At 55.4% G+C, this 57671-nt stretch carries 41 protein-coding genes, 1 rRNA gene and 1 riboswitch (1 of these 43 running past the window's edge); of the genes, 19 read left to right on the top strand and 23 right to left on the bottom strand.

Annotated elements, in window-relative coordinates; all coding sequences use genetic code 11:
• From dinF to JOE25_RS16570, 3 genes are all read right to left on the bottom strand, one after another.
• A protein-coding gene (dinF, locus tag JOE25_RS16580) for an MATE family efflux transporter DinF (protein WP_209637006.1) crosses the window boundary here: on the bottom strand, window positions 1–474 show its start. It extends 867 nt beyond the left edge of the window; 474 of the gene's 1341 nt are visible here — the first part of the coding sequence; the start codon lies at window positions 472–474; its stop codon lies beyond the left edge, outside the window.
• Window positions 475–690: 216 nt separating this feature from the next.
• Window positions 691–1299, bottom strand: a complete 609-nt coding sequence (lexA, locus tag JOE25_RS16575; RefSeq protein WP_037416119.1) for a transcriptional repressor LexA — start codon at window positions 1297–1299, stop codon at window positions 691–693.
• A 121-nt stretch (window positions 1300–1420) separates the two neighbouring features.
• Window positions 1421–1789: a diacylglycerol kinase gene (locus JOE25_RS16570; RefSeq protein ID WP_061807784.1), complete on the bottom strand. Its 369-nt coding sequence runs from the start codon at window positions 1787–1789 to the stop codon at window positions 1421–1423.
• A 149-nt stretch (window positions 1790–1938) separates the two neighbouring features.
• Between JOE25_RS16570 and plsB the strand changes: the two genes are divergently transcribed.
• Entirely contained in the window at window positions 1939–4407 is a 2469-nt protein-coding gene (plsB, locus tag JOE25_RS16565; RefSeq protein WP_209637004.1) for a glycerol-3-phosphate 1-O-acyltransferase PlsB, read from the top strand.
• Between the two features lie 60 nt (window positions 4408–4467).
• On the opposite strand, the gene ubiA is transcribed toward plsB, so the two are convergent.
• The gene (gene ubiA, locus JOE25_RS16560; RefSeq protein WP_209637002.1) at window positions 4468–5361 is read right to left on the bottom strand and encodes a 4-hydroxybenzoate octaprenyltransferase; all 894 of its coding nucleotides are present in this window, start codon (window positions 5359–5361) and stop codon (window positions 4468–4470) included.
• Window positions 5358–5882: a chorismate lyase gene (gene ubiC / locus JOE25_RS16555; protein WP_209637000.1), complete on the bottom strand. Its 525-nt coding sequence runs from the start codon at window positions 5880–5882 to the stop codon at window positions 5358–5360. Before ubiC ends, ubiA begins: the two co-directional genes overlap by 4 nt.
• 399 nt (window positions 5883–6281) lie before the next feature.
• Between ubiC and JOE25_RS16550 the strand changes: the two genes are divergently transcribed.
• Genes JOE25_RS16550 through JOE25_RS16540 form a run of 3 tightly spaced genes read left to right on the top strand, consistent with a single transcriptional unit; the run spans window position 6282 to window position 9694 of the window.
• On the top strand, window positions 6282–7664 hold the full coding sequence (locus tag JOE25_RS16550) for an MFS transporter (protein WP_209636997.1): 1383 nt from the start codon (window positions 6282–6284) through the stop codon (window positions 7662–7664).
• A gap of 22 nt (window positions 7665–7686) precedes the next feature.
• Window positions 7687–8688 (top strand): LacI family DNA-binding transcriptional regulator, encoded by a 1002-nt coding sequence (locus JOE25_RS16545; RefSeq protein ID WP_209636995.1) that lies wholly within the window; start codon window positions 7687–7689, stop codon window positions 8686–8688.
• Window positions 8689–8710: 22 nt separating this feature from the next.
• Window positions 8711–9694, top strand: coding sequence for a nucleoside hydrolase (locus tag JOE25_RS16540; protein ID WP_209636993.1), 984 nt, complete (start codon window positions 8711–8713; stop codon window positions 9692–9694).
• A 55-nt stretch (window positions 9695–9749) separates the two neighbouring features.
• On the opposite strand, the gene malM is transcribed toward JOE25_RS16540, so the two are convergent.
• The 4 genes from malM to JOE25_RS26595 form a co-directional block, all read right to left on the bottom strand.
• Window positions 9750–10652 (bottom strand): maltose operon protein MalM, encoded by a 903-nt coding sequence (gene malM, locus JOE25_RS16535; RefSeq protein ID WP_209636991.1) that lies wholly within the window; start codon window positions 10650–10652, stop codon window positions 9750–9752.
• Between the two features lie 95 nt (window positions 10653–10747).
• Complete coding sequence (locus tag JOE25_RS16530; protein WP_280921284.1) at window positions 10748–12040, bottom strand: maltoporin; 1293 nt, start codon at window positions 12038–12040, stop codon at window positions 10748–10750.
• A 32-nt stretch (window positions 12041–12072) separates the two neighbouring features.
• On the bottom strand, window positions 12073–13182 hold the full coding sequence (malK, locus tag JOE25_RS16525; protein WP_209636987.1) for a maltose/maltodextrin ABC transporter ATP-binding protein MalK: 1110 nt from the start codon (window positions 13180–13182) through the stop codon (window positions 12073–12075).
• The gene (locus tag JOE25_RS26595; RefSeq protein ID WP_245209954.1) at window positions 13175–14149 is read right to left on the bottom strand and encodes an alpha-amylase family glycosyl hydrolase; all 975 of its coding nucleotides are present in this window, start codon (window positions 14147–14149) and stop codon (window positions 13175–13177) included. Before JOE25_RS26595 ends, malK begins: the two co-directional genes overlap by 8 nt.
• A 359-nt stretch (window positions 14150–14508) precedes the next feature.
• On the opposite strand from JOE25_RS26595, the gene malE reads away from it, so the two are divergent.
• The 3 genes from malE (at window position 14509) to malG (ending at window position 18366) form a co-directional block, all read left to right on the top strand.
• A complete protein-coding gene (gene malE / locus JOE25_RS16515) occupies window positions 14509–15702 on the top strand; it encodes a maltose/maltodextrin ABC transporter substrate-binding protein MalE (protein WP_037416088.1) in 1194 nt (397 codons plus the stop codon).
• Between the two features lie 184 nt (window positions 15703–15886).
• Window positions 15887–17464, top strand: a complete 1578-nt coding sequence (malF, locus tag JOE25_RS16510) for a maltose ABC transporter permease MalF (RefSeq protein WP_209636985.1) — start codon at window positions 15887–15889, stop codon at window positions 17462–17464.
• A gap of 11 nt (window positions 17465–17475) precedes the next feature.
• Entirely contained in the window at window positions 17476–18366 is an 891-nt protein-coding gene (gene malG / locus JOE25_RS16505; protein WP_004948829.1) for a maltose ABC transporter permease MalG, read from the top strand.
• 215 nt (window positions 18367–18581) lie between these two features.
• Here the strand turns inward: malG and psiE are convergent, their stop codons facing one another.
• Window positions 18582–18989, bottom strand: coding sequence for a phosphate-starvation-inducible protein PsiE (psiE, locus tag JOE25_RS16500; protein ID WP_020837183.1), 408 nt, complete (start codon window positions 18987–18989; stop codon window positions 18582–18584).
• 221 nt (window positions 18990–19210) lie between these two features.
• Here psiE and JOE25_RS16495 point away from each other — a divergent pair, with 221 nt between their 5' ends.
• Complete coding sequence (locus JOE25_RS16495) at window positions 19211–20647, top strand: capsule assembly Wzi family protein (protein WP_209636982.1); 1437 nt, start codon at window positions 19211–19213, stop codon at window positions 20645–20647.
• A 62-nt stretch (window positions 20648–20709) separates the two neighbouring features.
• Here the strand turns inward: JOE25_RS16495 and pgi are convergent, their stop codons facing one another.
• Window positions 20710–22356 (bottom strand): glucose-6-phosphate isomerase, encoded by a 1647-nt coding sequence (gene pgi / locus JOE25_RS16490; protein WP_209636980.1) that lies wholly within the window; start codon window positions 22354–22356, stop codon window positions 20710–20712.
• Between the two features lie 273 nt (window positions 22357–22629).
• On the opposite strand from pgi, the gene JOE25_RS16485 reads away from it, so the two are divergent.
• From JOE25_RS16485 to JOE25_RS16465, 5 genes are all read left to right on the top strand, one after another.
• Window positions 22630–24438 carry a sodium:proton antiporter gene (locus tag JOE25_RS16485; RefSeq protein WP_209636978.1) on the top strand — a complete coding sequence of 603 codons (1809 nt, stop codon included), beginning with the start codon at window positions 22630–22632 and terminating at the stop codon, window positions 24436–24438.
• A gap of 52 nt (window positions 24439–24490) precedes the next feature.
• A riboswitch (Lysine riboswitch) is annotated at window positions 24491–24684 on the top strand.
• 109 nt (window positions 24685–24793) lie between these two features.
• The gene (gene lysC / locus JOE25_RS16480) at window positions 24794–26161 is read left to right on the top strand and encodes a lysine-sensitive aspartokinase 3 (RefSeq protein WP_209636976.1); all 1368 of its coding nucleotides are present in this window, start codon (window positions 24794–24796) and stop codon (window positions 26159–26161) included.
• 144 nt (window positions 26162–26305) lie between these two features.
• The gene (gene panS / locus JOE25_RS16475; protein WP_037416073.1) at window positions 26306–27223 is read left to right on the top strand and encodes a ketopantoate/pantoate/pantothenate transporter PanS; all 918 of its coding nucleotides are present in this window, start codon (window positions 26306–26308) and stop codon (window positions 27221–27223) included.
• Between the two features lie 412 nt (window positions 27224–27635).
• The gene (locus JOE25_RS16470; protein ID WP_209636974.1) at window positions 27636–29312 is read left to right on the top strand and encodes a ShlB/FhaC/HecB family hemolysin secretion/activation protein; all 1677 of its coding nucleotides are present in this window, start codon (window positions 27636–27638) and stop codon (window positions 29310–29312) included.
• A 43-nt stretch (window positions 29313–29355) separates the two neighbouring features.
• A complete protein-coding gene (locus JOE25_RS16465) occupies window positions 29356–34182 on the top strand; it encodes a hemagglutinin repeat-containing protein (protein ID WP_209636972.1) in 4827 nt (1608 codons plus the stop codon).
• Between the two features lie 50 nt (window positions 34183–34232).
• On the opposite strand, the gene JOE25_RS16460 is transcribed toward JOE25_RS16465, so the two are convergent.
• The 6 genes from JOE25_RS16460 to JOE25_RS16435 all read right to left on the bottom strand — a co-directional run bounded on the left by JOE25_RS16460 (window position 34233) and on the right by JOE25_RS16435 (window position 40698).
• A complete protein-coding gene (locus JOE25_RS16460; RefSeq protein WP_209636970.1) occupies window positions 34233–35882 on the bottom strand; it encodes a Na/Pi cotransporter family protein in 1650 nt (549 codons plus the stop codon).
• A 294-nt stretch (window positions 35883–36176) separates the two neighbouring features.
• Window positions 36177–37169: an ABC transporter ATP-binding protein gene (locus tag JOE25_RS16455; protein ID WP_209636968.1), complete on the bottom strand. Its 993-nt coding sequence runs from the start codon at window positions 37167–37169 to the stop codon at window positions 36177–36179.
• Window positions 37170–37173: 4 nt separating this feature from the next.
• The gene (locus tag JOE25_RS16450; protein WP_209636966.1) at window positions 37174–37959 is read right to left on the bottom strand and encodes an ABC transporter permease; all 786 of its coding nucleotides are present in this window, start codon (window positions 37957–37959) and stop codon (window positions 37174–37176) included.
• Between the two features lie 17 nt (window positions 37960–37976).
• Window positions 37977–38816, bottom strand: a complete 840-nt coding sequence (locus JOE25_RS16445) for an ABC transporter permease subunit (protein ID WP_209636964.1) — start codon at window positions 38814–38816, stop codon at window positions 37977–37979.
• An 11-nt stretch (window positions 38817–38827) separates the two neighbouring features.
• Window positions 38828–39625, bottom strand: coding sequence for an alkaline phosphatase family protein (locus tag JOE25_RS16440; protein WP_209636962.1), 798 nt, complete (start codon window positions 39623–39625; stop codon window positions 38828–38830).
• 11 nt (window positions 39626–39636) lie between these two features.
• A complete protein-coding gene (locus JOE25_RS16435) occupies window positions 39637–40698 on the bottom strand; it encodes an ABC transporter substrate-binding protein (RefSeq protein ID WP_209636960.1) in 1062 nt (353 codons plus the stop codon).
• Between the two features lie 305 nt (window positions 40699–41003).
• Between JOE25_RS16435 and JOE25_RS16430 the strand changes: the two genes are divergently transcribed.
• Window positions 41004–41714, top strand: a complete 711-nt coding sequence (locus JOE25_RS16430) for a UTRA domain-containing protein (protein WP_209636958.1) — start codon at window positions 41004–41006, stop codon at window positions 41712–41714.
• Window positions 41715–41750: 36 nt separating this feature from the next.
• On the opposite strand, the gene metH is transcribed toward JOE25_RS16430, so the two are convergent.
• Window positions 41751–45431 carry a methionine synthase gene (gene metH / locus JOE25_RS16425; protein WP_209636956.1) on the bottom strand — a complete coding sequence of 1227 codons (3681 nt, stop codon included), beginning with the start codon at window positions 45429–45431 and terminating at the stop codon, window positions 41751–41753.
• A gap of 257 nt (window positions 45432–45688) precedes the next feature.
• On the opposite strand from metH, the gene iclR reads away from it, so the two are divergent.
• The 5 genes from iclR to JOE25_RS16400 all read left to right on the top strand — a co-directional run bounded on the left by iclR (window position 45689) and on the right by JOE25_RS16400 (window position 51252).
• The gene (gene iclR, locus JOE25_RS16420; RefSeq protein ID WP_209636954.1) at window positions 45689–46519 is read left to right on the top strand and encodes a glyoxylate bypass operon transcriptional repressor IclR; all 831 of its coding nucleotides are present in this window, start codon (window positions 45689–45691) and stop codon (window positions 46517–46519) included.
• Window positions 46520–46763: 244 nt separating this feature from the next.
• Complete coding sequence (gene gntK, locus JOE25_RS16415; protein WP_209636952.1) at window positions 46764–47303, top strand: gluconokinase; 540 nt, start codon at window positions 46764–46766, stop codon at window positions 47301–47303.
• Window positions 47300–48637, top strand: a complete 1338-nt coding sequence (gene gntU, locus JOE25_RS16410; protein ID WP_209636950.1) for a gluconate transporter — start codon at window positions 47300–47302, stop codon at window positions 48635–48637. The genes gntK and gntU overlap by 4 nt, the downstream gene beginning before the upstream one ends.
• 103 nt (window positions 48638–48740) lie before the next feature.
• Window positions 48741–50555, top strand: coding sequence for a phosphogluconate dehydratase (gene edd, locus JOE25_RS16405; RefSeq protein WP_209636949.1), 1815 nt, complete (start codon window positions 48741–48743; stop codon window positions 50553–50555).
• Between the two features lie 55 nt (window positions 50556–50610).
• Window positions 50611–51252 carry a bifunctional 4-hydroxy-2-oxoglutarate aldolase/2-dehydro-3-deoxy-phosphogluconate aldolase gene (locus JOE25_RS16400; RefSeq protein WP_209636947.1) on the top strand — a complete coding sequence of 214 codons (642 nt, stop codon included), beginning with the start codon at window positions 50611–50613 and terminating at the stop codon, window positions 51250–51252.
• Window positions 51253–51283: 31 nt separating this feature from the next.
• Here JOE25_RS16400 and aceK read toward each other — a convergent pair whose 3' ends face one another.
• The 5 genes from aceK to rrf all read right to left on the bottom strand — a co-directional run.
• Window positions 51284–53038 (bottom strand): bifunctional isocitrate dehydrogenase kinase/phosphatase, encoded by a 1755-nt coding sequence (gene aceK / locus JOE25_RS16395; RefSeq protein ID WP_209636945.1) that lies wholly within the window; start codon window positions 53036–53038, stop codon window positions 51284–51286.
• A 70-nt stretch (window positions 53039–53108) separates the two neighbouring features.
• On the bottom strand, window positions 53109–54416 hold the full coding sequence (aceA, locus tag JOE25_RS16390) for an isocitrate lyase (RefSeq protein WP_209636943.1): 1308 nt from the start codon (window positions 54414–54416) through the stop codon (window positions 53109–53111).
• A 46-nt stretch (window positions 54417–54462) separates the two neighbouring features.
• Complete coding sequence (gene aceB, locus JOE25_RS16385; protein WP_209636941.1) at window positions 54463–56061, bottom strand: malate synthase A; 1599 nt, start codon at window positions 56059–56061, stop codon at window positions 54463–54465.
• A gap of 386 nt (window positions 56062–56447) precedes the next feature.
• Window positions 56448–57377: a homoserine O-succinyltransferase gene (gene metA, locus JOE25_RS16380; protein ID WP_209636939.1), complete on the bottom strand. Its 930-nt coding sequence runs from the start codon at window positions 57375–57377 to the stop codon at window positions 56448–56450.
• 196 nt (window positions 57378–57573) lie between these two features.
• A 5S ribosomal RNA gene (rrf, locus tag JOE25_RS16375) occupies window positions 57574–57671 on the bottom strand; the annotation flags it as partial.

Raw genomic sequence — 57671 nt, 5'->3', positions numbered from 1 at the left:
GCCAAGCAACCAACCCAAGATCACCATATTTGCCAGCGCTGCCGGTGCGCTCAGCCAACGGATCTCAAGGAACAATCGTGCTTGCTTCAGCACCGCATCGTCACCGCCAACAATCTGCAGCGCCAGATCGATCAACGGATGGCGCAGCAACACGATAACGACGCCGGCCAATACTGCCAGCAACAGCGGCTGCATAAAGGCACGTGCCAATCCCTGTGGGTTTTGTGCGCCCAGCGCCTGTGCCGTCAAACCGGTGGTACTCATGCGCAAAAACAGCAACAACATAAACAGGAAGCTGGTTGCCATCGCCCCGACCGCCACGCCCCCCAAATAAACAGGGCTGTCGAGGTGACCTATCACTGCGGTATCGACCAACCCAAGCAGTGGCACGGTGATATTGGAAAAGATCATCGGTAGCGCGAGGCGCCACAAGGCTTTATCGGTATCGCTGGTGAAGGCGGAAAGCAGGCGCATAGTGGAATGTTCCCGTGTATACCCGTCATCTTTCAAGTTGCAGCGTTGTTATCTGCACTCGCTCACCCCAGTTACTTACCTGAGTAAGCGCCTGGGGATGAGCGAGTTGGCCGCCTAGCTGCAACTTGAAAGCTATAGGGTATATAGTGAATCAGATATGACATCGCCCCAGAACTGGGGCGACTTAAATCAGAGGACGATGTGTAGGCGTGAGGATTAAACCCAGTCGCCATTGCGGATCACACCGACCGCCAGGCCTTCAATGGTGAAATTCTGCTGGCGCAGATCAACCACAATCGGTTGGAACTCGCTGTTTTCCGGCAATAACTCAACAACATTTCCGTGTTTTTTCAGACGCTTAACTGTAACTTCGTCTTCAATACGCGCCACAACGACCTGGCCGTTACGCACGTCCTGAGTTTTATGTACCGCCAGCAGATCGCCGTCGAGAATACCGATATCACGCATCGACATACCGTTGACCCGCAGCAAGAAATCCGCACTTGGCTTGAACAAGGAAGGATCCACTTTGTAGTGCCCTTCGATATGCTGCTGCGCCAACAGTGGCTCACCGGCGGCAACACGGCCGATCAACGGTAAACCTTCTTCATCTTCCATCAGCAAACGAATGCCGCGCGATGCACCAGAGACGATCTCGATGACGCCTTTACGCGCCAATGCTTTCAGGTGTTCTTCTGCAGCATTTGGCGAGCGGAACCCCAGACGCATGGCGATTTCGGCGCGCGTTGGCGGCATGCCAGTGGACGAAATATGATCGCGAATCAGATCATAGACCTCTTGCTGTCTGGTAGTTAGTGCTTTCATTCCGCCCCCTGTTTGTTTATACAGTCTTGCTGTGAGTATATACAGGTAAGTGCGGCTTGGGAACCGAAGAATGAATAAAAATCAGGGATTAGCGACCCACGTCGCAACAGGGCCACCCCATTCAGGCAAAGTGTTGCCAGAGCACCGAGCCCCAGACAAACAACGCCAAAATAATCGCCAGTGAAACTGCTGCCGACCCCATATCCTTGGACCGGCCCGAAAGCTCATGATGTTCAGTGCCAACCCGATCGACAATCGCTTCTATCGCGCTGTTGAGCATCTCGACGATCATCACCAGCAGCACCGATCCGATCAATAAAATGCGCGCTATCGCACCCACGTCCAGCCAAATCGCCAGTATGATAGCCAGTACGGTCGCGACCAGTTCTTGGCGGAACGCCGCTTCATGCTGCCAGGCAGCGGAAAAGCCTTTATAAGAGTAGCCGGCGGCTTTAATAATACGGGTCAGGCCGGTTGCTTGGTTTGCCATGTTTTTTAGTGCCTTTCACAGAGGTAAGTCATAATTAAAGAGTCTAGGCCAGGAAATGCTTCCGGCTCTCGGTTTTCCAACACCACAGATCTGCTACCCGGTTTCTGGTATGCTTGCGACGCATTGCTAACAAGAGGCTTCACGTTGTTATGTCAGGTTGGCGTAAAATTTATTATAAACTATTGAATTTACCACTTAAATTGTTGGTAAGAAGTAAGGTTATCCCTTCAGATCCGGTCACGGAGTTAGGGTTGGATCCCTCACGGCCGATTTTGTATGTTTTACCTTATAATTCCAAGGCGGATTTACTGACGCTGCGCACCCAGTGCCTGGCGCAGGATCTGCCCGATCCTCTCAATCCGCTGGAGATAGATGGCACCGTGCTGCCTAGCCACGTGTTTATTCACGACGGCCCGCGCGTGTTCCGCTACTACACACCGAAAGAAGAGTCAGTAAAACTGTTTCACGACTATCTGGATCTGCATCGCAGTAATCCGGATCTCGATATTCAGATGCTGCCTGTTTCGGTGATGTTTGGTCGCTCCCCAGGCCGCGAAGGCCACGGCACGCCACATCTACGCCTGCTCAACGGCGTACAGAAGTTCTTCGCCGTGTTGTGGCTCGGCCGCGACAGCTTTGTGCGTTTCTCCAACACCGTTTCACTGCGTCGCATGGCGACTGAACACGGCACGGACAAAACCATCGCACAAAAACTGGCGCGCGTGGCGCGAATGCACTTCTCGCGTCAGCGTCTGGCTGCCGTTGGCCCAAGTCTGCCGGCCCGTCAGGACCTGTTCAACAAACTGCTGGCGTCCAAAGCGATCGAAAAAGCGGTCGAAGACGAAGCGCGCAGCAAGAAAATTTCCCATGAGAAAGCCCAGCAGAACGCCATTGCACTGATGGAAGAGATCGCCGCCGACTTCTCATATGAAACGGTGCGCCTTTCTGACCGCGTGTTGAGCTGGACCTGGAACCGGCTGTATCAAGGCATCAACGTCACCAACGCTGAACGCGTGCGCCAGTTAGCGCAAGATGGTCATGAGATCGTCTATGTGCCCTGCCACCGCAGCCATATGGACTACCTGTTGCTTTCTTATGTGCTGTACCACCAAGGCTTGGTGCCGCCGCACATTGCCGCCGGTATTAACCTTAACTTCTGGCCGGCTGGCCCCATCTTCCGCCGCTTGGGCGCCTTCTTTATCCGCCGGACGTTCAAAGGCAACAAGCTGTATTCGACGGTGTTCCGCGAATACCTCGGCGAACTCTTTAGCCGCGGTTACTCCGTGGAGTATTTTGTCGAAGGTGGCCGTTCTCGTACCGGACGCCTGCTGGAACCGAAGACCGGCACCCTGTCGATGACCATTCAGGCGATGCTGCGTGGCGGTTCTCGCCCGATCACACTGGTACCGATCTACATCGGTTACGAGCACGTGATGGAGGTGGGCACCTACGCTAAAGAGTTGCGTGGCGCGACCAAAGAAAAAGAGAGCCTGCTGCAGATGCTGCGTGGTCTGCGCAAGCTGCGTAATCTCGGCCAGGGTTATGTCAACTTCGGTGATCCACTGCCGTTGACCACTTACCTGAACCAGAATGTGCCCCAGTGGCGCGACGCGATTGATCCGATCGAATCCCAGCGCCCAAGCTGGTTAACGCCGACGGTCAACGATCTGGCTGCCAAGATCATGGTGCGTATCAACAATGCCGCCGCGGCTAACGCCATGAACCTGTGTTCTACGGCGCTACTGGCTTCACGCCAGCGCTCGCTGACCCGCGAACAGCTGTTAGAACAACTGGAATGCTATCTGCAACTGATGCGCAATGTGCCTTATGCCAGCGATGTCACCGTACCGACCCAGACGCCGGATGAGCTGCTGGATCACGCGCTGAACATGAATAAGTTTGAGGTCGAGAAGGATAATATCGGCGATATCATCATTCTGCCGCGCGAGCAGGCAGTGCTGATGACCTATTACCGCAATAATATCCATCATCTGCTGGTATTGCCTTCACTGATCGCCACCATCGTGATGCATCACCGCCGGGTTTCTCGCACCGAACTGCTGCGCCAGATCGGGTTGATTTACCCCATGCTGAAGGCGGAGTTGTTCTTGCACAACGACAAAGAACAACTGGCGGAAGTGCTGCGCCCGCTCATCGACGAAATGATCCGTCAGCAACTGATCTGCGATAAGGGTGACGCTCTGGTACTGAATCCAGCACGCATCCGGCCATTGCAATTGCTGGCAGCCGGTATCCGTGAAACGCTGCAACGCTATGCCATCACCATGTCTATCCTCAGTGCGAATCCAAGCATTAATCGCGGAGCACTGGAGAAAGAGAGTCGGATTATGGCCCAGCGTTTGTCAGTGCTGCACGGCATCAACGCACCGGAGTTCTTCGACAAAGCGGTATTCTCAACCCTGGTCGCAACGCTGCGCGAAGAAGGCTATATCAACGATATTGGCGATGCCGTACGTGAGCACACCATGGAGGTGTATAGCATGCTGAGCGATTTGATCACCCCAGAAATCAAATTGACCATTGAGAGTGTCAGCATGCCAGCGGAAACCAACGCACCGTCGGTTGCGCTCGAAGAAGCAGAAGAAAAAGACGAGTAATCCGTTGATACGGAAACGAAAAAGGCACCCCAGGGTGCCTTTTTTATTGCCAGTAGCCCGTTAAGCCTGCCAATAACTCAGCGCGATACCGATAAACAGTACCAGCCCGACGTAGTTATTATCCAGGAACGCCTTGAAGCAGGCCTCGCGTTCGCGACCGGCAATCTGCTTTTGCTGATGGATAAATAAGGCACCCGCCAGCAACAGCGACCAATAAAACGCGCCGCTCAACTGCGCCAGATACCCCACCCACACCAGCAGTAGCAAGGTGGCAAACTGCAGCAATCCGATGATCAGCTTGTCGTAGCGACCAAACAAAATGGCGGTGGATTTCACGCCAATCTTCAGGTCATCGTCACGATCGACCATGGCATACATTGTATCGTAAGCCACCGTCCAGCAAATATTGGCCAACAGCAATAGCCAACAGCTCAGCGGCAATGATTCGCTCACCGCAGCATAGGCCATTGGGATGCCCCAGCCAAAGGCGACACCCAACACAAACTGCGGCAGATGTGTGACCCGTTTCATAAACGGATAGGCCCATGCCAGCGCGAGCGCCGCCAGCGACAGCCAGATGCTCATCGCATTCAACGTCAGCACCAGCCCAAAGGAGATCAGCACCAGCACCACAAACAGCACTTTGGCCTCTTTCTCGCTTACCCTGCCACTCGGCATCGGTCGTCCGGCAGTACGCTTCACGTGGCCATCGACTGCCCGATCGGCGTAGTCGTTCACCACGCAACCGGCGGCACGCATCAGGAATACCCCAACCACAAACACCAACAGGATAGACAGCGATGGCACACCCTGCCCCGCCAGCCATAGTGCCCACAGCGTCGGCCACAGCAACAACAAAGTGCCAATCGGTTTATCGATGCGCATCAGATGGCTATAAGCCCGCCACTTGCTTTGAATCACGCTTCCCTCCAAGGTATTGTCTCTCCTCATCATTCTGGGTCCGTACTCTCTGCCGTATACAGTGGCGAAGCAGGCAAAAACAATTCGGTCAGCAACAGCGGTTTGCCCGCCAGCCGCAGGCGGGAACGACGCGCCCACAGGTTCTCTTGCCGGCCAATGTGAATATAATCGCGAGTCAGCTCATTGCTGCTGAACAGATAACGCCCCAGTGGCAGCGTGCCCAAATCCACCAGCGCCAAATCCGGGCCAGTAAGCGTTTCCTGCGGGATCACCGTTCGCCCCAGCAACCAAGGTTGGTTGTCGCCCAGTAACACGATTTCACGTAGCCAGTAGCGCGGGCTGTCCGGCAAGTGTTCAGCCTCGTCACCCAACTGATCTCGGGTGACAAAACATTCGCGCTGCGGTTCAACGTGCACACGCCCACAGTGACGCTCAAAACGGCGAGTCATGGACCCTAACTCCATCAACCAGTCGCTAACGGCAGCGGGCACGGGAGGATGTTGCGCAGATAACCACGTTAGCGACGGCAGGATGGAATCCCTATTGCCAGACATTGTTCTACTCCATGCCTGACGCCACGCGTGACGGCGGCGACAGGCCATACAAACTGTTAACAGATGCCCATTGTAACGCAGAAATTCAAAAGCGGCAGGCTGATTCGTGATGTAACACACCGCAAAATCACCACCGAAAAAGCACCGCAATGTCATCTTTCTGCCATCTGTTTTCTTTACCTTCGTTCACCGGAGCGATGGGTATTCTGTGATCGTCAGCAAACTTTCACCTCTGCAGCATTGTTTTATCTACGCGCGTAGATACCCTTGCATCGCAGCGTTGAATCGCCATCAGTCCAACACTTTGTCAGCAAACCTTCTTGCCGACACCAGGGAAACCATCTTTACCGCGATCACGCGATCAAGGCGTGGCGCAGACTAAAAGAGGATATCAATGCCATGAGCGAAACAACGCTTGCAACCCCACAGGCCGCCAGTGAGACGCTGGCGGCCGACGAACGTTTGGCTACCAAAGAGGGGCGCGGTCAATTCTGGCGCGCCACGTTCTCCTGTTGGCTCGGCACCGCCATGGAGTATGTCGATTTTGCCCTGTATGGTCTGGCGGCCGGCATGGTGTTCGGCGACGTGTTCTTCCCCGAAGCCACCCCAATGGTCGCATTATTGGCAAGCTTCGCTACCTATTCCGTCGGGTTTATCGCCCGGCCTATCGGCGCGTTAGTGTTCGGCTGGATTGGCGATCGCAAAGGCCGTCGAGTGGTGTTGCTCACCACGGTCGCGCTGATGGGTGTTTCCACCACGCTGATCGGGCTGATCCCCTCCTACGCACAAATCGGCGTCTGGGCACCCACTTGTCTGGTGATCCTGCGTTTTGCTCAGGGCTTCGGTGCGGGGGCCGAGCTTTCCGGTGGCGCGGTGATGCTGGCAGAATACGCACCGGCCAAGCGCCGTGGTCTGGTCGCATCAATCATTGCCGTCGGCTCCAATAGCGGCACGTTACTGGCCTCGCTGGTGTGGCTGTTGGTGTTGCAACTGGACAAAGCGGATTTGATCGCCTGGGGCTGGCGCATTCCGTTCCTCGCCAGCATCTTGATTGCCGGGGGAGCGTTGTACCTGCGCCGTCACGTGCGTGAAACCCCCGTATTTGAACGCGAGTTGCAGCAAAATCGTCAGCGGATGCTGGATAACACCCCTGTCGCACCGGATAACCGCAGCTACCTGCAACGCACCAAAGCCTTCTGGATCATGCTCGGCCTGCGCATTGGCGAAAACGGCCCGTCCTATATGTGCCAGGGGTTTATCGTGGGTTACGTCGCCAAGGTGCTGATGGTGGATAAGTCAGTGCCGGCACTGGCGGTAATGATTGCTTCACTGTGCGGTTTCCTGGTTATCCCGCTTGCCGGTTGGCTGTCTGACCGTTTCGGTCGCCGCGTCACCTACCGTTGGTTCTGCCTGTTGCTGGTGCTCTATGCTTTCCCGGCATTTTGGTTGCTCGACAGCCGCGAACCGGCGATAGTGATTTCAGTGATTGTGGTCGGTATGTGTATTGCGTCACTCGGTATTTTTGGCGTGCAGGCCGCCTACGGCGTGGAACTGTTCGGTGTCAAAAACCGCTATTCAAAAATGGCGTTCGCCAAGGAACTGGGTTCGATCCTGTCCGGCGGCACCGCACCGCTGATTGCTACCGCGCTGCTGGCGGGTTTCGGTCACTGGTGGCCTGTTGCCTGCTATTTTGTTGTAATGGCGGGCATTGGCTTAATCACCACCTTCTTTGCACCGGAAACCCGCGGCCGCGATCTTAACCTGCCGCAGGACGCAGTGTAATCAGGGCGCACAGGAACCCAACTTGGATAATCAATCCGCGCGGCGTATCACCCGCGCCGACGTCGCCCGCGTTGCGGGCACCTCGGTCGCGGTCGTCAGTTACGTGATCAACAACGGTCCGCGTCCGGTAGCGGAAGCCACCCGTTTGCGGGTACTGGCGGCCATCGAACAAACCGGTTACCGGCCGAACGACATTGCCCGCGCGCTGGCTTCCGGTAATACCCTGACCTACGGTTTAGTGGTGCCTGACATCTCCAACCCGTTTTTCGCCACGCTGGCACGGGCGCTGCAACGCGAGGCATTCAGCCACGGACGCGTGCTGCTGTTGGGTGACGCAGGCGACGACCGGCAGCGCGAACAGGATCTGATTAATCATCTGCTGCGCCGGCAGGTTGATGGGTTGCTCTACACCAGTGTCGATCGCCACCCATGGTTTGATCTGATCCGTGCCTCCGGCACGCCTTGTGTGATGATTGACACTATCGACAGCCATGCAGGCATTTGCGCCATACGCGTCGATGAGCGCGATGCCGCCTGCCAGGCGACACGACATCTGTTACAACACGGCTACCGGGAAATTGGCATTTTCATTGGCCCATTGAGCATGCTTAACGCCCAGGATCGCCTAAACGGCTGGCGTGATGCCTTGGCCGAGGCGGGCATTACCCCGCGTGAGGAATGGATTTTTGAAACCCCCTACACGCGTCAGGGCGGCTATCAGGCCTGCCAGAAAATGCTGCAAGCCCCCCGACCACGGGCCATCTTCACCTCCAACGAACAGCAAGCGCTCGGCTGCCTGTCGGCGTTGGCGGAACATCAGCTGCGCGTGCCGGACGATCTGGCTATCATCTGCTTTAACGGCACCCAGCAATCCGAATTCAGCATTCCGCCCCTCAGCGCGGTCGAACAGCCAATCGATGCCATGGCGAAACGGGCAATCGCCATGCTGGCTGCCGGAGCCGCACAACCGGAGCTGCATGAATTCGCCTTCCAGCTGCATATCCGCCGATCGTGCGGCTGCTAGTTTATTGATTTAGGTAACTGCTATGCGTTTGATTATTGATTGCGATCCCGGCAACGGCGTCCCGGGCGCCAACGTGGATGACGGACTGGCTCTGGCATTGGCACTGGCGGCCAGGCCGCGGCTCTCGCTGGAGTTGATCAGCATTGTGGCGGGCAACACGCCACGCGACGTCGGCTTCGCGGTGGCACACCATCTGTTGCAACAAACCGGCTATCAGGTCCCCGTCGTAGCTGGCGCCGCCTGTGCCTTGAGTGAGCCGCCAGAACCCTGGCGCGCTCATCTGGATCGTGCGATTACCGATCCAGATTTAGCCCATCTGTGGCGAGAAACGCCTTATCCGCGCGCCACAACGACAACCACACCGAATGCCGCCGTCGCCATCGGCGAGCTTATCTGCAATAACCCCGGTGAAATCACCCTGGCAGCGATCGGCCCGCTCACCAATGTCGCGCATGCTTTGCAGCTGTATCCTCAAATGGCCCAGGCCGTGAAGGAAATCGTGATTATGGGCGGGGTTTTCAATGTGGAAGGCTATATCAAGGACACCAATTTTGGATTGGATCCTGAAGCCGCGCGACAGGTACTGACGAGCGGTGCCAACATCACACTGGCCCCCTTAGACGTCACGACACAGACGATGTTGACTCAGGCAGATCTGGCGCGCATGACTCAACCCGATACGCCACTGTGTCGCTATCTGCGGACGACGACCCAGCCCTGGATCGACTATTCCCGCCATACGCGCCATCTACCCGGCTGCTGGATTCATGATGCGCTGGTGATTGCCTGGCTGTTGGAGCCGGCACTGGTGACGACGGAAGAATATTTTGTGGATGTCGCGCTGGAAGGCGCCATGACACGTGGCAGTTCGCGACGTTGGCGGCCAGACAGTTTGCGCCTGACCGTCGGCATGCCGCAGCCCACGGGCAAACCCGTACGGGTGATGCAACAGGTCGATAATTCCCGTCTGCTGGCGCTGATCGACCAAACGCTGGCCCGCGAATGAAAAAAGGTGCGCCGAGGCGCACCAATCATTGAGCCAGCATCGGCAGCGTCGGGTACTACCCCTTGCCTTTCACGCTGCTAATAAACGTTTTACGTGCTGTGGTGGAACCCAGTTTTTCCGCCTCATTCATCAGCTTCAGCGCTTTATCAATGTCTCCCGCCTTCACGGCCTGTTTGATGCCATTGTTAAAGTAGGTTTCTGTGTCATTCAACATCGGTTCCGCCGGCTTGGTTGGCGCCGGAGCCGGTGCTGCGGCAACTGCAGCAGTAGATCCCACCACCACTGGCGTCGCCGTCGGTGCCGGTTGCAGCATGCCGATCATAATATTGCCGCTGCCCTGTTCTGCGGTGACCTTCAGTTTGATGGTGCCGCCGGTGCTGTGGCTGGCAATAGGATCGGGAATATCCGGCACTGCATTACCCACACCTTGCGCATAGGCTTTCGCCGGGTTGGTCAGTTGCGTGGTTTTTGCCAGATCCTGACGGGTGGTGTACACCAGCAGGTAGATTTGTTTCTGCCCCAGCGCCGGGGTCAGTTTCAGCGTGCCTTCGAGGCGATCCGACGACATCGCGCCGGGCGGCTGATAAGGGAAGTAGCTGCTCGGGTAATACGCCGCCGGGCGCAGGTGCTCATCGAGTACCAGTACGCTTGGTGCATAAATTGCGTTGTTCTTGCTGATGCTGCTCAGCGTAACTTCCAGCGAGCCACGATCGGCTGGCAGCGTATAGGCGGCGATGGCGCCCTGAATATCGCCCTGATTGATTTGCGGGCTGACATTATCCAGTTTCACATCCTGGCTAACCGGTGGTACCAGCGGTTGCCAAGGCAGGCTTTGCAACGTACTGGTGCTAATGGCTGGTGCGACGGAGACATTGGCCGGCGTATCGGCATTGGCCGCCAATGGCGCACCAAGGGTAAGCGCCAGTGACAAGCAGAGTGACAGCAGATTCTTTTTCATTGTTATACCCCATTGTATCCGACGTGCCTCAGGCAAGAGAGTCAGTGTCGGCGAATACAGGTTGGGGAGAGCACGTGGCTCTCCCCGTTATCACATTACCACCAGATTTCCATCTGAGCGCCGAAGGTGACTTCATCGTCATTACCACGGCTGAAAGTGTGCATGCTGGTGTCGTTATAAGCGGTGCCTGAGGTGTAACCGGCGCCGGAGTCGCTGTTAGCGTAGCCCCATTTCTCATCCCACTTGGCGTAGGTAGCAAATACGCGGATAGCCGGACGTGACCAGATGCTGTTGCCTGCCTGCCACTGTTGCGCCAGGGTGACTTTGTATTGGCCGTTGCGATCGCCGGTACGCTGGGATTTGACGTTGTCGTAACCCGCTTCCAACAAGGTGCTCATGATAGGCGTCCACTTGTACATTGGACGCACGCCCACGGTGTACCACGTGGTGCCGTTGTTATTGTCGCGATCGATATCCTGGAACATAGCGACATACATCATTGCCCATTTATCGTTGAAGTCGATAGCACCGTGATCCAGCACGCGGATCATCTTGCCATTGTTGTCGATAGTGGCGCCTTGGCTACGGCCATTGTTCTGTGAGGTCATTGAATCGGTGGCATATTGCAGCACAAACTTGTTATAGCCACTCAGAATGCTTTGGGTATGTTCAGCGGTGAACATCCAACCGTCTTTGCTGGCGCCGTCCGCCAGACGGAAGTTGTCCTGCGCGTTGGCGCGGCCATAATCCACACCCAACTCCAGGGTGCCGCCTGGGTTCAGCTCCAGGCCAGCCAAACGCACGTCAAAGGTGTCGTTGACCGTTGGGCGCTGCTTCCATTCATTATCCAGATAGCCGTAAGAACCACCGGATTCAGAGTTACGGGTAACGGCCGCAGACAGCTTACCGAAGCCCAGATCGATATTTTCCAGACCGGCACCTGGGCCAGAGATATCCCAGTAGTAGAAGTCAATCATGTGAACATCATGACGCTGATAGAAGCGCTTACCGGCCCACATGGTGGAGCCCGGCAGCCAGTCAATCAGGTTTTTACCCTGCACATTCACTTCACGGAAGCCGGGTGTAACGTCTTCCCAGTCAGACCGTTGTGAAACGGAATAGGCCAGATTAGTATCGAAATAGAAGCTTTTATCGCCTTCTTTCCACACTTCCTGACCCAGCTTCAATTCGGCGTAGGTTTCACATTCGTTACCGAGACGGTATTTACTGTCGGCACCGGTGGCTTTGAAGCATTGCTGCTCACCACCGCTACCGGTCCAGCCGATACCAGAACGAGCGTAACCTTTAAAATCGACGGCCATCGCCTGGGTTGTGAGAACACCAGCGGCGATTGCCAGTGCCAGAGGAAGCTTGCGCAAGGTAGTCATCATTATTCTCCTGTTATACAGACTGTGATGCTTTAAACGCCCGGCTCCTGGTGCAGCCGTTTACATGCCGTACCGTCTTCACGGAACAGATGGCAGCGGTGAGGCGGCAGGCCTATAGCGAATGTTGCACCTTCTTCTACCAGCACCACGTCGTTCTGGCGGTAAACCAGGTTTTGACGAATTGCCGGGATTTGGATGTGGATTTGCGTCTCGTTACCGAGTTGCTCCACCACCTGTACGTCGCCCGTCAGGCGAACTTCAGAGGCATCGCCAGGCAACAGATGCTCTGGACGAATACCTAATGACATGTTCGAACCGGCCTGAACCTCCGTACCTTCTACGGGTAACCACACCAGTTGGCGGTTAGGCAGTTCGACCTGGACTTGTTGCGGTTCCACAGCGGTCACTTTGACCGGCAGGAAATTCATTTTCGGCGATCCAATGAAGCCGGCGACAAAGCGGTTTGCCGGGTAGTGATACAGCTCCAGCGGCTTGCCGACCTGGGCGACACGTCCGGCGTCCAGTACCACGATCTTGTCGGCCAGCGTCATCGCTTCGACCTGATCGTGCGTGACGTAAATCATGGTGCGCTGCAGGCGCTTGTGGAGACGGGAAATCTCAATGCGCATTTGCACTCGCAGTGCGGCGTCGAGGTTCGACAGCGGTTCGTCGAGTAGGAACACATCCGGTTCCGCCACTAACGTACGGCCAATCGCCACCCGCTGACGTTGCCCACCGGACAACGCTTTAGGCCGTCGATCGAGCAAATGGGCCAATTGCAGCACTTCTGAAACCTGATTAACCCGCTGGTTGATTTCCGCTTTCTTGGCACCCGCCAGTTTTAGACCAAACGACATGTTGTCGGCCACGGACAGGTGTGGATACAGCGCGTAGGACTGGAAGACCATACCGATACCGCGCTCAGACGGCGGCACCTCATTCATGCGTTTATCGCCGATCATCAGGTCACCGGAGGTGATGTCCTCCAGCCCCGCGATCATGCGCAGCAGCGTCGATTTGCCGCAGCCCGATGGCCCGACAAACACCACAAATTCGCCGTCATTGATGGTCAAATTGACGTCTTTGGAAATCACGGCCTCGCCGAAGGCCTTATAAACGCTGCGCAATGTGACACTAGCCATGCGTTACTCCCCTGCTTTCGCAGCTAACATTTCGTGTGAAAATGGCGGACGCAAAACCCGCCAAAACCCATTGATGACCCTCTTGCTGCGCACCGTGCTGCCATGCCAGTGGCAAGGTCGCCTCAGACGGTGCGGCCGCCTGAGTATAAGGCTGCAGGTTAATCAGCGCTTCAAGGCATTGATCCTGATGGGTAATAAGTAAACGCACTACGCCATTACGTTGGCTTACGATGCTCAGTTCACCCTGTTGGATAACCGGCAACCGGCGCAATGCCAGCAGGGACTGGCAGTAACGTAAGGTGGATTGGTTGTCATACTGTTGGCGGCTGATGGCCAGCGCGCGGTGTTCGATCGCCACCTGTTGGTACCAGTGGATTTCGCCAGAGGTCACCTGTTCGGGCGCTTCATGCCATGGCATCGGCGTTTGCGCACCCAGAGGATCCTGCAGCCCGGCCGCGTGCGGCAGTCCCAACTCTTCGCCTTGATACAGGCAAATAGGGGCGGGCAACATCGCCAGCAGCGTCAAAAAAGCATCGGCGGAGCGCAAGTTGCCCTGCCCCCAGTGACTGACCACGCGAGGTTGGTCAGCGTCACCGGTACTCCACAGGCTATCTGCCAAGGTGACGCGGCGAGCATTCAATACCTCAACCAGCTTTTCCACGCTGAAAGGCACGACCTCTAACGCCAATGGGCTAAGGAGATACTGCTGATGCGCAGCAGCGGCACGACGAATATGGTTTGGCCCGTCGCAATACCACAGCGTCAGCCCTTGGGTTGCGACAGCGGCTGCATCTTGTGTCGCCAACGCTTGCGGCAGTACCAAACCGTCAATTGACAACGTGCTCAAGTACGGCAACGCCGCAATCATGCCGTGAGCGTCGCCCACACCGTCCCCGTTTCCATCACGGAAACTGACCGGATGGATCCGGTACAGGGTTGGCTGAGTGGCGGTAGGCATTGGCGACATAAATCCGGTTCCCTGCTGCACGTGGCGATAAAAATCAATGTGGCCGATAGTGCGGTAAACCCCACAAAGGGTAATCATCCGTAACAGAATTTTTCATGGGGGAGGAGATGGGAGGATGAGAGAACGACCGCAACGATGAGAAGTTCAACGCTTGAGACAAATCTGTGATCTACCTGGCAAAAATCGTCCCCCTATTTTGTGTCTGACACCACAGAATAAGGAGCAACGTTAACTGGATCACACTATGCAAGCGTGGGGCGTAGAGGGGGGGAGGATGAGAATGTGCCGCTTTGTGACCCACTATTACCGCGAAACCTCTCTCCTTGATTTACGTGCCCACAAAAAAGAAGGATTGGATTATGACTCGCAGCTTTACCACCGCCCGTACGCTGGTACTTTCGGCTCTGACCACGTTGGTGCTCTCTTCTTCCGCCTTCGCCAAGATCGAGGAAGGGAAACTGGTTATCTGGATCAACGGCGATAAAGGCTATAACGGCCTGGCCGAAGTCGGCAAAAAGTTTGAGAAAGACACCGGTATCAAAGTCACCATCGAACATCCGGACAAGCTGGAAGAGAAATACCCGCAGGTTGCGGCGACCGGCGACGGCCCGGACATCATCTTCTGGGCTCATGACCGTTTTGGTGGTTACGCGCAGTCTGGCCTGCTGGCCGAGATCCACCCGTCCAAAGCTTTCCAGGACAAATTGTTCCCGTTCACCTGGGATGCCGTGCGTTATGACGGCAAGCTAATCGGTTACCCGATCGCCGTTGAAGCCTTGTCACTGATTTACAACAAAGACCTGATCAAGCAAGCCCCTAAAACCTGGGAAGAAATTCCGGCACTGGACAAAGAACTCCGTGCCAAAGGTAAAAGCGCCATCATGTGGAACCTGCAAGAACCCTACTTCACCTGGCCAATTATTGCCGCCGACGGCGGTTATGCCTTCAAATATGAGAATGGCAAGTACAACATCAAGGACGTAGGCGTCGCCAATGCCGGTTCTCAGGCTGGCCTGCAGTTCATCGTCGATTTGGTGAAAAACAAACACATCAACGCCGATACCGACTACTCGATTGCTGAAGCCGCATTCAATAAAGGCCAGACCGCCATGACCATCAATGGCCCTTGGGCATGGTCAAACATCGAGCAAAGCAAAATCAACTACGGCGTAACCCTGCTGCCGACCTTTAAAGGCAAACCATCCAAACCTTTCGTCGGCGTACTGACTGCCGGGATCAACGCCGCTAGCCCGAACAAAGAGCTGGCCACCGAATTCCTGGAGAACTACCTGCTGACCAACGAAGGCCTGGCTGACGTCAACAAGGACAAGCCGTTGGGCGCAGTGGCGCTGAAGTCTTACCAGGAACAACTGGCGAAAGATCCTAAGATTGCCGCCACCATGGAGAACTCCCAAAACGGCGAGATCATGCCTAACATCCCGCAGATGAGCGCCTTCTGGTATGCCGAACGCAGTGCGGTGATCAACGCCGTCAGCGGTCGCCAGACGGTGAAAGCCGCGTTGGATGACGTACAGACCCGTATCACCAAGTAACACACAACGTTGTGCGGGATTAACATCCCCGAAGTAATTGGAGTGACACCGCGACGGCAAGTACGCACATCCCGGCAGCACAGAGAGTTATCTGACCGGGGTGAGCGGACGCCGCCAACACAGGTGCCGCTTCAAGTATGAGGGGGGAAGTGTCCCGCTGTTGCTTCACAGAAAGGAACGCCCTATGCAATTAGCTCACGCCGGGTCGCCTGCGCGCAAAAAGTCGAAGTGGTGGCAGAGTGACATCCTGAAATGGCTGGTCATCGGCCTGTTCAGTCTGGTGACCTGCTATCTGATTGTGTTGATGTATGCACAGGGTGAATACCTGTTTGCCATTCTGACGCTCATATTAGTCAGCGCCGGGCTGTATGTTTTTGCCAATCGCCGCGCTTACGCCTGGCGCTATGTCTATCCTGGTATCGCCGGAATGGGGCTGTTTGTCCTGTTTCCGCTAATTTGTACCATCGCCATCGCCTTCACCAACTACAGCAGTACCAACCAGCTCACCTTTGAACGAGCTCAGTCGGTACTGATGCAGCGCCAGTTCCAAACCGGCAAAACCTTTACCTTCGGGCTTTATCCGGTGGAAAATCAACGTTGGCGCCTGCAGTTAACCCACCCGGACAGCGACCAACGGCTTATTTCCGATCCCTTCAGCTTTGATACCAATGCACCGCAAACGCTGAAACTGACGGAGGAAAGTGCAGAACCGGCGGGCGAACGCGCCACGCTGCGGGTGATCACGCAAAACCGCCAAGCGTTAAGCCAACTGGTCGCGTTACTGCCGGACGGCGGCGAATTGCGCATGAGTTCCCTGCGCCAATTTTCCGGCACCTCCCCGCTTTATGCGCTGGATAAGGGCAGCAATACGCTGACCGACCAACAAACCCATATTCAATACCGACCGAACCCGGACATTGGCTTCTATCAAGCCATAAATGCTGACGGAAACTGGGCCAAGGAGACGCTCAGCCCAGGGTACACCGTCACCATCGGCTGGAAAAACTTCCTGCGCGTCCTACAGGACGAAGGCATCAAGAAACCCTTCGTGTCGATCTTTATCTGGACCATCGTGTTCTCGGTGATGACCGTAATCCTCACTGTTGCTGTAGGCATGGTTTTGGCCTGTGTGGTGCAGTGGGAGGCGCTGAAAGGCAAAGCGGTGTATCGCGTGATGCTGATACTGCCCTACGCGGTGCCGTCGTTTATTTCGATACTGATTTTCAAGGGGTTGTTTAACCAAAGCTTTGGTGAGATCAACATGATGCTCAGCCATCTGTTTGGTATTAAACCGGCCTGGTTCAGTGACCCCATCACGGCCAAAAGCATGATTTTGATCGTCAATACCTGGTTGGGCTATCCCTACATGATGATCCTGTGTATGGGGCTGCTGAAGGCGATTCCAGACGATTTGTACGAGGCTTCGGCAATGGACGGCGCGACCCCGATGCAGAACTTTTTCCGTATCACGTTGCCTCTGCTGATCAAACCGCTGACCCCACTGATGATCGCCAGCTTTGCCTTCAACTTTAATAACTTTGTCTTGATTCAACTGTTGACCAACGGCGGGCCTGACATGATTGGTACCACCACACCGGCCGGCTATACCGACCTGTTGGTCAGCTATACCTACCGTATCGCCTTCGAAGGCGGCGGCGGGCAGGACTTCGGGCTGGCAGCCGCCATTGCCACACTGATCTTCCTGCTGGTGGGCGCCCTGGCGATCCTGAATCTTAAAGCCAGCAAGATGAACTTCGACTAGGGAGAAAAATAATGGCCATGGTCCAACCCAAATCCCAGCGCTTGCGCCTGTGGATGACCCATACTCTGATGCTGTGTTTTATCGCCCTGATCATGTTCCCGCTACTGATGGTGGTCACTATCTCGCTGCGCTCCGGCAACTTCGCCACCGGCAGCCTGATACCGGAACAGATTTCATGGGACCACTGGCGGTTGGCGCTCGGCATGAGCGTGACCCACGCCGACGGCAGCGTCACCCCGCCACCGTTCCCGGTCCTGCTGTGGTTGTGGAATTCGATCAAGATCGCAGTGATCACCGCCATCGGCATCGTCACGCTGTCCACTACCTGCGCCTACGCGTTTGCCCGCATGCGTTTTCGCGGCAAGAGTACACTGCTGAAAAGCATGCTGATTTTCCAGATGTTCCCGGCGGTACTGTCATTGGTGGCGTTGTATGCCCTGTTCGATCGTCTGGGCCAATACATCCCGTTTATCGGTCTGAACACCCACGGTGGGGTGATCTTCGCCTATATGGGCGGCATTGCGCTGCACGTCTGGACCATCAAGGGCTATTTCGAAACTATCGACAACTCGCTGGAAGAAGCGGCGGCACTGGACGGTGCCAGTCCGTGGCAGGCCTTCCGCCTGGTGCTGTTACCGCTGTCAGTACCGATTCTGGCGGTGGTGTTTATTCTGTCGTTTATCGCTGCGATCACCGAAGTACCGGTCGCCTCGCTGCTGCTGCGTGACGTCAACAGTTACACGCTGGCGGTGGGCATGCAGCAATATCTCAACCCGCAAAACTATTTGTGGGGCGACTTTGCCGCTGCGGCGGTACTGTCGGCCATCCCGATTACCGCCGTATTCCTGCTGGCACAGCGCTGGTTGGTGGGAGGCCTGACGGCCGGTGGGGTGAAAGGTTAGGTTTGTGCCGCTGCAATACGTTTGATGTACTTCAGTTTTTTCCGATCAATACCTGTGTCTTCGGCGGCCCCAACGGGCCGCCATTTTTATGGAACCGCCAAAATAATGGGCGTTGCAACAAGGCAGCAAGCGAGTAAATCCCCAGGAGATGACTCGGGTCAGTGACGGGGGTACACACCTGCAGCTAACGCTGCTGCTTCAAGTATGAAGGATATTTATTCGCGCTTTAAGCGGTCGGTATTGGCCAGATACAGCGTCACCACCAGCAACAATATCGCGGCGGAATAAATTAACGTATCTATTGGGTTTTCATGATCCACAATGATCAGCCGGATGATGGCAGTGATGCCGATATAAATAAAGTAGCGTAACGGGAAGTGATAGCCCGACTCAAAATACTTCACAATCAAGGCGATAAATTCAAAGTAAAGGAAGTAAATCACAATCCCTTCAATCAGCAGATAGGACGTCGATTCCTCGTTGTTTACAAACAACACCTTCGCCAAATGAATGGTTTCTTTCACCAGAAAGACGATCAAGATCGCCGCCAGCAGCAGCAGCCCAACGTTCAGCACCCGTTGCAGCCCTTTGGCCACCATTACGGAGCGGGAGGTTTTTGCCATAATTGTTCCCCATAAATACCATTAAAATTATCCGTGGATCCTAACATAGGCATTATCTTAAAAATTAATATCTCTTCAGAACCATAAAAAAATAAGTATTATTCAATTAGTTAAAAGAAAATGTTTCATAGGGATATATTTGTAGCAAATTGAAATGTCCACTATCATGGGTCATAGATCTTTACATAAAACAAACAACTTGAATTAACAAGGGAATATTTATGCGCGCTAAACTTAATGGACTGGTCGCGGCGGGCCTGTTTACCTGTGCATTGACCGGTCACGCCGCCGGCTTGGTCACTCCTGATAACGATCTGCGTAACGACCTGGCCTGGTTGTCCGACCGCGGTGTCATTAACGTTAGCTTGTCCACTTGGCCGCTGAGCCAGGAAGAGATCAGCTCGGTTATCTCGCAAGCCAAACCGGTTACCAATACCGAGAAAAATGTCATCGACCGTGTTCAACGCCGGGTTGATGCCCTCAAGGCCAATATTCGTGTCAGTGGTTACGCCTCGACCGACAAACCCGGCACGCCACAGGGCTTTGGTCAAAACGAATATGCCGATGACCGCCTGACTATTGGCGCGGGTGCCAACGGTGAGTTCTGGGACGTACGCGTTCAAGGCTCTGTCGAAGGCGACCAACGCGTCAGTGACGGTTCCAAATTTAACCTGAACGGCTCCTACGGCGCAGTGAAAATCTGGAACCAGTGGTTATCCTTCGGTGAAGTGTCCCAGTGGTGGGGCCCAGGTTATGACGGCAGCTTGATCCGTTCAGACGCAGCCCGTCCCGTCGCCGGTTTCATGCTGCAACGCGCCGACCAATCGCCGTTTGAAACCCCTTGGCTGTCCTGGATTGGCCGTTGGCAGTACCAGATTACCGCCGGCCAGCTGTCACAGTACTCTTCCGTACCCGATACCAAGTTGATTGGTGGTCGCTTTACCATGATGCCGACCAACTTCCTTGAGTTGGGCGCTTCGCGCATCATGCAATGGGGTGGCAGCGGTCGACCACAGTCCTTTAGCTCTTTCTGGGATGCTTTTACTGGCAAGGACAACGATGACTCTGGCAAAGGCAACGATCCCGGCAACCAGCTCGCAGGCTTTGACTTCAAGCTGAAAATGCAGCCGCTGATTGGCCTGCCAGTCAGCCTGTACGGTCAGTTAGTCGGTGAAGATGAGGCGGGTTATCTGCCTTCACAAAATACCTACCTGTTGGGCTTAGAAGGCCACCCGGAATGGGGCACGACCACCATCAACTGGTCCATTGAAGGGGCAGACACCCGCTCCGACATGAGCCGTAAAAACTATGTATACACCCACTACACCTATAAAGGCGGCTACTACCAGCAAGGCTACCCACTGGGCCACGCGATGGGCGGTGACGGCCAAATGCTGTCCGGTCGCGTAGAGCTGGTACTGGACGACAGCCAACGCTGGAGTACCCGTCTGGTGTACGCCAAGGTGAACCCGAACAGCCAGTCAATTAACCAGGCATTCCCGAAATCTGACACGCTGAAAGGCATTCAGCTCGGCTGGGGCTATACCTTGCCCTCCGAGGTCAAGTTTGATACCAGCCTGTGGTACACCAATAGCCATGCCAGCACCGCCGATGACGTAGGTGCAGGTATCAGTTTCGAAGTACCCATCAATCTGTAATCCTTCAGACGTAAAAAAACCCGCCGCGGCGGGTTTTTTATTGGCATCAATTCAAATGGTGCTTAACGCCATGCTTTGAAGCGGTTGATCAGCGCATTGGTTGAGCTGTCATGGCTGCTTACCGTTTCGTCACCTGCCAGTTCTGGCAAAATGCGGTTAGCCAATTGTTTGCCCAGCTCAACACCCCACTGATCGAAGGTGAAGATGTTCAGGATCGCGCCCTGGGTGAAGATCTTGTGCTCATACAGCGCAATCAGGCTCCCCAGGCTGAACGGCGTGATTTCACGCAGCAGGATGGAGTTGGTTGGGCGGTTGCCTTCAAACACCTTGAACGGTGCAACGTGCTTAACCTCTTCCGGCGTTTTGCCTTGGGCCGCGAACTCTTCTTCTACCACGTCCAGCGATTTACCAAACGCCAGGGCTTCGGTCTGTGCGAAGAAATTCGACAGCAGTTTGGCGTGGTGGTCGCTCAGCGGGTTGTGGCTGATGGCCGGCGCGATAAAATCGCAAGGCACCAGTTTTGTCCCCTGATGAATCAGCTGATAAAACGCATGTTGGCCATTGGTGCCTGGCTCGCCCCAGATGATAGGACCGGTCTGGTAATCCACTGGGTTGCCATTACGATCGACATATTTACCGTTAGACTCCATATTGCCCTGCTGGAAATAAGCAGAAAAACGGTGCATGTACTGGTCATACGGCAGAATGGCTTCGGTTTCTGCACCGAAGAAATTGTTGTACCAGATACCAATCAGCGCCAGCAGCACCGGCAGGTTTTTCTCTGCCGGGGTTTGTGCGAAATGTTTGTCCATCGCATGCGCGCCGCTCAGCAACTGTTCGAAGTTCTCGTAACCCACTGACAGTGCAATCGACAGACCAATTGCCGACCACAGGGAATAACGGCCACCGACCCAGTCCCAGAATTCGAACATGTTGGCAGTATCGATACCGAACTCACCGACGGCCTTGCCGTTGGTGGACAGCGCCGCGAAATGCTTCGCCACGTGTTTTTGATCGCCCGCAGTGCCCAGGAACCAGTCGCGCGCGCTGTGGGCGTTGGTCATGGTTTCTTGCGTGGTGAAGGTTTTGGACGCCACCAGGAACAGCGTCGTTTCCGGATTCAGCGCCTTGAGCGTTTCGGCGATATGAGTGCCGTCAACGTTAGAAACAAAGTGCATATTCAGGTGGTTTTTGTACGGACGCAGTGCCTCGGTCACCATATAAGGGCCGAGATCAGAACCACCGATACCGATGTTCACCACGTCGGTAATGGCTTTGCCGGTGTAACCTTTCCAGTCACCGCCAATCACGCGGTCGCAGAACTGTTTCATTTTAGCCAGCACCGCGTTCACTTCCGACATCACATCTTTGCCGTCAACGATAATCGGGCTGTTGCTACGGTTGCGCAAGGCAACATGCAGCACCGCACGGTCTTCGGTGCGGTTAATTTTCTCACCGGCAAACATGGACGCGATCGCACTTTGCAGATCGGTCTCTTTCGCCAGTGCCTGCAGCTTCTCCAGGGTTTCCGCGGTGATGCGGTTTTTAGAGTAATCCACCAGCATCTGATCGTCGAAGGTAGCGGAAAACTTGGAGAAACGCTCACTGTCCTGAGCAAACAGATCGCCGATCTGTACGTCTTTCATCTGTTCAAAATGTTGCTGCAGGGCTTGCCAAGCAGCGGTTTGACTAGGATTGATATTTTTCATAGCAACACTCTTAGGCTTGAGAATAAATGTGACGTGGTTGTCCGATTGTAGCCTGTTCGACTGTGATTATGATCTCTTTTCTTGCGATAGGTGCTAACTGTTAAACCCAGCCGCATCGTTTCAGCTCTTCCCCTATACTTTTGGATAATAGCCTGTTATCAGGGTTACTTAACTGTCACTAAACTGTGGCAGATTATCACCACGTCATTGACGTAATTAGGCTAAGGATGCGCGGCCAACCAGGCTGTAGTTTGAAAGACGAAGGACATGATTATGGAATTATCTGCCCCATTGATGTTGGTGGTTATTGGATTGAGCTCGCTGCTGGCGCAGTGGGTCGCCTGGGTGTTGCGCCTGCCGGCTATTTTGCCACTGTTGGTATTTGGCATTGTGTTAGGCCCCGTGGTCCATCTGGTTCAACCGGATGCATTGTTCGGCGATCTTCTGTTCCCGCTGGTGTCGCTGTCGGTCGCCATTATTCTGTTTGAAGGCGCGCTGACACTACGCGTCGAGGAGATACGCGGTCTCGGCGGTGTGGTGCGCAATTTGGTCACCATCGGCATGCTGATGACCTTCCTGGTGATCGGCGTAGCCTGCTGGTGGCTGCTCGACTTTCCGCCGGAGCTGGCGGCACTGATCGGCGCAGTCACCGTCGTCACCGGTCCAACCGTCATTGCCCCGCTGATGCGCGTCGTGCGGCCAAATGCCAATATCAACCAGGTGCTGCGCTGGGAAGGCATCGTGATCGACCCGGTCGGCGCCATCTTTACGCTGCTGGTATTTGAATTTATCGTACTGAAGCAGCATTCGGAATCCTATACCCACCTGTTCTACACGCTGGGCATTACCGCCGCTGTCGGCATGGTCGCTGGCGCATTGTTCGGTTACCTGTTGGGCCTGGCACTCCGCCGTGTTTGGCTGCCACGCTACCTGCAAAACCTTGCTGTATTGGCCATTATGCTTACCGCTTTTGGCGTGTCTAACGCCATCGCTGACGAATCCGGTCTGCTGACCGTTACGGTGATGGGCATCTGGCTGGCCAATATGCGGGATGTGGATACCAGTGACATATTGGCCTTCAAAGAAGAACTGTCGGCAATCCTGATTTCGGCGCTGTTTATCATTTTGGCCGCGCGGCTTGATATCCAGGCACTGTGGAACATGGGCTGGCCGTTGCTGGGTCTGCTTCTGGTGGTGCAGTTTATCGCGCGCCCACTGTGTATTGCGGTATCAACCTGGCGCTCGTCCTTGCACTGGCGCGATCGCCTTCTGCTGTGCTGGATCGCCCCGCGCGGCATCGTCGCCGCAGCGGTAAGTTCATTGTTCGCCCTGACATTGCAACGCAGCGGCTACCCCGGCGCCGATCGTCTGGTCACGGTGGTGTTCGCCGTTATCATTGGTACCGTGGTGTTGCAAAGCCTGACCAGCGGCATGATGGCGCGCTGGTTGCGGGTACAGCAACAAAAACCTCGTGGGGTGCTGATCGTCGGAGCCAATAGCGTGGCACGCATGCTGGCGCAGGCGCTGATGAAAATGAATATCCCGGTCATTGTCACCGACAGTAGCTGGGAATATTACCGCCAGGCACGAATGGACGGCATTCCCGCGTATTATGGACATGCCTACTCCGAACACGCCGAAAACTTCCTTGATCTCAGCGATACCGCGCAGGTGTTGGCACTGTCGCCCAACCGCCATCAGAATGCACTGGCGGTCTATCACTTCGGCCATATTTTTGGCGACGGGCAGGTGTTTGCTATCCGTTCCGGCGCCCCGCTGAAAGGCCGCGGCAACAGTGGCGAAAGCTCACGCTTCCGTCGGCATGAAGTTTTGTTTAATCAAGAGGCCACTTACGGCCGGTTAAGCAGTCTGATCGCCCAGGGTGCCACCATCAAGGCCACCAAGCTGAACGAGAACTTTGGCTGGTTGGAATATCTTGAAAAACATCAGGGTGTTATTCCGTTATTCAGTCAGCGGGAAGACGGCACGTTGCAGCCGATAGGCACCGGTTTCGTCCCGGCGATACCCTGTACGCTGATTGCGCTGGTACAAGATGAAAATCCCTCAACGTCTGGACGTTGACAGCAGCGCGATTACCGGCTATTCCTAACAGCCTACTTGCACATCCCGTGTGCAAGCCAGAAGAGGTGCGTCGCCCAGGTAGAGTGTCAGAGGAGCCGTTCTCCAATGACGACGCTTGAGGGGGAGCGACGCCGAGGTAAGGTGATGCGCGGCATTCATCATATCGGCTACAGGGGCTGAATCCCCTGAGTTGTCACCAGGGATTGTCCGTAAGGGCAGTCAGCAAGGTGGGGCGCTTCTGGGTGTATCGTAGCGTTAACCTCTACGCCTGCCCCCTGTTTATCGCTCCTCCCTTGTGCCAAGGCTACGAAAAAAGCGCTCTCTGAATAGAGCCACCCTGACACGAGGTTTTTACATGAACCAAGCAGCACCCCAGAATTCCACCGTTGTCGCCAAATTCGGCGGCACCAGCGTTGCTGATTATGAAGCCATGAATCGCAGCGCCGACGTCGTGCTATCCAATCCGGCCGTGCGTCTGGTGGTCTTGTCCGCGTCCGCGGGCGTCACCAATCTGTTGGTGGCTCTGGCCGAAGGCAGTGATGCCGACAAGCGCAACTATCAGCTCGATGAAATTCGTCGAATTCAATACGCCATCCTTGATCGCCTCGACAATCCGGACGTGATCCGCGATGAAATCGACCGCATGCTGGAGAACATCGCCATGCTGTCTGAGGCCGCGGCGCTGGCGACCTCAACGGCGCTGACCGACGAACTGGTCAGCCACGGCGAATTAATGTCTACCCTGCTGTTCGTTGAGATCCTTCGCGCTCGCAACGTACAGGCGGAATGGTTTGACGTCCGTAAAGTCATGCACACCGATGACCATTTCGGGCGTGCCACACCGGATAGCGCAGCGCTGAGTCAATTAGCCCAATCGTTACTCAAGCCACGCCTGCAGGAAGCTTTAGTGGTTACTCAAGGCTTTATCGGCAGCGAGCCCAAAGGCCGCACAACGACGCTGGGCCGTGGCGGCAGCGATTACACTGCAGCACTGTTGGGTGAAGCGCTGAGCGTCAGTCGCGTGGATATCTGGACCGACGTACCGGGCATCTACACCACCGATCCACGCGTAGTACCCGCAGCGAAGCGCATTGATAAAATCGGTTTCGAAGAAGCGGCAGAAATGGCGACCTTTGGTGCAAAAGTTTTGCACCCAGCCACCCTATTGCCTGCGGTACGCAGCGATATCCCCGTGTTTGTCGGCTCGAGTAAAGACCCTTCCGCCGGGGGTACCCTAGTGTGCAACACCACCGAGAACCCACCGCTCTTTCGTGCATTGGCGCTGCGCCGTAAACAAACCCTGCTGACGCTGCACAGCCTTAACATGCTGCACGCACGCGGTTTTCTGGCCGAAGTGTTCAACATTCTGGCACGCCACAATATCTCGGTAGACTTGATTACCACTTCCGAAGTCAGCGTCGCGCTGACCATGGATACAACGGGTTCAACCTCCACGGGCGGCAGCCTGTTAACGACCTCACTGCTGACCGAGCTATCGTCGCTGTGCCGGGTGGAAGTGGAAGAGAATCTGGCTCTGGTGGCGTTGATCGGCAATAAGCTTTCCCAGGCTTGCGGCGTGGGTAAAGAGGTGTTCGGCGTGCTCGACCCGTTCAATATCCGCATGATTTGCTACGGTGCCAGCAGCTATAACCTGTGCTTCCTGGTGCCGGGTAACGACGCTGAGCAAGTCGTACGCACCCTGCATCACAATCTGTTCGAATAAACTATTATCATCCCTTGCGGGCGCAGCATGCTGCGCCCCTACATCAAAAAAATCAGTTCATAACCGTAGGGGTTCAGTCCGCTGAACTCGCAAAAAAACACAACTCCACCCCATCGTTCTATTTGGCTAAGGAAAACCTCATTCATGCTGGCAAAATTTACCCGATTATTCCCCCTGTGGGCGGTGCTGCTCGCCGTCGCGGCCTACTTCACACCCACCACCTTTACCGGGATCGGCCCCTACGTCAGCCCATTGCTGATGCTGATCATGTTCGCCATGGGCGTCACGCTGCGGCTGGATGACTTTAAGCGCGTATTATCTCGTCCTGGTCCCGTGGCGGCGGGGATCTTCCTGCATTACCTGATCATGCCGCTGGCGGCCTGGTTACTGGCAATGCTGTTTCATATGCCACCGGATCTTTCCGCCGGCATGGTGCTGGTCGGCAGCGTCGCCAGCGGGACCGCCTCCAACGTGATGATCTATCTGGCAAAAGGTGATGTGGCGCTGTCCGTGACCATCTCGGCGGTTTCCACGCTGGTAGGCGTATTCGCCACGCCACTGCTGACCCGTCTGTATGTCGATACCGAGATCAGCGTCGACGTCATGGGGATGCTGCTCAGTATTCTGCAGATCGTGGTGATCCCTATCGGTCTGGGGTTGATCGTCCATCACACCTTTACCAAAACAGTCAAACGCATTGAGCCGATCCTGCCTGCGCTTTCTATGATCTGCATTTTGGCCATCATCAGCGCCGTGGTGGCCGGTAGCCAGAGCCACATTGCTTCGGTTGGGCTGGTCGTGATCATCGCGGTGATCCTGCATAACGCGATCGGGTTACTGAGCGGTTATTGGGGCGGTAAGCTATTCGGCTTTGATGAGTCCACCTGCCGTACACTGGCGATTGAGGTGGGTATGCAAAACTCCGGGTTGGCTGCCACGCTGGGCAAAATCTACTTCTCACCGCTGGCTGCACTGCCGGGAGCTCTGTTCTCTGTGTGGCATAACCTGTCCGGTTCGCTGTTGGCAGGTTACTGGTCCGGTCGGCCGATCAACAAAAAATAATTTCACGTCGGGACGCAGTTCAATGACTGCGTCCATCTTCCTACGAAATTTCGTATTTCCACTGGTCGGATTGTCAGAATTATCCCCATCCTCTATTATCGCACCGATAAATAAAAATTCAGATTCTTCTTAATGGTGCCGATAACCGTTTATAACGACGGGAACGGTAAATAACGATTAATTTACTTTTTTAATTACCTCCTTATGGGTAATAAACACAGATTTATAAAAATAAAAAACAAGCAGACTAATTATTATTTAGAAATATAAAAACCCACATTCTTATTTGCCACAAGCAAAAAGAACCCCGCAATGTGATCGTCACTCGCTGTCTCGGGCTGGCCGCTGGCCGTCCGTTTATTGACCTCATGGATTGAGCAGGCCGCTCTGCGGCTTCTCATAATGGATTACAATGATAAAAAAAACCGCTGCTTTGGCGCTGCTGTTCAGTACCGCACTCCCTGCCGCTTCCCTGCCGGAAATGGAACATTTCTCGCCGATGGGTGAATCACGCCGTGCCCTGCAAGACAGTACGCGTGAGGTGAATCAACAGATAGAACAACGACGCTACCAACAGCTTAAACAGCAGCAATTACTGGCAGAGCCAGAGCCTGCTGTCCCCGCGCTGCCGCGATCGGCCCAATGTTTGCCAATCGGTGGAGTGTACCTGCTGGGTATTACCTTGCTGTCAGAGAAAGATTTGGCAGCGTTGACCGCATTACCACAGCGTTGTATCAGCAGTAATGACATCAACCTGCTGACGCGTGAATTAACCCGTTTATACCTTGATAAAGGCTATATCACTGCCCGCGTACAATTTATTCGCCCCAATGCTGAGGGAGAATTAGGGCTACGGGTCACAGAAGGATTCATCGAGAAAATAGAAGGCAGCGATCGCTGGGTCAATAGCCAATTATTATTCCCTGGATTGGAAGGGCAACCCCTGAAATTAACCCAGCTTGATCAGGGATTGGATCAAGCCAATCGTTTGCAATCGAACAAAACCCGATTGGATATATTACCGGGCAGCCAAACCGGTGGATCAATTATTCGGTTGCACAACCAACATACCAAGCCCTGGCTGTTGTCTGCCACACTGGACAATTATGGTCAAAAAAATACCGGTCAGTGGTTAGCCCGTAGTACGGCAACGCTAGACAGCCCGTTCGGCCTGTCCGACTTCGTCAGCGTTAACGTTGCCGGTACGCTGAAAGATCCGTCGCAACGTTATAATCGCGCCTATACCCTGCTCTATTCCCTGCCTTACGGTGCTTTTACCTTCAGCGGCTTTGCCAGCTATTCACAATACCTGAATCGCCAACAGCTGGTGTTCAACAGCTATAAACTGCATGGCCAGACCCAACAATATGGCCTGCGCAGCGATTATGTGTTCTACCGCGATCGCGACCAGATTAACGCGCTGAGCGGCCAACTGACCCATAAGCGTATTGCCAACTATTTTGACACCGCCCGTATCAACCTCGGTAGTCCGACGCTCAGTCTGTTTGAACTCGGGGTCAACCACCTGCAAATCCTACCCAGCGGCCTGATCAGCGCCAACCTTAGCGTAGAGCAAGGATTGCCTTGGTTTGGCGCAGATCGTCCCAACGGCGCCAATCAGCCCGATGCCCAATTCACCAAAGCCAAGCTGTTCGCCAATCTCACTCAACGTTTCACGTTGGCAGGCTCCCATTACCAACTGAGTCACCTGCTATACGGACAATACAGCCGCGATCGTTTACCCGGTGTGGAATGGCTCAGCCTGACAGATCGTAGCGCAGTCCGTGGCTTCAGCCGCAGCACGCTGTCCGGTGATAACGGCTGGTATCTGCAAAATACCCTGTCTCGTCACTTCAACCTGGGTCAAAGCACGCTTACCCCACGTATCGGCGGCGACGTCGGCCGGGTGCTCCCCCGTGACAATCGGCCTTCAGGCTGGCAAAGCAGCGCCGGATTGAGCGCCGGTGCCACCCTGCGTTATCAGCGAGCAACGCTCGACGTCGAAGCCAGCCGTGGTTGGTTATTGTCCAGCCACGCAATGCCTGACGATCCCATCCAGGTGCTGGCGCGTTTTTCGTACACATTTTAATCAGTGGTTTTGCAGTAACACAGTGATATATGGAGATACATGGATGAAAAATAATAATTTCAGGCTTTCAGCGGCGGGTAAGTTGGCCGCCTCACTGGCGATCATTTTCGCCTCACTCGGTACCGCATATGCCGGTGAGATCGTTGCGGCCAACGGCGCTAACGGTCCGGGTGTTTCCACCGCGGGTAACGGCGCGCAGGTGGTCAATATTGTGACGCCCAACGATCACGGGCTGTCGCACAACCAATATCAGGATTTCAACGTCAACCAACCCGGCGCAGTGCTGAATAACTCGCTCGACGCCGGATTGTCTCAACTGGCGGGCCAATTGGGTGCCAACCCCAACCTGAATAACCAAGCGGCTAGCGTGATCCTTAATGAAGTGATCAGCCGCAACCCGTCGCTGTTACACGGTCAGCAAGAAATCTTTGGCATGGCAGCCGACTATGTGTTGGCCAACCCGAATGGGATCAGCTGCAGTGGTTGCGGCTTCATCAATACCAGCCGTTCCTCACTGGTGGTGGGTAATCCGCTGGTGGAAAACGGCATGCTGCAGGGTTACAGCACGCTGGGTAATCGCAATACCCTGAGTCTGGACGGCAAACTGAACGCCGGCGGCGTACTGGATTTGATCGCCCCACGCATCGACAGTCGCGGCGAGGTCATCGTCACCCCGGCATTCGATAAAAAAAGCGGAAAAAGGGTGTCCGATATCAACGCCATTAGCGGACATAACCGCGTATCGCGCGATGCGCAGGTGCTCAGCAGCACACAACCGGTCAGCGCGCTGGACAGCTACTATCTTGGCAGTATGCAAGCCGGACGTATCAACATCATCAACACGGCAGCCGGCAGCGGCGTGAAGCTGGCTGGCAAGCTGCAAGGTGACGACGAGATCCGGGTTAAAGCCGACAACATCCGCGCAGAAAGCCAGATTCGTGACGTGAGCAGTAACCGCAACAGCGGAGAGAACTACCAAAACTACCGGGGCGGCATCTACATCAATGACCGCAGCACGGGCCAACAACTGACCCGTACTGAACTCAAAGGTAAAAACATCAGCCTGGTGGCCAATAACAACAACCACCTGACCGCGACCGACATTCGCGGCGAAGAGATCAAGCTGCAAGGTGCCAGCCTGACGCTTGACGGTCAGCAATTAAAGCAGACTCAGGGCCACACCAACGATCAATGGTTCTACTCCTGGCAGTACGATGTCACCCGTGAAAATGAGCAGCATCAACAAGCGGGCAGCAGCATCAACGCCAGCAAAAATGCCACGCTGAGCGCCACCACACAGGATGTGAAGCTGCTTGGCGCCAGTGTTACGGCGGGTGACGCGCTAAACATCGAAGCCAAGCGCGATGTACAGCTCAGCGGGTTGATCGAACGGGATAAAACCAGCGAACGGGGGTATCAACGTAACCATACCTCCAGCCTGCGCACCGGCAGTTGGAGCAACAGCAACGAAACCGAAAACCTGAAGGCCAGCGACTTGCAGGCCGGTGGCGACCTGACGCTGACGGCCGGCAACGCGTTGGGGACGCAGGGTGCCAAAGTACACGCGGGGCGCAACCTGACGGCGAACGCCAACGAACGCATCACCATAGATGTACAAAAAACCGCCAACGCGAAGGCCGTTCGCGACAATAAAACCTCATGGGGTGGTATCGGTGGCGGCAGTGATCAAGACAACAGCAACCGCCACGAAGTCAACAACGCCTCCGAACTGACCGCCGACGGTACTCTGCGACTGAACGGTCACCAGGGCGTAACCATTACCGGCAGTAAAGTGCGAGGCAAACAAGGCGGCTTTGTCGAAGCCACCGCTGGCGGCCTGCGGATCGATAACGCCCTCAGCACCACCGTTGACAAGGTTGATGCCCGCACCGGCACGGCCTTCAACATTACCAGCAGCTCGCAGAAGTCCAATAATAGCCACCAAAAATCCACCGCCAGTGAACTGGTTTCCGATACCAACCTGCAATTGGTCAGCAAACGGGACACCGATGTGGTAGGCAGCAAGGTGACCAGCACCGGTAAGCTGGATATCAACGCTGGCGGCAATATCAACGTCAGTAGCGGGGAGCAGCAGCAACGCATCGATGAACAAAAAACCGCGCTCGCCATCAACGGCTATGCCAACGAGAAAAGCGATAAGCAATACCGCGCCGGTTTCCGCATCGAACATACCAGCGACAGTGAAAAAACGACCCGCAGCGAGCAACAGAGCTCGACGTTGAGCGGCGGCAGCGTAGCGCTGAAAGCGGACAAAGACGTCATCTTCAGCGGATCTAAACTGGTGACCACTCAAGACGATGCCAGCATCAGCGGCAACAATGTCGCCTTCCTCGCAGCCGAAAACAAAACCACCAGCGATACCGAGCACACCAAAATCGGCGGCGGGTTTTACTACACCGGCGGCATCGACAAAGTCGGTTCTGGTATTGAAGGCGGTTACGAGAACAGCAAAACGCACGCCCAAAGCAGCAAAGCCGTGGTTTCTGGCAGCGACATTGCGGGCAATCTGACGATTAATGCCAAAGACAAACTGACCCAGCAAGGCGCTCAACACCAGGTTGGCGGTAAGTATCATGAAAATGCCAACAGTGTTGACCATCTGGCCGCCGTCAACAGCGAAAGCAGCAACACCCGCAAAACCGACGTCGGCGTAGACATCGGCGCCAACGTGGATTACAGCGCTGTCACCCGTCCGGTTGAACGTGCCGTCGGGAAAGTCGCCAAATTGGACGCTAACGGCGTGATTAACGATATTGGCACCATCGGCGCGCCGAATGTCGGACTGGATATTGGTGCCAATGGCGGCAGCAGCGAGAAGCGTAGCAGCAGCTCGCAGGCCGTGGTCAGCAGCATCACCGCCGGGGAAATTGATGTCAAAACCACCGGTAAGCTGCAGGACAACGGAACGAAATACCAGGCGACCCAAGGCGGCGTGACGCTTGCGGCAGACAGCCACCACAGCGAAGCGGCGCAAAACAGCCAGCAGGAAAGCAGCAGCGAAACCCGCGGTAGCGCAGGCGTACGCGTTTATACCACCACCGGCAGCGATCTGACCGTCGATGCCAAAGGTGAAGGGGGTAACAAGCACAGCGAAAGTAACGGCAGCCAAGCAGTCACCGGCAGCATCACCGCGGCTAACGGCATCGACGTTAAGGTCAAGCAGGACGCGGTGTATCAGGGCACCTCGCTGGATGCCGGTAAGGGAAAAGCCAAGGTAAAATCGGAGGGTGGCGACATCCGTTTTGAGCAAGCCACCGATCGCAGCCATGAAAGCCACAGCGGCTTTAATGTCAAAGTATCTGCCAAAGGCGGCTCCACGCCGGAAACCAAAAACGTCGGCGTTGGGCTTGGCGGTAGTCACAGCAAAGGGGAAAGCGACAGCAGCAGCGCGCAAGTCAGCAACATCACCGGCAAACAGGGGGTAGAACTGGATGCCGGCCGCAGTCTGACGCTGCAGGGCAGCGATGTCGCCAGCCAGGGGGATATCTCGTTGAAGGCAGGCAAGCAGGTCGCCCTGCAGGCGGCCGAATCGCAGCAGACGCGTAAGGACGACACCCTCTCCGGCAATATCGATATTGGCGGCAACAGCACCGATAGCGACAAAAAGAGCGCGGGCGGTATTTCCCTCGGCGGCGCATTTGACATTGCCAAAGTGGATGAGTCCTCTACGACTCAGCAAGGTGGCAAAATCGCCAGCGGCGGCGCAGTGAACATTACCGCCAACGGCAATGACGAGCGTGCAGTGCATCTGCAAGGTACCGAGGTCAAAGGTAGCCACGTTGAGCTGAACGCCAAAAACGGCGGCGTGGTGCTGGAATCGGCACAAAACCAGGAACAGAAAAATAACTGGAATCTGGGGCTGAAGGCTAACGCCAAAGGCGGTCAATCGTTCAACAAAGACACAAACGGCAAGATTGATACCACCAGCGGCAGCGACACCCATACTCTGGGAGCCGGAGTGAAAGTCGGCGTGGATAAGCTACAAAAAACCACCCAGGGCAACAGCCTAATCAATGCCGGAGAAGTCACGCTCAATAGTGGTAAAGATACCACCTTAGCCGGCGCTCAGATCAATGCTGAAAGTGTACAGGGCAACATTGGCGGCGATCTGCACGTCGAGAGCCGCAAAGACAGTGAAAGCAGCGTGAAGGTCAATGTCGATGTCGGTCTGAACCACACCAACGATCCGGCCAGCAGCATCACATCCAAACTGTCAAAAGTGGGCACGCCACATTATGCCGGTAAGGTGAAGGAGAAGCTGGAGGGCGGCATCAACAAGGTCGCTGACGCTACCACCGACAAGTACAACAGCGTGGCTCATCGTCTCGATCCGAAGCAGGACACTACCGGTGCCGTCAGCTTCAGCAAGGCCGACGGCGGTAAGGTTACGCTGCCGGAAAACCTGGTGGGTGAAAAAGAGAAGGCACCGCTATGGGATCGCGGCGCTCGCTTCCTCGGCAACAAATCCAAGGAGAGCCTGACCGGTCCCGCCGGGCTGCAAGGCCAATTCAAGGTGAACGCCGATGTCGTCAACAACGATGCCGTTGGCGTGAAATCCGCCATCACCGGGAAAAATGACGTAGCGCTGAACGTACAGGGTACGACCCATTTGACCGGTGGTGAAATCCGCAGCCAACAAGGCGAGGTAACACTGGGTAACGGTAAGCTGGAACAGCAGGATGTGAAAGGCAATCGCTATCAGGGTGGTGGGCACCTTGATGCCGCGGCGTCTGCTGGCGGGCTGCTGGGGATCGCGGGTAAAAGCGTGGTGAACCTGGAAACGCCGGTCGGCGGCTACGGCAATAGCCAAGCTGCCGACGCTAAGGCTGGCGTCTTTTCAGGTAAGTAAGTTGCGGTAAATAGCTGCCGTCATGCCCCCGGCTAAACCGGGGGCATTTTTTACAGCGTGCTCGGCGTATCCTCCCACTCACGCTCATCATCCTTTTCATCCTGATCCAGCACGTTATAGGCCACCGCACAGAACAGCGAGTTCAGGCGTTTCATATCTCCCAGCAGCCCAAGATGCAGCGAACTGGTTTCGATGCTCTGTACGTTTTGTTGGTGCAGACGGTCAACGTGTGCATGCGCATAGCGGCGGTCCAAAATGCGGAAACGATGCTTGGAACGGCGCAACCGCTTGGCGCTGGTAACGTCACCCGACAGGAACACCGACAGGCCGAGCCGTAGATTGGCAATCAGCCGCTCATGCAATGCGTCCAATTCCGCCAAGCCTTCCGTTGAGAACGCACGCCGCGCCGCGTGCGATTTCGCCCCCACATCACCGGCCATGCGTTCGATAATGTCGCCCGCTTGCTCCAGATTAAGCGCCATTTCGATGATTTCAGCCCAGCGGCGGGAATCTTCTTCGCCCAAATCCTCCTTCTGGATCTGCGCCAAATACAGCTTGATGGCGGTATACAGCACATCGACATCGTCGTCGAGCCGCCGCACCTCCTTATCCTGTCCTTGCTTACCGTGCAGCACTTCACGCTGCAAAATCATCATGTGTTCCACCACGTCACCCATGCGCAACGTTTCTCGCGCCGCATTGGCCAACGCCAACGTCGGCGTGTCCAGCGCACTGGCATCAAGGTGTCGCGGCCGCAATCGCGGATCGTCAGCAGCCACGTCCGCGATTAACGTTTCGCACAGACGCGCCATCGGCCCAGCCAACGGAATTAACACCAGGCAACGGATCAGGTTATAAAAGACGTGAAAATAGATCACCAACTCTTCGTTCTCTCCGGGCAGGCGGGTCATGATATCGGCCAGATAAGAGACAAAGGGCAGGACCAGCACGCAACCGATCAGCTTGAACAGCAGGCTGCCAAGCGCGACCCGACGCCCGGCAGCATTCTGGCCACTGGTATTGATCACCGCCAGTAGGCCGCTACCAAGATTGGCACCGATCACCAGGCACAGAGCGACCTTCAGCGAGATCACGCCTGACGCCGTCAGCGTCGCTGTCAGCAATACCGCAGCCAGGCTGGAATAGCTGACAATGGCGAATAAGGCACCGGTCAGGGCATCCAGCATCACATCACCGGTCAGTGATGAAAACAGCACCTTCACGCCCGCTGCCTGGGTGATAGGGGTGGCAGCGGCGACGATCAGCTCCAGCGCCAGGACAATCAGCCCGAGACCAATGCACACCCGGCCCATTTGACCTACTCGGGTTTGCTTGCGGCTAAGAAACAGGAACACGCCGACCAGGATCAGCAGCGGTGACAACCAGGAAAGATCGAAAGTCAGTATTCGCGCCATCAGCGCAGTACCGACGTCGGCGCCGAGCATGATAACCAATGCCGGCGTGAGCCCCACCAGTCCCTGTGCGACAAACGACGTGACCAGCAGCGCGGTGGCATTGCTACTTTGTACCAACGCGGTTACGCCAATGCCGGAGACGAACGCCAGCGGTTTTCTCTCCACGCTGTCGCTCAACACCCGGCGCAAATTAGCGCCATAAACCCGCATGATCCCGGTGCGCACGATGTGAGTGCCCCACACCAACAGCGCCACAGAGGAAAGCAGGTGAAGAAGGGTCAACACGGAAAATACGCTCCATTAACGCCGGCAGGAAAGATCAAATCCATACCCTGTGAATTTCGGGCTGCAGGACGGCGGCAAACGGGTGAATCCCCAGGAGCTTACTCAAGTAAGTGGCTGGGGGGGAAACCCTGCGGCCAACACATCTGCTGCGTGAAAGGCGACGGGTATAGCAAGCTATCCTGCCTGCCAGGCGTGCATAGGGCAGGACAGCGGCAACAGGCTGCAGACCGCTATTGGAGGGTTAACGCAACGGCAGGAATTACCCTGGAGTTATCATTGAATGCCGCAGCGATGTCATGCAACTTCCCGTAATGTAACAGTTTCTAAGTGTAGCCCAATTTCGCTGCCGTCAGCATGCAAATCAGCGACTGAACGGTTAAGCACGTCCACCAGCAGCTCAACACCACGCACCTGCACGCGATAACGTACTACATTGCCCAGCAGGCTGTGGTTCAGGATAACCGCAGCAATTCCCTGCCCTGCTGGGAGTATGCCAATGGACTCTGGGCGAACAGCCACCTTACCGTGATATGCGCTGCCGGTCAAAACAGACGCCTGTTCAGCACTTAACACATTGTAATTGCCGATGAATCCGGCGGCAAAGACATCGGCCGGCTGGGTATACAGGGTTTCCGCATCGCCGCTTTGCACAATTTGCCCTTTGTTCATCAGCACAATGCGATCCGACAGCGTTAACGCCTCCTCCTGATCGTGGGTGACGAAGATCGCCGTCAGGTTCAGTTCGCGCTGGATCCGGCGGATCTGTTCACGCAGATGTTTACGGATCCTGGCATCCAGCGCCGAGAGTGGCTCATCGAGCAACAACAACCGCGGGCGCGTCACCAGCGAGCGCGCCAGTGCCACCCTTTGGCACTGGCCACCGGAAAGCTGATGTGGATAACGCTTGGCCAGCTCGGTCAACTCCACCAACGCCAGGACTTCCTGCACCCGCTGTTGGATCTGCGCACCGCCCAATTTTTGCATCTTCAGGCCAAACGCCACATTGCCTTCAACAGTCATGTTCGGAAACAACGCGTAGCTTTGGAACACCATGCCAATACCGCGTTTTTGCGGCGGCACCGGCACCAGATCCTGACCTTGCAGCACTATCTGTCCGCTATCGACTGACGTCAGCCCCGCCAGGCAGCGCAGTAGCGTGGATTTGCCGCAGCCGCTCGGCCCGAGCAGGGTGACAAATTCCCCTTCCTCAGCGGTGAAGTCGATATCTTGAAACACCTGGGTTTGGCCGTAGTGTTTGTTAAGTCGGGTGACGTTGAGATAAGCCATGCGGTTAACCCTTAGTTTTATTCAGTAAATTCGCCAACCAGGTAACAATCAGCACCACGGCGAAATAAGAAATGACCAGTGCGCTGGTAAAATGGCCGCTGCCGTTACGCATGTTATAGAGGTAGACCTGCAGCGTTTCATATTGGCTACCCACCAGCAGGTTGGCGAAAACAAATTCGCCAATCAGGAAAGAGAACGACAGCAAAACGGCAATCATGCCGCCCTTGCGCAGATTAGGCAGCACCACCAACAGTGCGGCTTGCCAGGTGCTGGCGCCTAGCAGATGTGCAGCATCCATCAGATCCCGTAGGTTAATCGCCTGCATGTTGTTGCTGATAGCACGGTAAATAAACGGCAGCGCAATGGCGAAGTAGCAACCGATCAGGATCCACGGCGTTCCTAACAACGGCAGCGGATCGGTGGCAAACAGTTGCATCAACCCCACCGCGGACACCACCGGCGGGACAGCGAACGGCAGCAGAATCAGCACGTTCATCACGGCATCCAATTTTGGGAAGTAGTAAGCAATAACGAACATCATCGGCAATATCACTGCCACCGCCAGCACCAGGGTGCCGAAACAAATCAATAGCGAATGCCACAACGCCAGCAAGAAGCGCGGATCGCTCCATAGCGCGACCAGCCATTTCAGGGTCAAACCGTCCGGCAGGATGGTGGCGCCCCATTGGGTAGCCAGTGCGTAAATCAGCGTCGCCGCCAGCGGCAACAGCAGGATCAGCAGCAGTAAGCTGCTCACCACGCGGTGATAACCGGTTTCAAAACGGGACATGTCGGCCCTCCAGAACGTTATGAGCGTGCATTGAGGTAGCTCCGACGTAATAGCCATTGGTGAATCAAGGTGATGAACGCCATCATCGCCACCAACAGCATCGCCAGCGCACTGGCCAGATTAGGATCAAGGGAAATATCCCCCGCGACCAATGCCGAAATACGGATCGGAATCACGTTGAAATTACCGGTGGTCAGCGCGTATACCGTGGCATAAGCGCCCAGCGCATTCGCCAGCAGAATGACAAAGGTGCCCATCAACGCCGGTGCCAGCACGGGCAGGCCAATATGTCGCCAATAGCGCCACGGGCTGGCCCCCAGCAACGACGCTGATTCACGCCAGTCTTCGCGCAATGCGTCGAATGCCGGGTACAGCAGCAGCACGCCCAACGGGATCTGGAAGTAGGTGTAAAGCACGATAAGCCCGGTTTTGGAGTAAAGGTTAAACCCCTCCATCAAACCGTATTTACGGAGTAACAACGTCAGGCAGCCATTTAGCCCCAGCAGAATGACAAAGGCGAACGCCAGCGGCACGCCCGCAAAGTTGCTGGTCATGTTAGTGAACGACATCACGAAGTCATGAAATCGGGTCTGGCCCAGCTGGCGCAGTGAGTAACTGCCAACTAATGCAATCAGCAGTCCGTAAACGCTCGACCAGAGGGAAATCTCCAGCGAGAACTGAAACGCCTGCAAATAGAACGGCGAGGTCAGCACATCAACATAGTTGCCCAGCCCCCAGCCACTGCTCTGGCTGAAAAAACTGTTGACCGCAATCCATACCAGCGGTGCGATTTGGAACGCGCCGAACAACAGGATGAACGGCAGCAAGCACAGCGCGGCAATCCACTTAGCTTTCATGTTATTCGCCCTTATACCAACAACGCACGGCAACGCGGCTTGTCGTGTGTCACTTGCAGCACCTCACACAGCGTGCCACACAGGTCGGTTTGCTGCGGGTTGGCATCGTTCTGGCTGAATGCACTGCCAAAGACAAACAGCGGCACCTGGCGCTCTTCGGGCAAAACACCGCCGTGGCTGCGGTCATCATTCATGCCGTGATCGGCGGTGATCATCACCTGATAATCGTCGGCTAACCAGCCTGCCAAATAGCGCGACAGCACGCCGTCGGCATTGCGGGCCGAATTGCGGTATTGCGGTGAAGACAGACCAAAGCGATGGCCTGCGTCGTCGATGTTCATCGGGTGAATCAGCAAAAAGTCGGGTTGATGGCGGAGGCGTAAGCTTTCGGCGTCATCAAACAGATGGGAATCCGGGTAGCGATCGTCATAATAAAAATGGCCGTGCTGGATCGGTAATTCAGCATCGTCGGTATGGCGATCGCGCGCGGCGTCGAACGGGGTACGGTTATATAACTCACTGAACCAATGGTAGGCGGCCGCAGCGGTCGTCAGGCCAGCAGCACGCGCATAGTGGAACACGCTTTGCTGGTGCGACAAACGCGACACCTGGTTATGCACGACACCGCTCTCCACCGGCGGCACGCCGGTGAGGATGCATTCATACAGCGGTCGGGAGAGCGAGGGTAACTCGCTCTCCACTTGATACAACCGTCCACGTCCTGCCGCACATTCGGCCTGCAGATAACCCATAGCGTCATGCGCCACCTGGTAGTTCAGACCGTCCAACAGCACGAGGATCGTTTTCATGATGGCTTAACTCACTGCTGCATAAACATAATGACATTTTCCTGCCACTGACGCGGCAGCGTTTTCGCGCTTTGTTCCCAGGCAGCCGGATCGGCGATTGGGTGAGCGTTTTTATACTGTTCGGCTGGCAGCAGCTTGGCTTTTACATCGTCAGGCAGCGTCAGATGCTCCGCACGGATTGGTCGGGCATAACCACGCGCCAGGTTGATCTGGCCTGCATCAGAGAAAATGTATTCACGCGCCAGCTTGGCGGCGTTCGGGTGCTTGGCGTACTTGTTGATGATGGTGGTGTAGCCGGAAGTGATGGAGCCGTCAGACGGGATCAGCACTTCAAAACGGGTCTTGTCGATCTGATCGCGGTAATTCAGACCGTTAAAGTCCCATACCACGCCAACCTGCACTTCACCTTTTTCCAGCGAGGCGATCACGGGGTTAGTCAGGCTCAAACGCCCTGCCTTGGCCAGCTTGCCGAAGAATTCCAGGCCCGGCTTCAGGTTCTTCTCATTACCGCCCATGGCATAGGTAGCCGCCAGCACGCCGCTAGCCGCCTGCGAGGCAGTGCCGACATCACCGATAGTGACCTGATAAGTGCCCTTCAGCAGATCGGCCCAGCTGTGCGGGATCTCTTTTACTTGTTGTTTGTTGATAATAAAGGCGATGGTGCCCGTGTAGGCCAGCGCCCAGTGGCCATCCTTGTCCTTCGCCCAGGCCGGTACCTGATCCCAGGTGGAGGGTTTGTACGGCTGCGTCACCCCTTTCTGGACCGCAATCGGACCGAATGCCGCGCCCACATCACCAATATCCGCAGTGGCGTTGCCCTTCTCTGCATCGAACTTGGCGATTTCCTGCGCTGAACTCATGTCGGTATCGACATGCTTCAGGCCATATTTGCTCAACAAGTCTTGCCAGGTGCCTTTCCAGTTTGCCCAGCTGTCCGGCATGCCGACACTGTTAACTTCACCTTCTTTCTTGGCTGCCTGCTCCAACGCCGCCAGATCGGTATCTGCGGCCCAGCTCATCTGGCTGGTCAGTACAATGGCACTGCTTAACACAGAAGCGCACAAACGTTTCATAACTGATGCTCCGGGTGGTAGTGTGTAGAGGCGCTGGACTAGTCCAGCAAGAACCAAGCCAATCTAACGGACGAATGTGATAATTATATGTCAGTCTAAAAAAGCAGCATTTTTATCGCATCTAGCGCGTCCCGGAGCCTGTCGTTGGTCAACCTTTAGCGGGGCATACCCTATGAACGTCAAGTTGCGGCCAGGCGCCCAGATCACTCGTCCCCAGGCGCTTACTTTAGTCAGTCAATGGGGTAAGCGACGCTGCAGCTTGAAAGTCGACGGGTATAAACGCACTGAAATGGGGCATCTGTGGCATGAGTGAAGGAACAACAACCGTGGCAGCCATTTGCCAGACACTGGCTGCCCGTATCGCCGAGGGGGAATTCAACGCCGGTGGCAAACTGCCTTCTGAGCGCACCCTGAGCGAACAGTTCTCCACCACCCGCATCACCTTGCAGGAAGCGCTCAGCCAGTTGGAGGCTCAGGGTGTCATTTACCGTCAGGTCAGGCGCGGCTGGTTTATCTCGCCGCCCCGGCTGGTGTATAACCCCTTACAGCGCAGTCATTTTCATGCCATGGCACAGCAGCAGGGGCGTGATGCCCATACAGAGGTTATCGACACCGCCACCGTGCCGCTGTGCGCTGCCTTGAGTCAAAAGCTCACTTTGCCGGCCGGCACCGAGGTTTACCGTATTCGTCGGCTACGCTATATCGACGGCCGCGCGGTGTTGTACTGCGAGCATTACCTTAATCCCGCCTACTTTGCCGGTATTTTGGACGAAGACTTAACCCAGTCGCTCACAGGGCTGTATGCCGAGCGCTATGGGATTCGTTATGGGCGAGTCCGTTTCGATATGCTGCCGACACTGCTGCCACAGGAAGCGGCAGAAATGCTCAAAGTGACCTACGGCAGCCCGGCGCTGTTTATTACCCGGGTTAACCGCGATCAGCACGACCGGGTGATTGATTGTGATTTGGAGTATTGGCGTTACGACGCGCTGCACATTGACGTGGAAGCGCAATGACAGGGGCGCGAACCGCGCCCCCAAAGAGAAGATGAATCAGTCGGCGTCGTAGCCAAGGTTAGGCGCTAACCAGCGTTCAACCTCACTGACGCTCATGCCTTTACGCGTCGCGTAATCCTCTACCTGATCGCGTTGGATCTGCGCCACCGCAAAATACTTGCTCTGCGGATGACTGAAATACCAACCAGACACGGCTGCCCCTGGCCACATGGCGAAAGATTCGGTCAGCACCATACCGGTATGGCGGTTAACGTCCAGCAAGCGCCAAATTTCCGCTTTTTCGGTGTGCTCCGGACAGGCCGGATAACCCGGCGCCGGACGGATACCCTGATAATTTTCGCGGATCAGCTCTTCATTGCTCAGGTTTTCTTCGGTAGCAAAACCCCAGTGCAGCTTACGCACCTGTTCATGCAGGTATTCAGCAAACGCCTCCGCCAGGCGATCCGACAATGCTTTCACCATGATTTTGTTGTAATCATCGTGTTGTGCATCATAGGCCGCCGCCAGCTCATCTTCCTCCAGCCCCCCCGTCACGGCAAAAGCACCGAAGTAATCAGCCTTACCGCTGCTTTTCGGCGCGACAAAGTCAGCCAGGCAGTAGTTCGGGAAATCGGTTTTCTCCGTTTGCTGGCGCAGATGGCGGCTGACCACCAGCACCTCTTCGCGATTTTCGTCGCGATACACTTCAACGTCGTCACCAACCCGGTTCGCCGGGAACAGCCCGTACACACCGCGCGGGTTGAGGCTGCCATTAGCGGCCAGCATATCCAGCATCTGGTTGGCGTCGGCGAACAGCCGTTTGGCCTCTTCGCCCACCACGTCATCTTCCAAAATCCGCGGATATTTACCCGCCAGCGACCAGGTCATGAAGAACGGTGTCCAGTCGATGTACTGGCGCAGCGTCTCGATACTGGCTTCGACCGGGTAGACGCCCAACTGCTTCGGTACTGGCGGCTGATAGTTTTCCCAGTCCAACACCATGGCGTTATCGCGCGCTTTCTGCAGATCAACCGGCGGGGTGCGCGGTTTTTTACGTGCGTGCTGAATGCGCACGGTTTCATATTCTTTACGGGTTCGCGCCACAAAATCGTCGCGCTGTGTGTCGGAAAGCAATGCCGACACCACGCCCACGGTACGGGATGCGTTCTGCACGTAAGTCGTCGAGCCGCTGTAGTTCTGCTCGATCTTGACGGCGGTATGCGCCTTGGAGGTCGTCGCACCGCCGATCAGCAACGGCAGAGTGAAACCCTGACGCTCCATTTCTTTCGCCACGTTGACCATCTCGTCCAACGACGGCGTGATCAACCCGGATAAGCCGATGATGTCCACGTTCTGCTCACGCGCAGTCTTCAGGATTTTCTCCGTCGGCACCATCACGCCCAGATCGACAATTTCGTAGTTGTTGCACTGCAGCACCACGCCAACGATGTTTTTACCGATGTCGTGCACGTCGCCCTTCACCGTCGCCAGCAGGATTTTTCCCGCCGTAGAGCCTTTCTGCTTGCTGGCCTCAATGTAGGGTTCCAGATAGGCCACCGCCTGTTTCATTACGCGAGCGGACTTCACCACCTGCGGCAGGAACATTTTGCCTTCGCCGAACAGATCGCCAACCACGTTCATGCCCGCCATCAGCGGCCCTTCGATCACTTCGATCGGACGATCCGCCCGCTGCCGGGCTTCTTCGGTATCCAGCTCGATAAACTCGGTGATACCTTTCACCAGCGAGTATTCCAGCCGTTTTTCTACTGCCCAACCGCGCCATTCCGCCTGCTGCACCGCCACGTCGTTATCTTTGCTGCCACGGTATTTTTCCGCCAGTTCCAGCAAGCGTTCGGTCCCGTCGTCGCGGCGGTTGAGGATCACATCTTCTACCGCATCACGCAGCTCGGCAGTCAGATCATCGTAGATCGCCAGTTGTCCTGCGTTAACAATCCCCATGTCCATACCATTGCGGATCGCGTGGTACAGGAATACCGCGTGGATCGCTTCACGCACCGGATCATTGCCGCGGAATGAAAACGACACGTTGGACACGCCGCCGGAAATCATCGCATGCGGCAGGTGAGTCTTGATGTCGGCGCACGCTTCGATAAAGTCGACGGCATAGTTGTTATGCTCTTCGATACCGGTAGCGACGGCAAAAATGTTCGGGTCAAAAATAATGTCTTCCGGCGGGAAACCAACACGCTCGGTCAAAATCTTATAGGCACGGCGACAAATCTCGAATTTGCGCTCACGCGTATCGGCCTGACCCACTTCGTCAAACGCCATCACCACGACGGCAGCACCATAACGGCGTACCAGTTTGGCATGGTGAATAAAGGCCTCTTCGCCCTCTTTCATCGAGATAGAGTTAACGATACCTTTGCCCTGGATGCACTTCAGGCCCTTTTCGATCACTGACCATTTGGAGGAGTCGATCATGATCGGCACCCGGGCAATGTCCGGCTCGCCAGCGATCAGGTTAAGGAAACGCACCATTGCCGCTTCGGCGTCGAGCATCCCCTCATCCATGTTGATATCGATAATCTGAGCGCCGCTTTCCACCTGTTGACGGGCAACGGCCAGCGCTTCACTGTATTTTTCTTCTTTGATCAATCGCTTGAAGCGCGCTGAACCGGTGACGTTGGTACGCTCACCGACGTTGACGAACAACGTTTTGGCGTCGATGTTCAAGGGTTCGAGACCCGCCAGACGGCAAGCTACCGGGATCTCTGGCAGTTGGCGCGGCGGCACGCCCGCCACGGCCTTGACCATGGCGGCGATGTGCTCTGGCGTGGTCCCGCAGCAGCCGCCGATAATATTCAGGAAGCCGGCCTGCGCCCACTCGCCGACCTGTTTCGCCATCTCTTGCGCGTCCAGATCGTATTCACCGAACGCATTAGGTAAACCGGCGTTGGGGTGCGCAGTGACGTAGCTTTCCGAGATACGCGACAGTTCGGCAACGTATTGACGCAGTTCGTCCGGGCCCAACGCGCAGTTCAGACCAAAGCTCAGCGGCTTGACGTGGCGCATCGAGTTATAGAAGGCTTCGGTAGTCTGCCCGGACAGGGTACGGCCGGAGGCATCGGTGATGGTGCCGGAAATCATGATCGGCAGCGAGACACCCAGGGCTTCGAATTCGGTTTCCACCGCAAAGGCGGCAGCCTTGGCGTTCAGGGTATCGAAGATGGTTTCGATCATAATCAGATCGACGCCGCCTTCCACCAGCGCACGGGTCGATTCGCGGTAGGCGTCCACCAGTTCATCGAAAGAAACATTACGGAACGCCGGATCGTTAACGTTCGGAGAAATAGAGGCAGTGCGGTTGGTCGGGCCCAGTACCCCGGCCACATAGCGCGGTTGCTCTGGCGTGCGCGCAGTCCACTCATCAGCACAGGCACGTGCCAGGCAGGCGGCCTGATAGTTAATCTCGGCGGACAGCGACTCCATATGGTAGTCGGCCATCGCGATAGAAGTGGAGTTGAAGGTATTGGTTTCGAGAATGTCGGCCCCGGCTTCCAGGTAGCCGTAGTGAATGGCGGTGATCACGTCGGGCTTGGTCAACACCAGCAGGTCATTATTGCCTTTCAGATCGCTCTGCCAGTCGGCAAAACGCTCACCGCGAAAATCGCTCTCTTCCAGACGGTAGCTCTGGATCATGGTGCCCATGCCGCCGTCCAACACTAAAATGCGCTGCGCTAACTGCTGGCGCAGTTGTTCTACTCGATTAGTCACCCATGATCCCCTTTATCTTCCAGGCCACACTCTTTCACCGACACTCAAATGTTGCATACCCTATGGATTTCAAGTTGCGGCTTGAAAGACGACGGGTATCGACCATCCTAGCACAGCTTGTAGGGGCAAAGTGGCGCACGGCAATTGAGAGTTTTTCAGGTTGGCGGGTAACAGATCCGATGAGCAGATTGACGACTTGCAATTCATACGCAAAAAACGAAAATGAATTCCATCATACGGAAAAAGGAATGTGGATTATGGTCACCCCTGCTCCCGCCAAGCGTGGCAAAAAGCCCCGTGCTGCATCCCCGAGCGCCAGTGCGGCAACCGGCCAGGTGCAGTCGTTAACCCGTGGCCTGAAGTTATTGGAATACATTGCTGAAGCTCAGGGCAACGTCGCGTTAACCGATCTGGCTCAACAAGCCGGGTTACCCAACTCTACGACCCATCGGTTGCTCACCACCATGCAACAGCAAGGATTTGTAAGACAGGTCGGTGATTTAGGCCTGTGGACCCTCGGTTCTCATGCCTTTGTCGTTGGCAGCAGCTTCTTGCAGAGCCGCAATCTCTTGGCCATGGTGCACCCAACGCTACGCCGCCTGATGGAAGAGTCCGGCGAAACCGTCAACCTGGCCGTGCTGGATACCAGTGAGTACCAGGCGATTATTATCGATCAGGTTCAATGCACCGCGCTGATGCGTATGTCCGCGCCGATCGGCGGAAAACTGCCGATGCACGCTTCCGGTGCCGGCAAAGCCTTTCTTTCTACCCTGCCGGATGAGCAGGTCACCCAACTGCTGCATAAGAAAGGTATGCAAACCTATACTCAGCACACCCTGACACCGCACAACCTGAAGGAAGGGTTGGCGCAAATCCGCAAACAAGGCTTTTCGTTTGACGACGAAGAACATGCACTCGGCCTGCGTTGCGTGGCAGCCTGCATCTTCGATGAACATCGCGAGGCCTTTGCCGCTATCTCTATTTCCGGTCCGGTGTCACGCATCACCGACAACCGGGTGATCGAGCTGGGCGCATTGGTGATCCACGCAGCAAAAGAAATCAGCCTGGAGTATGGTGGCGTACGTTAAGCCTCAATCCCGGCACTGGGCGCAAACTCTGCGCCCATGATTTTCTCGTTGTTGTCAGCATGTAAAACGCTGCCCCGATCCTGTTTCTCTCGCCCAGTAAAAACTTGAAGCCGATCACAGTTAACGATCCTGCCTGTTAAAGGCGATTGCAACTGGCGAAACTTCCTCCGACAATGTTACCGATAACATGTTACCGGTAACAACAAGCGCGCGGTAACGCCACGTGTCGTTTTGGAGCTAAGCCATGACCAATAATCAAAACCGTATTTACGTCATTATGGGCGTTTCCGGCAGCGGTAAGTCCGCCGTGGCCGCCGCCGCCGCCCGCCAGCTGTCTGCCGGGTTCCTCGACGGTGATTTTCTGCACCCCCGCAGCAACATCCTAAAAATGGCCGCTGGCGAACCACTCAACGATGACGACCGTGCCCCCTGGCTGGCCGCACTCAACGACGCCGCTTTCGCCATGCAACGCACGAATAATGTTTCGGTTATCGTCTGTTCAGCGCTGAAAAAACACTACCGCGATCGCCTGCGCGCCGGTAATGGCAATTTGTCGTTCATCTACTTGCACGGTGATTTCCCGGTTATCGAAGCCCGTCTGGCGGCCCGTAATGGCCACTTCTTTAAACCACAGATGCTGGTGACACAGTTTGCCGCGTTGGAACAGCCGGGGGCCGACGAGAGCGACGTCATGTCCGTCGACATCAACCAACCCCTGGAAGGCGTTATCGCCGATACCCTGAAGCACATTCAGAGCTTCCTGCCACAGGACGTTTGCGCGTGAATACTGTAACGCTGGTCGGTACTGCAGTCGGCTCGGTTCTTTTACTGCTGTTTTTGGTGATGAAGGCGCGCATGCACGCCTTCGTCGCGTTAATGCTGGTGTCTATTGCCGCGGGTATTTTCTCCGGCATGCCGCTGGACCGCATCGCCGATACCATGCAGAAAGGTATGGGCGATACGCTGGGCTTCCTGGCTATTGTCGTCGCGTTGGGCGCGATGTTCGGTAAGATACTGCATGAAGTCGGTGCGCTCGATCAAATTGCGGCACATTTGCTGAAACGTTTCGGCCAAAGTAAAGCCCATTACGCACTCGGCATTGCCGGATTGATCTGTGCCCTGCCGCTGTTTTTTGACGTAGCCGTGGTGCTACTGATCGGCATCGTGTTTGCCGTAGCGCGCCGCACCGACGGCAACATCGTTAAGCTGGCCATTCCCCTGTTTGCCGGCGTCGCCGCCGCCGCGTCATTCTTGCTGCCGGGGCCGGTACCGATGCTGCTGGCCTCACAAATGAAGGCCGACTTCGGCTGGATGATTGCCATCGGCCTGGTCGCCGCAGTCCTCGGCATGCTGATTGCAGGCCCATTATACGGCAGCTTTATCAGCCGTTACGTTAACTGGTCAATGCCGAAGGATGAAAACGAGCCGACGCTGAACACCGCCAACCTGCCGTCATTTGGCCTTAGTCTGGCGTTGGTTCTCTGCCCACTGGTGTTGGTCGGTATGAAGACCATTGGTGCCCGTCTGGTAACGCCAGGCTCACAGTTACAACAGTGGCTGGAGTTTATTGGCCACCCGTTTACGGCCATTTTGATCGCCTGCCTGATTGTGATTTACGGCCTGGCAAAACCACGCGGTATGACCAACGAACAAACGCTGGCCATCTGCTCTGCGGCGGTGCAGCCTGCCGGGATCATCCTGCTGATGACGGGCGCTGGTGGCGTCTTCAAACAAATTTTGGTGGATTCCGGCGTTGGCCCTGCCTTGGGTGACGCCATGATCGGCACCGGCTTGCCGATCGCCGTGGCCGCTTTCGCGCTGTCCGCCATGGTACGCGTCATTCAAGGATCTGCCACCGTAGCCTGTTTGACCACTGTCGGCCTGGTGCTACCGGTAACCAGCCAATTGGACCTCGGCGGCGGGCAACTGGCCGCGTTGGCTATCTGTATTGCCGGCGGGTCTATCGTACTCAGCCACGTCAACGATGCCGGTTTCTGGTTGTTCGGTAAATTTACCGGCGCCAATGAGCTGCAAACGCTGAAAACCTGGACGGTGATGGAAACCATTCTGGGTAGCGTGGGTGGCATCATCGGCATGATTGCTTTCACGCTGTTTTAAATACCCACAACATCGCCCCCGGCCTTTGCACACCAGGGCTGCAATTCCACACCGGGGGCACCGCCACAGGCGGCATATATAACAATAGCCATGTGAGGAAGGTATGATCAATCCAATCCTGTCCCGTGTCACACAACGCATTATCGACCGTTCTAAACAGAGCCGCACCGCCTACCTGGCACGCATTGATGCAGCTCGCTCACACACCGTACACCGCGCACAACTGGCCTGCGGCAACCTGGCGCACGGCTTCGCTGCCTGCCAACCGGATGACAAAACCGCGCTGAAAAATATGGTGCGCAGCGATATCGCCATCATCACCGCCTATAACGATATGCTGTCCGCCCACCAGCCTTACGAAAACTATCCGCAACGGCTAAAGCAGGCATTGCATGCGGTAGGCGCGGTTGGTCAGGTGGCCGGTGGTGTTCCGGCAATGTGCGACGGTGTGACCCAGGGTCAGGATGGTATGGAGCTGTCGCTGATGAGCCGTGACGTGATCGCCATGTCCTCCGCCATCGGCCTGTCACACAATATGTTCGACGGCGCGTTGTTCCTCGGTATTTGCGACAAAATCGTGCCAGGCTTGGTGATGTCTGCCCTGTCCTTTGGTCATTTACCGTCGCTGTTTGTGCCAGCCGGCCCGATGAGCAGCGGCTTGCCGAACAAAGAGAAAGTGCGCGTACGCCAACTTTACGCCGAAGGCAAAGCCGATCGCCTGGCGTTGCTGGAGGCCGAGGCAGCGTCTTATCATGGCATCGGCACCTGTACCTTCTACGGCACCGCCAATACCAACCAAATGGTCATGGAAGTGATGGGGCTGCACCTGCCAGGAGCCTCCTTTGTTCACCCGGATACGCCACTGCGCAATGCACTCACCGATGCCGCTGCGCGTCAGGTGACCCGCCTGACCGAAACCGCAGGCAACTACCTGCCAATTGGCCAACTGGTGGATGAAAAAGTGGTGGTGAACGGCATTATTGCGCTACTGGCCACCGGCGGCTCTACTAACCTGACCATGCATATGGTGGCGATGGCTCGCGCCGCCGGCATTATCATTAACTGGGATGACTTCTCCGAGTTGTCAGACGCCGTGCCGCTGCTGTGCCGCATCTATCCGAATGGCCCGGCGGACATCAACCAATTCCAAGCCGCAGGCGGCGTCGCACTGGTGGTGCGCGAGCTGCTTAAGCACGGCCTGCTGCACGAGGACGTACACACCGTTGCCGGCTTTGGTCTACAGCGTTACACCCAAGAACCGTGGCTGGATAACGGCCAGTTGGCCTGGCGTGAAGGCGTGGATCATTCACTCGATACCCAAGTGATCGCCAGCATCGCCGAGCCTTTTGAACACCACGGCGGCACCAAGGTATTGGCCGGCAACCTTGGCCGAGCCGTCATGAAAACCTCGGCGGTCCCGGCAGACAACCAGATTATCGAAGCGCCGGCAGTCGTCTTTGAAAGCCAACATGACATCGTACCGGCGTTTGAAGCTGGCAAGTTGGATCGCGATTGCGTGGTGGTTGTCCGCTTCCAGGGGCCACAGGCCAATGGTATGCCCGAGTTGCACAAACTTATGCCGCCGCTTGGCGTGCTGATGGACCGCGGATTTAAAGTCGCGCTGGTCACCGATGGCCGCCTGTCCGGCGCTTCCGGCAAAGTCCCTTCTGCCATCCACGTGACCCCGGAAGCTTACACCGGCGGCATGCTCGCCAAGGTGCAAAACGGCGACGTGATCCGCGTGAACGGCCGCACCGGCGAATTGGCATTATTGGTCGATGCCGACATTTTGGCTAAGCGCGCCCCTTATCAGCCTGACCTAAGTGCGGAACATATCGGCTGTGGCCGTGAACTGTTCGGTGCCTTACGCAGCCAGCTTTCCGGTGCTGAACAAGGCGCCTGCTGCATTAAATTTTAACCCGTCGCATGGCCGTGTAGCCCAACGGCGGCGGTCAAACTGGAGAAAACCGTTAATGAACAATTGGAAAACAAGCGCAGAGCAGATCCTGATGTCAGGCCCAGTGGTACCGGTGATTGTCATCAACAAACTGGAGCACGCGGTGCCGTTGGCAAAAGCCCTGGTTGCCGGTGGCGTACGTGTATTGGAAGTGACGCTGCGCACCGCTTGCGCGATGGATGCGATTCGCGCCATTGCCAAAGAAGTACCAGACGCAATTATCGGGGCCGGTACCGTCATTAACGCGCAGCAGCTGCAGGAAGTGACCGACGCTGGCGCGCAGTTTGCCATCAGCCCGGGACTGACCGCCGATTTGCTGAAGGCAGCTACCGCGGGTTCGATCCCGTTAATTCCCGGCATCTGCACCGTCTCGGAACTGATGTTGGGCATGGACCACGGCCTGCGTGAGTTTAAATTCTTCCCGGCAGAAGCCAACGGGGGCGTAAAAGCACTGCAGGCGATCGGCGGCCCATTCCCACAGGTGCGCTTCTGTCCAACCGGCGGCATTTCACCGAGTAACTACCGTGACTACCTGGCGCTGAAAAGCGTGCTGTGCATCGGCGGTTCCTGGCTGGTGCCGGCAGATGCCTTAGAAAAAGGCGACTACGCACGCATCACCGAATTGGCACGTGCCGCCGTTGCAGGTGCGAAAGCCTAATCGTATCGGGCGCGGTATACCAACCGCGCCCTTAGGCCGTTGCCGATGTCGCGGGCAACGCCACACCGCTGCGTTGGCTGAAACGTCGTTTTTTGCGGTAAGCAAAGACGTCTTCCACATGGCCATCGCGAATACGTTGCTGTAGCCCGCGCCAATAGTTGGCCTCAAACAGATCGCTGTGCATCTCTTCAAACACCTGCCGGATACGGCGGTCGCCACACAGGAAATGCCTGAACTCCTCTGGAAACACATCATTCGGCGACACGCTATACCATGGCTCGTTAGCCAGCTCATCTTCCGGGTAACGCGGCGGCGGTATATCGCGGAAATTCACCTCAGTCATATAGCAAATCTCATCATAGTCATAGAACACCACCCGTCCGTGTCGGGTCACGCCGAAGTTCTTGAACAGCATATCGCCGGGAAAAATATTGGCGGCGGCCAATTGCTTGATCGCATTACCGTATTCTTCAATTGCGTCGCGCATCTGTTGCTCATTGGCCTGCTCAAGATACAAATTCAGCGGCGTCATGCGTCGTTCCATGTACAGGTGTTTGATCACGATGCGATCGCCCAGATCCTCCAGCTTGTCCGGCACTTCTCGTTGTAATTCGGCCAAGAGCTCCGGACTGAGACGCGCCTTGTCGACGATAAAATTTTCGTATTCCTGGGTATCGGCCATGCGCCCGACGCGGTCATGCTCTTTTACCAACTGATAGCAGGCCATGACCTGTGCCTGCGTGACCTCTTTTTGCGGCGCGAACTCGTCTTTGATCACCTTGAACACCCGATCAAACGACGGCAGGGTAAACACCAGCATCACCATACCTTTGACCCCAGGGGCAATAATGAACTGCTCTTGAGAACCCGCCATAAACGTCAGGTATTCGCGGTAACATTCTGTTTTTCCGTGTTTCTGGCAGCCGATGGCCATATACAGCTCGGCGGTCGTCTTACTCGGCAAGATCTCGCGCAACCATTCGACCATGGCGGCTGGCAGGGGGGCGTACACCATGAAATACGACCGGGCAAAACCAAACACGATGCTGGCTTCCGCCTTGCTGGTCAGGCAGGTATCGATAAACAATGCGCCGGAATCACTGTGATGAATCGGCAGCAGGAAAGGATAGACCCTGTCTGCCACACGCAGCTTCCCGACCAGCCACGCCGCCTTGTTACGATAAAACAACTCATTGGCAATCTGGAACGTTGCACCAGCCAATTGCTGTGCACTGAAGTTCTGCTGCAACGCGAGCGTAATGTAATCAATATCGCGCGATACGTTTTCCCACGGCAGTCGCAAAGGCAAATCGGTCAGCAGGGTATATAACATCTCCGACAGATCGCCATTGGCGGTGAAATCCCGTGAGAGAGGGCGCGGGATATCACGAAAGCGCCCTTCCGGCTGAGAACTGAACACAAACAGCTTTTCCGGCGTCAGATCTCGGTGCCTGAATAAACGGCAGTAGACTGAATTGAAGAAGCTTTCGGCAATCTCAAAGCGCGGGTACTCCGGCAGCAGATCGATATATACCGCTTTCACCCGACTCGGGAAATCCGCGTCAAAATACTTTTGCCCGGTGATGCATTTCAACTGCTCCACCACCAGACCCACATGATGGTCATACAGGTGGATACGCTTTTTCATCGCCAGCTGCACCGCCGGCCAATCAGCCCGTTCAAAACGCTGCTGCGCACCGGCAGTCACTTCCAGGAAGCGGCCATATTGTGCATCAAAGCCCTGTAGGATCGTCTGTGCGATCAACAGCTCCAGTTTTGCCGCCATCCTTACCTCCCGCCAGGAAACAGAGCCTGCATAAGCAGGCTCTGGGGTACCGATTATCAGCGTGACTGCATCAGAACTGCTGTTCTTCCGTCGAACCGGTCAATGCCGTTACCGAAGAAGCTCCGCCCTGAATAATGGTGGTCACCTTGTCGAAGTAACCGGTGCCCACTTCCTGTTGGTGTGAAGCAAAGGTATAACCGCGAGCCACGGCATCGAACTCCGGCTGTTGGACTTTCTCGACGTAGTGCTTCATGCCCTCGCCCTGTGCATAAGCGTGTGCCAGGTCAAACATGTTGAACCACATGCTGTGGATGCCCGCCAGCGTGATGAATTGGTACTTGTAGCCCATCGCCGACAGTTCCTGCTGGAAACGGGCGATAGTCTGATCGTCCAGATTCTTTTTCCAGTTGAATGACGGTGAACAGTTGTACGCCAACAGCTTTCCTGGGAATTTGGCATGAATTGCATCGGCAAAACGCTTGGCTGCTTCCAAATCCGGGGTCGAGGTTTCGCACCACACCAGATCAGCGTAGGGGCAGTACGCCAGACCACGGCTGATCGCTTGCTCAATGCCTGCATGGGTACGGAAGAAGCCTTCGGCGGTGCGTTCGCCGGACACGAACTCGCTGTCGTAAGGATCGCAGTCAGAGGTCAGCAAATCTGCGGCATCCGCATCAGTACGTGCGATGACCAGTGTCGGTACGCCGAGTACGTCTGCCGCCAAACGGGCAGCAACCAGTTTTTGGATCGCTTCCTGGGTTGGCACCAGCACTTTGCCGCCCATATGACCGCACTTCTTCACCGCGGCCAGTTGATCTTCAAAGTGAACCCCGGCAGCACCGGCTTCAATCATTGCTTTCATCAATTCAAAAGCATTCAGCACGCCACCAAAACCGGCTTCGGCATCGGCAACAATCGGCAGGAAATAGTCGGTGTAACCTTTGCTGCCCGGCTCAATTTTATTGGCCCACTGGATCTGATCCGCGCGGCGGAAGGTATTGTTGATCCGCTCAACCACTGCCGGGACAGAATCAACAGGATAGAGCGATTGGTCCGGGTACATTGCAGACGCGGTATTGGCATCCGCCGCCACCTGCCAGCCAGACAGGTAGATTGCCTCAATACCCGCCTTGGCCTGTTGCAGCGCCTGGCCGCCCGTCAACGCGCCCAGGCTGTTGACATAACCCTTGCGTGATTTACCGTGCAGTAGCTCCCACAGCTTGGCGGCACCGTTTTGTGCCAGTGTACAAGCCGGGTTAACCGAACCACGCAGATTAATGACATCTTCTGCACTGTACGGACGGGTGATACCTTCCCAGCGGGCCGATTTCCATTCCTGTTCCAGTTGTTGAATCTGTTGAGCACGAGAGGTAGACATAATTTTATCCTTTTCAATAATGTAGGGTTAATGGTCAGGAACAGATTTAGGCCAGGAGCTCATAGCCAGGTAACGTCAGGAAATCGATCAGCTCATCCGAAATCGTGATTGTCTCCATCAGGCGTGCGGCCTCGGTAAAACGCCCATGGCTAAAACGTTGCTCACCGAGTTCTTCTTGGATAACGAGAACTTCTTCGGCCAGCATCTGACGGAACAGTGCTTTAGTGACTAATTGCCCATTGCTGAGAGATTTTTCATGATGGATCCACTGCCAGATTGAGGTACGGGAAATTTCCGCCGTTGCCGCATCTTCCATCAGGCCGTAAATCGGTACGCAGCCATTGCCAGAGATCCAAGCTTCGATGTATTGCACCGCCACGCGGATATTGGCGCGCATGCCCGCTTCGGTTCGTTCACCCTCACAGGGTTCCAGCAACTGTGCAGCACTGATCGGCGCATCATTTTCACGCAGCACTTCCAATTGGTTACGGCGTTCGCCGAGCACCCGGCTGAACACGTCCATAACGGTATCTGCCAGCCCTGGATGCGCTACCCAGGTGCCATCATGGCCGTTATTGGCCTCCAGCTCTTTATCCGCCCGTACCTTATTCAACACCCAGGCATTCTTCTCGGCGTCTTTACTTGGGATAAACGCCGCCATGCCGCCCATCGCGAAAGCACCGCGCTTGTGGCAAGTCTTGATCAGCAACCGGGAATAGGCGCTGAGGAATGATTTGTCCATGGTGACCGACTGACGATCCGGCAATACCCGGTCAGCATGATTTTTCAACGTTTTGATATAGCTGAAGATGTAATCCCAGCGGCCACAGTTCAGCCCAACAATATGATCTCGCAGGTGATACAGGATCTCGTCCATTTGGAACACCGCGGGCAAGGTTTCGATCAGCACCGTCGCCTTAATGGTGCCACGCGGCAGATCAAAACGATCTTCGGTAAAGCTGAAGACCTCACTCCACCAAGCCGCTTCCTGCCAAGACTGGGTTTTTGGCAGATAGAAATAAGGGCCGCTGCCTTTGGCCAGCAATTGACGATAGTTGTGGAAGAAATACAGCGCGAAGTCGAACAGGCCACCGGGAATGGCTTCCCCCTGCCACAGCACGTGTTTTTCCGGCAGGTGCAAACCACGCACTCGGGCAATCAAGACCGCAGGGTTAGGCTTCAGCTGATAAATTTTTCCCGCGTCGTTGGTATAAGAGATGGTGCCGTTCACCGCGTCATGAAGATTGATTTGGCCATCGATCACTTTGTCCCAGCTTGGCGCCAGTGAGTCTTCAAAGTCCGCCATAAATACCTTCACATTGGCATTCAGGGCGTTGATTACCATCTTGCGTTCAACCGGACCGGTGATCTCGACCCGACGGTCGCGCAGATCCTCGGGTATACCGCGGATCTTCCACTCACCATTACGAATGGAATCAGTTTCCGAAATGAAACCCGGGAGTTCGCCTTGATCGATCTTTTGTTGCCAGCAGGCGCGCGCAGCCAAAAGCTTGTTGCGCTGTGGAGTAAACTTACTCACCAGTTCCGCCAGGAATTCGACCGCGTCATCCGTCAACACCTGCCGCTCAGCAGCGCCAAAACCCTGCGTAAACGTTAACTCCGTGCCTACTATCTGTTGCGTCATTGTCTTGCTCCTTCCCATCATTACGCACCGTTGCTGTAAGCCAAGACGGCGCATCTTCATCAGAAATCAGTACGGATCAGGACGAATAAAAGGATCCTCAACTGGTCAGACGTCTTCTTTCTGGATCTAAGAATACTCAACTATAAATAAAAATCAAAAACGATTTCCATTTTATTATTAAATATTTTATTAACCTTTCATTATCAATCGGTTAATAAAAACAACAACAATACTGAGTAAGGAAACCGGTTCCATTAGTGTAGAAAGCCAGGGTTAATTGCTTGTTATAGAATGGTTTTTTCTGGAATTGGGAAGATATAAAGGAAGATTTTTCGGGTAGGCATGACGTCGGCGGCCTCGATTCAGCCGCCGATAAGAAAGAAGTGTTACTCGAGGGTCGGGTTCATATGACGCAGATCGTACGGGGTGATCTGGTAAACATAGTAGTTGAGCCAGTTAGTGAACAACAGGTGTCCATGGCTGCGCCAAGAGGCTTTTGGTGTGAGTTCGGGGTTGTCGTCGGGGAAGTAATTCAGTGGCACAACAGGATCAAGACCGGCTTCGTTATCACGACAATACTCGCCAGCCAGCGTTAAAGCATCATATTCCGGATGACCGGTTACAAATGCCAGTCGTTTATCCTTGCTGGCAAATAAGTAAGCCCCGGTTTGCTCCGACTCTGCCAAGATATCCAGATCCGTGTACTGACGAATAATTTCCGTCGGGAAATCCGCATAGCGTGAATGCGGTGCCAGGAAGGTGTCATCAAAGCCACGGGTCAGCAGCGCATGTTGTTGCAGTGTTTGATGCTGATAAACACCAGAGAGCTTTACCTCTCTCGTCATCTTCGGGATACCGTACAGAATATTCAATGCGGCCTGGACTGCCCAACACACGAACAATGTGGACGTCACATGGTTCTTTGCCCAATCGATAACCCGTTCAATCTGGGGCCAATAGGCCACGTCACAAAAATCAACCAGTCCTAACGGGGCCCCCGTCACTATCAGACCATCAAAGTTCTCATCCTGAATGTCTTCAAAATCACAGTAAAAATTGTTCAGATGCTCGGCAGGCGTGTTCTTCGATTCACGGCTGTCGACACGTAACAACTGAATGTCAATTTGCAGCGAAGAGTTGGAAAGCAGGCGTAAAAACTGATTTTCCGTCTCGATTTTCTTTGGCATCAGGTTAAGGATCAGCACTTTCAACGGCCTGATTTCCTGGTTTTTTGCCCGTGAGGATGTCATCACAAAGACATTCTCATTGCGCAAGAAACTAACCGCAGGTAACTCATCAGGAACACGAATCGGCATTGCTTAATCCTCACACATCCGTTTAAACGTTTAGACTTCTAGATGCCCGAAGATAACGCTTTTTTAGCACAAAGTCGAGTCTTCAACGGGAAGGTGAAAATGTTTCATTGCATGGGAAGAGGCGGGGAAACGTATATTTTTGGTTGATACAAAGCAAAAAGGCCATCCTTGCGGATGGCCTCTTGGCTTAATTGATGCTTGGCAGTGTCCTACTCTCGCATGGGGAGACCCCACACTACCATCGGCGCTACGGCGTTTCACTTCTGAGTTCGGCATGGGGTCAGGTGGGACCAC

Origin of the sequence: Serratia sp. PL17, from assembly GCF_017832355.1 — a bacterium.
In the GTDB taxonomy this organism is placed as follows: Bacteria; Pseudomonadota; Gammaproteobacteria; order Enterobacterales; family Enterobacteriaceae; genus Serratia.
This window is presented reverse-complemented; position numbering and strand designations above follow the sequence as displayed.

Bases quoted from the DNA above. Each gene is read 5' to 3' on its own strand.
- iclR (WP_209636954.1), top strand. From the start codon at position 45,689: ATGGTCACCCCTGCTCCCGCCAAGCGTGGCAAAAAGCCCCGTGCTGCA.
- JOE25_RS16435 (WP_209636960.1), bottom strand. From the start codon at position 40,698: ATGAAACGTTTGTGCGCTTCTGTGTTAAGCAGTGCCATTGTACTGACC.
- malM (WP_209636991.1), bottom strand. From the start codon at position 10,652: ATGAAAAAGAATCTGCTGTCACTCTGCTTGTCACTGGCGCTTACCCTT.
- JOE25_RS16445 (WP_209636964.1), bottom strand. From the start codon at position 38,816: ATGAAAGCTAAGTGGATTGCCGCGCTGTGCTTGCTGCCGTTCATCCTG.
- JOE25_RS16530 (WP_280921284.1), bottom strand. From the start codon at position 12,040: ATGACTACCTTGCGCAAGCTTCCTCTGGCACTGGCAATCGCCGCTGGT.
- edd (WP_209636949.1), top strand. From the start codon at position 48,741: ATGATCAATCCAATCCTGTCCCGTGTCACACAACGCATTATCGACCGT.
- JOE25_RS16455 (WP_209636968.1), bottom strand. From the start codon at position 37,169: ATGGCTTATCTCAACGTCACCCGACTTAACAAACACTACGGCCAAACC.
- JOE25_RS26595 (WP_245209954.1), bottom strand. From the start codon at position 14,149: ATGTCGCCAATGCCTACCGCCACTCAGCCAACCCTGTACCGGATCCAT.
- ubiA (WP_209637002.1), bottom strand. From the start codon at position 5,361: ATGATGAGGAGAGACAATACCTTGGAGGGAAGCGTGATTCAAAGCAAG.
- JOE25_RS16540 (WP_209636993.1), top strand. From the start codon at position 8,711: ATGCGTTTGATTATTGATTGCGATCCCGGCAACGGCGTCCCGGGCGCC.
- JOE25_RS16495 (WP_209636982.1), top strand. From the start codon at position 19,211: ATGCGCGCTAAACTTAATGGACTGGTCGCGGCGGGCCTGTTTACCTGT.
- JOE25_RS16430 (WP_209636958.1), top strand. From the start codon at position 41,004: ATGAGTGAAGGAACAACAACCGTGGCAGCCATTTGCCAGACACTGGCT.
- aceA (WP_209636943.1), bottom strand. From the start codon at position 54,416: ATGTCTACCTCTCGTGCTCAACAGATTCAACAACTGGAACAGGAATGG.
- JOE25_RS16450 (WP_209636966.1), bottom strand. From the start codon at position 37,959: ATGTCCCGTTTTGAAACCGGTTATCACCGCGTGGTGAGCAGCTTACTG.
- malE (WP_037416088.1), top strand. From the start codon at position 14,509: ATGACTCGCAGCTTTACCACCGCCCGTACGCTGGTACTTTCGGCTCTG.
- psiE (WP_020837183.1), bottom strand. From the start codon at position 18,989: ATGGCAAAAACCTCCCGCTCCGTAATGGTGGCCAAAGGGCTGCAACGG.
- JOE25_RS16570 (WP_061807784.1), bottom strand. From the start codon at position 1,789: ATGGCAAACCAAGCAACCGGCCTGACCCGTATTATTAAAGCCGCCGGC.
- lexA (WP_037416119.1), bottom strand. From the start codon at position 1,299: ATGAAAGCACTAACTACCAGACAGCAAGAGGTCTATGATCTGATTCGC.
- malK (WP_209636987.1), bottom strand. From the start codon at position 13,182: ATGGCTAGTGTCACATTGCGCAGCGTTTATAAGGCCTTCGGCGAGGCC.
- JOE25_RS16485 (WP_209636978.1), top strand. From the start codon at position 22,630: ATGGAATTATCTGCCCCATTGATGTTGGTGGTTATTGGATTGAGCTCG.
- JOE25_RS16550 (WP_209636997.1), top strand. From the start codon at position 6,282: ATGAGCGAAACAACGCTTGCAACCCCACAGGCCGCCAGTGAGACGCTG.
- JOE25_RS16470 (WP_209636974.1), top strand. From the start codon at position 27,636: ATGATAAAAAAAACCGCTGCTTTGGCGCTGCTGTTCAGTACCGCACTC.
- malG (WP_004948829.1), top strand. From the start codon at position 17,476: ATGGCCATGGTCCAACCCAAATCCCAGCGCTTGCGCCTGTGGATGACC.
- pgi (WP_209636980.1), bottom strand. From the start codon at position 22,356: ATGAAAAATATCAATCCTAGTCAAACCGCTGCTTGGCAAGCCCTGCAG.
- aceB (WP_209636941.1), bottom strand. From the start codon at position 56,061: ATGACGCAACAGATAGTAGGCACGGAGTTAACGTTTACGCAGGGTTTT.
- malF (WP_209636985.1), top strand. From the start codon at position 15,887: ATGCAATTAGCTCACGCCGGGTCGCCTGCGCGCAAAAAGTCGAAGTGG.
- JOE25_RS16465 (WP_209636972.1), top strand. From the start codon at position 29,356: ATGAAAAATAATAATTTCAGGCTTTCAGCGGCGGGTAAGTTGGCCGCC.
- aceK (WP_209636945.1), bottom strand. From the start codon at position 53,038: ATGGCGGCAAAACTGGAGCTGTTGATCGCACAGACGATCCTACAGGGC.
- gntK (WP_209636952.1), top strand. From the start codon at position 46,764: ATGACCAATAATCAAAACCGTATTTACGTCATTATGGGCGTTTCCGGC.
- metA (WP_209636939.1), bottom strand. From the start codon at position 57,377: ATGCCGATTCGTGTTCCTGATGAGTTACCTGCGGTTAGTTTCTTGCGC.
- lysC (WP_209636976.1), top strand. From the start codon at position 24,794: ATGAACCAAGCAGCACCCCAGAATTCCACCGTTGTCGCCAAATTCGGC.
- ubiC (WP_209637000.1), bottom strand. From the start codon at position 5,882: ATGTCTGGCAATAGGGATTCCATCCTGCCGTCGCTAACGTGGTTATCT.
- JOE25_RS16440 (WP_209636962.1), bottom strand. From the start codon at position 39,625: ATGAAAACGATCCTCGTGCTGTTGGACGGTCTGAACTACCAGGTGGCG.
- panS (WP_037416073.1), top strand. From the start codon at position 26,306: ATGCTGGCAAAATTTACCCGATTATTCCCCCTGTGGGCGGTGCTGCTC.
- JOE25_RS16400 (WP_209636947.1), top strand. From the start codon at position 50,611: ATGAACAATTGGAAAACAAGCGCAGAGCAGATCCTGATGTCAGGCCCA.
- plsB (WP_209637004.1), top strand. From the start codon at position 1,939: ATGTCAGGTTGGCGTAAAATTTATTATAAACTATTGAATTTACCACTT.